54 protein-coding genes, 1 pseudogene and 1 riboswitch (2 of these 56 cut by a window edge) are annotated in these 57671 nt (G+C 70.3%); of the genes and pseudogenes, 20 read left to right on the top strand and 35 right to left on the bottom strand.

The genetic code is table 11. The features are described from left to right. The 4 genes from YWY_RS0102960 to hrcA all read right to left on the bottom strand — a co-directional run. Window positions 1-62 carry the 5' portion of a histidine triad nucleotide-binding protein gene (locus tag YWY_RS0102960; RefSeq protein WP_028846395.1) on the bottom strand. Its footprint begins 298 nt before the window's first position, so 62 of the gene's 360 nt are visible here — the first part of the coding sequence; it begins with the start codon at window positions 60-62; its stop codon lies beyond the left edge, outside the window. 386 nt (window positions 63-448) lie between these two features. Continuing rightward, window positions 449-1201 carry a 16S rRNA (uracil(1498)-N(3))-methyltransferase gene (locus tag YWY_RS0102955; RefSeq protein ID WP_038044345.1) on the bottom strand — a complete coding sequence of 251 codons (753 nt, stop codon included), beginning with the start codon at window positions 1199-1201 and terminating at the stop codon, window positions 449-451. A 14-nt stretch (window positions 1202-1215) separates the two neighbouring features. Then, window positions 1216-2373, bottom strand: a complete 1158-nt coding sequence (gene dnaJ / locus YWY_RS0102950; RefSeq protein WP_028846393.1) for a molecular chaperone DnaJ — start codon at window positions 2371-2373, stop codon at window positions 1216-1218. A 56-nt stretch (window positions 2374-2429) separates the two neighbouring features. Continuing rightward, window positions 2430-3455, bottom strand: a complete 1026-nt coding sequence (hrcA, locus tag YWY_RS0102945; RefSeq protein WP_028846392.1) for a heat-inducible transcriptional repressor HrcA — start codon at window positions 3453-3455, stop codon at window positions 2430-2432. 151 nt (window positions 3456-3606) lie between these two features. Between hrcA and YWY_RS0102940 the strand changes: the two genes are divergently transcribed. Further along, the gene (locus YWY_RS0102940; protein ID WP_211227465.1) at window positions 3607-4347 is read left to right on the top strand and encodes an ABC transporter permease; all 741 of its coding nucleotides are present in this window, start codon (window positions 3607-3609) and stop codon (window positions 4345-4347) included. A 55-nt stretch (window positions 4348-4402) separates the two neighbouring features. Further along, window positions 4403-5182: a permease-like cell division protein FtsX gene (locus YWY_RS0102935; protein WP_156899083.1), complete on the top strand. Its 780-nt coding sequence runs from the start codon at window positions 4403-4405 to the stop codon at window positions 5180-5182. A gap of 6 nt (window positions 5183-5188) precedes the next feature. Here the strand turns inward: YWY_RS0102935 and hemW are convergent, their stop codons facing one another. After that, the gene (gene hemW, locus YWY_RS0102930; protein ID WP_028846389.1) at window positions 5189-6412 is read right to left on the bottom strand and encodes a radical SAM family heme chaperone HemW; all 1224 of its coding nucleotides are present in this window, start codon (window positions 6410-6412) and stop codon (window positions 5189-5191) included. Between the two features lie 143 nt (window positions 6413-6555). Between hemW and YWY_RS24990 the strand changes: the two genes are divergently transcribed. From YWY_RS24990 to YWY_RS0102885, 10 genes are all read left to right on the top strand, one after another. After that, on the top strand, window positions 6556-6642 hold the full coding sequence (locus YWY_RS24990) for a putative leader peptide (RefSeq protein WP_353744556.1): 87 nt from the start codon (window positions 6556-6558) through the stop codon (window positions 6640-6642). A 65-nt stretch (window positions 6643-6707) separates the two neighbouring features. Further along, window positions 6708-8390, top strand: coding sequence for a nitrite/sulfite reductase (locus YWY_RS0102925; RefSeq protein ID WP_028846388.1), 1683 nt, complete (start codon window positions 6708-6710; stop codon window positions 8388-8390). Next, the gene (locus tag YWY_RS0102920; RefSeq protein ID WP_028846387.1) at window positions 8387-8566 is read left to right on the top strand and encodes a hypothetical protein; all 180 of its coding nucleotides are present in this window, start codon (window positions 8387-8389) and stop codon (window positions 8564-8566) included. The genes YWY_RS0102925 and YWY_RS0102920 overlap by 4 nt, the downstream gene beginning before the upstream one ends. Beyond that, window positions 8563-9261, top strand: a complete 699-nt coding sequence (locus YWY_RS0102915; protein WP_028846386.1) for a phosphoadenylyl-sulfate reductase — start codon at window positions 8563-8565, stop codon at window positions 9259-9261. The genes YWY_RS0102920 and YWY_RS0102915 overlap by 4 nt, the downstream gene beginning before the upstream one ends. Window positions 9262-9269: 8 nt before the next feature. Beyond that, window positions 9270-10214, top strand: a complete 945-nt coding sequence (gene cysD / locus YWY_RS0102910) for a sulfate adenylyltransferase subunit CysD (protein WP_051309592.1) — start codon at window positions 9270-9272, stop codon at window positions 10212-10214. A 2-nt stretch (window positions 10215-10216) separates the two neighbouring features. Next, window positions 10217-11497, top strand: a complete 1281-nt coding sequence (locus tag YWY_RS0102905; RefSeq protein WP_028846384.1) for a sulfate adenylyltransferase subunit 1 — start codon at window positions 10217-10219, stop codon at window positions 11495-11497. Continuing rightward, window positions 11494-12228: a sirohydrochlorin chelatase gene (locus YWY_RS0102900; RefSeq protein WP_028846383.1), complete on the top strand. Its 735-nt coding sequence runs from the start codon at window positions 11494-11496 to the stop codon at window positions 12226-12228. Before YWY_RS0102905 ends, YWY_RS0102900 begins: the two co-directional genes overlap by 4 nt. A 131-nt stretch (window positions 12229-12359) precedes the next feature. Further along, on the top strand, window positions 12360-13169 hold the full coding sequence (locus YWY_RS24270) for a hypothetical protein (RefSeq protein WP_051309590.1): 810 nt from the start codon (window positions 12360-12362) through the stop codon (window positions 13167-13169). A 10-nt stretch (window positions 13170-13179) separates the two neighbouring features. Then, window positions 13180-15159 carry an acyltransferase family protein gene (locus YWY_RS19990; protein ID WP_051309588.1) on the top strand — a complete coding sequence of 660 codons (1980 nt, stop codon included), beginning with the start codon at window positions 13180-13182 and terminating at the stop codon, window positions 15157-15159. A 24-nt stretch (window positions 15160-15183) separates the two neighbouring features. Then, window positions 15184-15972, top strand: a complete 789-nt coding sequence (locus YWY_RS0102885; protein ID WP_028846382.1) for an enoyl-CoA hydratase-related protein — start codon at window positions 15184-15186, stop codon at window positions 15970-15972. Between the two features lie 44 nt (window positions 15973-16016). Here the strand turns inward: YWY_RS0102885 and YWY_RS0102880 are convergent, their stop codons facing one another. The 3 genes from YWY_RS0102880 to YWY_RS19985 are packed head-to-tail and all read right to left on the bottom strand — an operon-like array spanning window position 16017 to window position 17042. After that, window positions 16017-16376, bottom strand: coding sequence for a barstar family protein (locus YWY_RS0102880; RefSeq protein ID WP_028846381.1), 360 nt, complete (start codon window positions 16374-16376; stop codon window positions 16017-16019). A 28-nt stretch (window positions 16377-16404) separates the two neighbouring features. Then, window positions 16405-16830 carry a guanyl-specific ribonuclease gene (locus YWY_RS0102875; protein ID WP_028846380.1) on the bottom strand — a complete coding sequence of 142 codons (426 nt, stop codon included), beginning with the start codon at window positions 16828-16830 and terminating at the stop codon, window positions 16405-16407. 11 nt (window positions 16831-16841) lie between these two features. Next, entirely contained in the window at window positions 16842-17042 is a 201-nt protein-coding gene (locus YWY_RS19985) for a hypothetical protein (protein WP_038044343.1), read from the bottom strand. A gap of 49 nt (window positions 17043-17091) precedes the next feature. On the opposite strand from YWY_RS19985, the gene YWY_RS0102865 reads away from it, so the two are divergent. After that, entirely contained in the window at window positions 17092-18057 is a 966-nt protein-coding gene (locus YWY_RS0102865) for a zinc-binding dehydrogenase (RefSeq protein ID WP_028846379.1), read from the top strand. 541 nt (window positions 18058-18598) lie between these two features. Beyond that, the gene (locus YWY_RS0102860) at window positions 18599-19576 is read left to right on the top strand and encodes an alpha/beta fold hydrolase (RefSeq protein ID WP_028846378.1); all 978 of its coding nucleotides are present in this window, start codon (window positions 18599-18601) and stop codon (window positions 19574-19576) included. A gap of 336 nt (window positions 19577-19912) precedes the next feature. Here the strand turns inward: YWY_RS0102860 and YWY_RS0102855 are convergent, their stop codons facing one another. Both YWY_RS0102855 and lepA read right to left on the bottom strand, forming a co-directional pair. Further along, window positions 19913-20485, bottom strand: coding sequence for a DoxX family protein (locus YWY_RS0102855; protein ID WP_028846377.1), 573 nt, complete (start codon window positions 20483-20485; stop codon window positions 19913-19915). A gap of 676 nt (window positions 20486-21161) precedes the next feature. Then, the gene (gene lepA, locus YWY_RS0102850; protein ID WP_028846376.1) at window positions 21162-22997 is read right to left on the bottom strand and encodes a translation elongation factor 4; all 1836 of its coding nucleotides are present in this window, start codon (window positions 22995-22997) and stop codon (window positions 21162-21164) included. Window positions 22998-23167: 170 nt separating this feature from the next. On the opposite strand from lepA, the gene YWY_RS19980 reads away from it, so the two are divergent. After that, window positions 23168-23767, top strand: a complete 600-nt coding sequence (locus YWY_RS19980; protein ID WP_038044342.1) for a class I SAM-dependent methyltransferase — start codon at window positions 23168-23170, stop codon at window positions 23765-23767. Between the two features lie 619 nt (window positions 23768-24386). Here YWY_RS19980 and YWY_RS0102840 read toward each other — a convergent pair. Continuing rightward, on the bottom strand, window positions 24387-24761 hold the full coding sequence (locus tag YWY_RS0102840; protein ID WP_028846375.1) for a VOC family protein: 375 nt from the start codon (window positions 24759-24761) through the stop codon (window positions 24387-24389). 166 nt (window positions 24762-24927) lie between these two features. On the opposite strand from YWY_RS0102840, the gene rpsT reads away from it, so the two are divergent. Beyond that, window positions 24928-25188 carry a 30S ribosomal protein S20 gene (gene rpsT / locus YWY_RS0102835; protein ID WP_028846374.1) on the top strand — a complete coding sequence of 87 codons (261 nt, stop codon included), beginning with the start codon at window positions 24928-24930 and terminating at the stop codon, window positions 25186-25188. Window positions 25189-25787: 599 nt separating this feature from the next. On the opposite strand, the gene holA is transcribed toward rpsT, so the two are convergent. Next, entirely contained in the window at window positions 25788-26768 is a 981-nt protein-coding gene (holA, locus tag YWY_RS0102830) for a DNA polymerase III subunit delta (protein WP_028846373.1), read from the bottom strand. Window positions 26769-27638: 870 nt separating this feature from the next. Further along, a riboswitch (SAM riboswitch) is annotated at window positions 27639-27770 on the top strand. Between the two features lie 13 nt (window positions 27771-27783). On the opposite strand from holA, the gene thrC reads away from it, so the two are divergent. Beyond that, the gene (gene thrC / locus YWY_RS0102825; protein WP_028846372.1) at window positions 27784-29058 is read left to right on the top strand and encodes a threonine synthase; all 1275 of its coding nucleotides are present in this window, start codon (window positions 27784-27786) and stop codon (window positions 29056-29058) included. Window positions 29059-29593: 535 nt separating this feature from the next. Here thrC and YWY_RS19975 read toward each other — a convergent pair. From YWY_RS19975 to YWY_RS0102765, 12 genes are all read right to left on the bottom strand, one after another. Beyond that, entirely contained in the window at window positions 29594-32416 is a 2823-nt protein-coding gene (locus tag YWY_RS19975) for a ComEC/Rec2 family competence protein (protein WP_084608862.1), read from the bottom strand. Beyond that, the gene (locus YWY_RS24520) at window positions 32416-32988 is read right to left on the bottom strand and encodes a helix-hairpin-helix domain-containing protein (protein ID WP_245566532.1); all 573 of its coding nucleotides are present in this window, start codon (window positions 32986-32988) and stop codon (window positions 32416-32418) included. The genes YWY_RS19975 and YWY_RS24520 overlap by 1 nt, the downstream gene beginning before the upstream one ends. A 1001-nt stretch (window positions 32989-33989) precedes the next feature. Next, complete coding sequence (locus YWY_RS0102810; RefSeq protein WP_028846370.1) at window positions 33990-34850, bottom strand: DegV family protein; 861 nt, start codon at window positions 34848-34850, stop codon at window positions 33990-33992. 14 nt (window positions 34851-34864) lie between these two features. Continuing rightward, the gene (gene octT / locus YWY_RS0102805; RefSeq protein WP_028846369.1) at window positions 34865-35629 is read right to left on the bottom strand and encodes a diglucosylglycerate octanoyltransferase; all 765 of its coding nucleotides are present in this window, start codon (window positions 35627-35629) and stop codon (window positions 34865-34867) included. Next, the gene (locus YWY_RS0102800; RefSeq protein WP_028846368.1) at window positions 35626-36246 is read right to left on the bottom strand and encodes a histidine phosphatase family protein; all 621 of its coding nucleotides are present in this window, start codon (window positions 36244-36246) and stop codon (window positions 35626-35628) included. Before YWY_RS0102800 ends, octT begins: the two co-directional genes overlap by 4 nt. After that, on the bottom strand, window positions 36243-36626 hold the full coding sequence (gene rsfS, locus YWY_RS0102795) for a ribosome silencing factor (RefSeq protein ID WP_028846367.1): 384 nt from the start codon (window positions 36624-36626) through the stop codon (window positions 36243-36245). Before rsfS ends, YWY_RS0102800 begins: the two co-directional genes overlap by 4 nt. A 69-nt stretch (window positions 36627-36695) precedes the next feature. Then, window positions 36696-37295 (bottom strand): nicotinate-nucleotide adenylyltransferase, encoded by a 600-nt coding sequence (nadD, locus tag YWY_RS0102790; protein ID WP_084608860.1) that lies wholly within the window; start codon window positions 37293-37295, stop codon window positions 36696-36698. Window positions 37296-37404: 109 nt separating this feature from the next. After that, window positions 37405-38493 carry a glutamate 5-kinase gene (gene proB, locus YWY_RS0102785; RefSeq protein ID WP_038044341.1) on the bottom strand — a complete coding sequence of 363 codons (1089 nt, stop codon included), beginning with the start codon at window positions 38491-38493 and terminating at the stop codon, window positions 37405-37407. A 23-nt stretch (window positions 38494-38516) separates the two neighbouring features. Next, window positions 38517-40022 carry a GTPase ObgE gene (gene obgE / locus YWY_RS0102780; protein WP_051309583.1) on the bottom strand — a complete coding sequence of 502 codons (1506 nt, stop codon included), beginning with the start codon at window positions 40020-40022 and terminating at the stop codon, window positions 38517-38519. A 90-nt stretch (window positions 40023-40112) separates the two neighbouring features. Next, complete coding sequence (gene rpmA / locus YWY_RS0102775; protein WP_028846363.1) at window positions 40113-40370, bottom strand: 50S ribosomal protein L27; 258 nt, start codon at window positions 40368-40370, stop codon at window positions 40113-40115. Between the two features lie 14 nt (window positions 40371-40384). After that, window positions 40385-40699, bottom strand: a complete 315-nt coding sequence (gene rplU, locus YWY_RS0102770; RefSeq protein WP_028846362.1) for a 50S ribosomal protein L21 — start codon at window positions 40697-40699, stop codon at window positions 40385-40387. Between the two features lie 139 nt (window positions 40700-40838). Beyond that, window positions 40839-44183: a translation initiation factor IF-2 N-terminal domain-containing protein gene (locus YWY_RS0102765; protein ID WP_028846361.1), complete on the bottom strand. Its 3345-nt coding sequence runs from the start codon at window positions 44181-44183 to the stop codon at window positions 40839-40841. A 446-nt stretch (window positions 44184-44629) separates the two neighbouring features. Between YWY_RS0102765 and YWY_RS19970 the strand changes: the two genes are divergently transcribed. Continuing rightward, window positions 44630-46273: a S8 family peptidase gene (locus YWY_RS19970; protein WP_245566531.1), complete on the top strand. Its 1644-nt coding sequence runs from the start codon at window positions 44630-44632 to the stop codon at window positions 46271-46273. 83 nt (window positions 46274-46356) lie between these two features. On the opposite strand, the pseudogene YWY_RS23550 reads toward YWY_RS19970, so the two are convergent. The 3 genes and pseudogenes from YWY_RS23550 to YWY_RS23545 form a co-directional block, all read right to left on the bottom strand. Then, window positions 46357-46536 (bottom strand): annotated as a pseudogene (locus YWY_RS23550) (ABC transporter ATP-binding protein); the annotation flags it as partial. A 79-nt stretch (window positions 46537-46615) separates the two neighbouring features. Next, window positions 46616-46834 (bottom strand): DUF397 domain-containing protein, encoded by a 219-nt coding sequence (locus tag YWY_RS0102750; RefSeq protein WP_028846360.1) that lies wholly within the window; start codon window positions 46832-46834, stop codon window positions 46616-46618. After that, window positions 46831-47667, bottom strand: a complete 837-nt coding sequence (locus tag YWY_RS23545; RefSeq protein WP_038044340.1) for a helix-turn-helix domain-containing protein — start codon at window positions 47665-47667, stop codon at window positions 46831-46833. The genes YWY_RS0102750 and YWY_RS23545 overlap by 4 nt, the downstream gene beginning before the upstream one ends. A gap of 220 nt (window positions 47668-47887) precedes the next feature. On the opposite strand from YWY_RS23545, the gene YWY_RS24265 reads away from it, so the two are divergent. Then, window positions 47888-48166, top strand: a complete 279-nt coding sequence (locus YWY_RS24265; RefSeq protein ID WP_028846359.1) for a hypothetical protein — start codon at window positions 47888-47890, stop codon at window positions 48164-48166. A gap of 535 nt (window positions 48167-48701) precedes the next feature. On the opposite strand, the gene ndk is transcribed toward YWY_RS24265, so the two are convergent. The 3 genes from ndk to folC all read right to left on the bottom strand — a co-directional run bounded on the left by ndk (window position 48702) and on the right by folC (window position 51100). After that, window positions 48702-49112, bottom strand: a complete 411-nt coding sequence (gene ndk, locus YWY_RS0102735) for a nucleoside-diphosphate kinase (RefSeq protein ID WP_028846358.1) — start codon at window positions 49110-49112, stop codon at window positions 48702-48704. A 90-nt stretch (window positions 49113-49202) separates the two neighbouring features. Further along, on the bottom strand, window positions 49203-49607 hold the full coding sequence (locus YWY_RS0102730; protein WP_028846357.1) for a DUF4233 domain-containing protein: 405 nt from the start codon (window positions 49605-49607) through the stop codon (window positions 49203-49205). Continuing rightward, window positions 49604-51100 (bottom strand): bifunctional tetrahydrofolate synthase/dihydrofolate synthase, encoded by a 1497-nt coding sequence (gene folC, locus YWY_RS0102725; protein WP_028846356.1) that lies wholly within the window; start codon window positions 51098-51100, stop codon window positions 49604-49606. Before folC ends, YWY_RS0102730 begins: the two co-directional genes overlap by 4 nt. Window positions 51101-51296: 196 nt before the next feature. Between folC and YWY_RS0102720 the strand changes: the two genes are divergently transcribed. Then, window positions 51297-52352 carry a class I SAM-dependent methyltransferase gene (locus YWY_RS0102720; protein WP_028846355.1) on the top strand — a complete coding sequence of 352 codons (1056 nt, stop codon included), beginning with the start codon at window positions 51297-51299 and terminating at the stop codon, window positions 52350-52352. A gap of 14 nt (window positions 52353-52366) precedes the next feature. On the opposite strand, the gene YWY_RS19960 is transcribed toward YWY_RS0102720, so the two are convergent. The 5 genes from YWY_RS19960 to YWY_RS0102695 form a co-directional block, all read right to left on the bottom strand. Further along, window positions 52367-53425 carry a TIGR03842 family LLM class F420-dependent oxidoreductase gene (locus YWY_RS19960; protein ID WP_084608855.1) on the bottom strand — a complete coding sequence of 353 codons (1059 nt, stop codon included), beginning with the start codon at window positions 53423-53425 and terminating at the stop codon, window positions 52367-52369. A 9-nt stretch (window positions 53426-53434) separates the two neighbouring features. Next, window positions 53435-54820, bottom strand: a complete 1386-nt coding sequence (gene hydA / locus YWY_RS0102710) for a dihydropyrimidinase (RefSeq protein WP_028846354.1) — start codon at window positions 54818-54820, stop codon at window positions 53435-53437. A 13-nt stretch (window positions 54821-54833) separates the two neighbouring features. Further along, complete coding sequence (locus YWY_RS0102705) at window positions 54834-55676, bottom strand: nitrilase-related carbon-nitrogen hydrolase (RefSeq protein WP_028846353.1); 843 nt, start codon at window positions 55674-55676, stop codon at window positions 54834-54836. Beyond that, window positions 55669-57273, bottom strand: coding sequence for an NCS1 family nucleobase:cation symporter-1 (locus YWY_RS19955; RefSeq protein WP_051309581.1), 1605 nt, complete (start codon window positions 57271-57273; stop codon window positions 55669-55671). Before YWY_RS19955 ends, YWY_RS0102705 begins: the two co-directional genes overlap by 8 nt. Before the next feature lie 110 nt (window positions 57274-57383). Beyond that, window positions 57384-57671, bottom strand: partial view of a lytic polysaccharide monooxygenase auxiliary activity family 9 protein gene (locus YWY_RS0102695; RefSeq protein ID WP_028846352.1) — the 3' portion only. It continues 225 nt past the right edge of the window; 288 of the gene's 513 nt are visible here — the last part of the coding sequence; the start codon falls outside the window, past its right edge — the gene reads right to left on this strand; it ends in the stop codon at window positions 57384-57386.

Below are 57671 nucleotides of genomic sequence, written 5' to 3'. Positions count from 1 at the left end.
ACGATGTCGGCCGGGATCTCCCTGGCGATGATGCGCTCGAAAAGCGTCTCGCTGTCGCTCATGCCGATCAGACTACGAGCCACCCGCCGCATGCCGACGACCGGTCAGCTGTCTCCCGCGACCGCGCACAGCGCGACCCGCGCAAGGGCGAGGACACGATGCGCGCGACGATCGCCGGCATGCTGCGCCGCCCTGGTGGAACGGCCAGCTGAGAGGGAGAACGACAACGCTGGGAAGAGGCCGCGGGGCGGTGGAACCTGGGGGTCGCTCCACCGCCTCCCGCGGCGCCGCCGGACCGAGGGGGGAGGTGTCCGGCGGAGTCTTCTGTTCGCGGGGTCAGCGACCGGTGACTCCCGCAACCTCAATTTTAAGCACCGTTAGCCTGCGGTCGCCATAGCTGAAGGGCAATTCGTCACCGAAGGCCCGTTCTGGGCGGTTCCGGCGCCGGTCACCTCCAGCGCTTGGTCAGCGTCGCCGCCGCGCTCACCGCGACCGCCCCCGCGGTCGACGTGCGCAGCACATACGGCCCGAGGCGGGCTTCCACGGCCCCCGCGGACGCCAGTGCGGCGCGCTCCTCGGGCGTGATGCCCCCTTCCGGACCGACGACCAGCAGGACCTCGCCCCGCTCCGGCCAGGGCAGGTCGGCGAAGGCCCGCTCGGCATCGCCCTCCAACACCACGGTCAGCGCGGCCGAGGACGCCAGGCCGAGCAGTTCGCGCGTGGTGACCGGTTCGGCCACGTGCAGCAGCCGCGGCCGCCTGGCCTGCTTGGTGGCCGCCCGCGCCACGGATCGCCACTTGGCCAGCGCCTTGGCACCGCGCGGCCCCTCGTCCCACCGCGCCACGCAGCGGGCCGCGCGCCACGGAATCACCGCGTCCGCACCGACCTGGGCGGCCTGCTCGACCGCGAGCTCCCCGCGGTCCCCTTTCGCCAGGGCCTGCACCACCGTGAAACGCAGCGCGGGTTCCGGCTCCACCCATCGCCGGCGCACGATCACCGTCACGACGGCGTCGCGGCCGGGGCGAACGGCCGCGACCGTGCCCTCCGCCACGGCGCCCGCGCCGTCACCGACCAGAACGGCCTCGCCCGGCTTGAGCCGCAGCACCGAAGCACCGTGATGGGCCTCGTCGCCGGTCAGCGTCAGCTCCGCGCCGTCCGCGGGCTCGCCAAGCTCCTCGACGAGGAACAGCGGTGGGGTCATGGGACACGGCGCCTTCAGCGCTTGGCACGCAGGCGGGAGAACAGGCCGCCCGACTTGGCGCCGTTGGAGGTCAGCGACGGCGCCTCCTCGCCGCGCAGCTGAGCCAGCTGCTGCAGCAGCCTGCGCTGCTGCTCGTCCAGTTTCGTCGGCACCTCGACGTCGATGTGCACGTGCAGGTCGCCACGCCCGTCGGACTGCCCGGAGGAACGCAGCTTCGGCATGCCGAGACCGGGAACGACCACCTCGGTGTCCGGCTGCGTGCCCGGGTCCAGGCGCAGCTCGTGCACCCCGTCGACCAGCGTCTCCATCGGCACCGTGGCGCCCAGCGCCGCCGTGGTCATCGGAATGCGCACGTGGCAGTGCAGGTCGTGGCCCTGCCGGACGAACACGTCGTGCGGCGCTTCGTCCACCTCCACGTACAGATCGCCCGCCGGGCCGCCGCCCGGACCGACCTCACCCTGCCCCGCCAGGCGGATGCGCATGCCGTCGCCGACCCCGGCGGGAATCTTCGCGGTGACCGTCCGGCGAGCGCGCACCCGCCCGTCGCCGCCGCACTTGCCGCACGGGTCGGCGATGATCTCGCCGTAGCCCTGGCAGACCGGACACGTCCTGGTGGTCATCACCTGGCCGAGGAACGACCGCTGCACCGTCTGGATCTCACCGCGGCCGTCGCAGGTGTCGCAGGTCACGGTCTGCGAGCCGGACCGGCTGCCCGAGCCCTTGCACTCGTCGCACAGCACCGCGGTGTCCACCGCGATCTCCTTGGTGACACCGGTGGCGCACTCCTCCAGCGTCAAGGTGATCCGGATGAGGGCATCGGAGCCCGGCTGCACCCGGCTGCGCGGGCCGCGACCGGTCGCCGCCCCACCGGTGCCGAAGAAGGCGTCCATGATGTCGCTCAGGCCGCCGAACCCGGCGAACGGGTCGCGCATGCCCGCGCGGGCGCTCGCGCCGTTGTCCAGCGGGTCACCACCGAGGTCGACGATCTTGCGCTTCTGCGGGTCGGACAGGACCTCGTAAGCCTGGGTGACCTCGGCGAAGCGGTGCTGGGCGTCCTCCGACGGGTTGACGTCCGGATGCAGCTCGCGGGCCAGCTTGCGGTAGGCCCGCTTGATCTCCTGCTCCGTAGCGTTCTTGGACACCCCGAGGATGCCGTAGTAGTCCTTCGCCACCGTGCTCCCTAACGCCTCTGCTCAGCGCCGCTACCCAGCTTCGCGCATCCCGCTGCTCACCGGCCGGAGAGGATCTGGCCGACGTAGTTGGCCACGGCACGCACCGCGGCGATGGTGTTCGGGTAGTCCATCCGCGTCGGGCCGACCACCCCCATGCCGCCGAACAACGTGTCCCCGGTGCCGTACCCGATCGACACCACGGACGTGGTGCGCATCTGCTCGTCTTCATTTTCCTCGCCGATACGCACGTTCAGCACACCGGGTCCGCGCACCGCGGCCAGCAGCTTGAGGACCACCACCTGCTCCTCCAGCGCCTCCAGCACCTGGCGCAACGAGCCGGGGAAGTCCGAGACGTTCCTGGTCAGGTTGGCCGTGCCGCCCAGCACCAGCCGCTCCTCCGGGTGCTCGACCAGCGACTCGATCAGCACCGTGGCGATCCGGGTCATGTGCTCGCGGATCTCCGGGCGCACCCGGTCCGGCAGGCCGGAGACCGTGGACGCGGCGTCCGCCAGCTTCTGCCCCACCAGCGACTCGTTCAGCTCGTTGCGCATCGCGGCGATGTCGTCGTCGCTGATCACGTCGCCCAGCTCGACCGTGCGCTGGTCCACGCGGCCGACGCTGGTGATCAGCACCAGCATGAGCCGGGCGGGGGTGAGCGGGACGACCTCGACGTGCCGGACGGTGGAGTTGGTCAGCATCGGGTACTGGATCACCGCGACCTGCCGGGTCAGCTGGGCCAGCAACCGCACGGAGCGGCGCAGCACGTCCTCGAGGTCGACGGCGCCGTCCAGGAACTGTTTGATGGCGCGGCGCTCGGCCGCGCTGAGCGGCTTGACCTCCGACAGCCGGTCGACGAAGACCCGGTAGCCCTTGTCGGTGGGGATGCGCCCGGCGCTGGTGTGTGGCTGGGTGATGTAGCCCTCCTCTTCCAGGACGGCCATGTCGTTGCGCACCGTCGCGCTCGACACGCCGAGATTGTGCCTGTCCACCAGGGCCTTCGACCCCACCGGCTCCTGAGTGGCCACATAGTCGGCGATGATTGCCCGCAACACCGCGAACCGACGATCCTCGGCGTGGCCCACGGACACCTCCTCCGGCTCGGAACCACCCAGCGACCAGACACCTTCAGTTTACGGCCAATTCGACGCGGTACTGTTGCTTGTGCTAACGACCGGCAGGCACACCGTACCCGCAAACGGGTGATGCTCGCCCCGGCCGGGCACACTCAGCGCCGTGTCGTCCGCCGTGGTTCCCCTCAACATAACGCTCGTTGTCGTCCTGGTGATCCTGGCCACCGTCGCGGCGGTGGTCACCGCGGCAGGCGGGCTCGGGCCCGCCAGGGCCCCGCTGCTGGCAGGCGTGCGCGCGGCCGGGCAGCTGGCCGCCGTCTCCGGGGTCATCACGTTCCTGCTCACCACCGGCTGGTGGGCGGTGTTCGTGGTGATCATGCTCGTGGCCGCCACGGTGACCGCTTCCCGCCGCATCACCAGGACCTTCACCGCGTTCTGGCTGGCCGTGCCCATCGTGTGCGGGGTCGCCCCGGTGCTCACGCTGACACTGGCCACCCGCCTGGTCCCGCTGTCCGGCATCGCGGTCATCCCCATCGCAGGCATCCTCATCGGCAACGCGATGACCGCGACGACGCTGGCCGGGCGGCGGGCACTGGACGAGCTCGAGGCCCGGCGCGGGGAGTACGAAGCAGCGCTGGCGCTCGGCTTCATGCCCCGGGGCGCCGCACTGGAAGTGGCCAGGCAGCCTGCCGCGGAAGCGCTGATCCCGTCGCTGGACCAGACGCGCACCGTCGGCCTGGTCACGTTGCCCGGCGCCTACGTCGGCGTCCTGCTCGGCGGCGCGAGCCCGGCGGACGCCGGCGCCGCGCAGCTGCTCGTGCTGATCGGCGTCCTGGCGGTCCAGGCCATCGCGGTGCTGATCACCGTCGAGCTGATCGCCCGCGGCATGGTCAGCCGATCATGACCCGGACACGACGTCGCGGTCCGCAGGGTGCCACGCCGTGCCAGACTCGGTGCGCGTGAGCATCAAGGGCCTGCTGTGCACCGCAGCGGTGCTGGTGGCTGCGTCCGTCACGCTGACCGGGTGCGCCCTCTTCTCGTCCGAACCGGTCTCGGCGACATGCGCCAACGGCGTGTCGCTGTACTTCGCCGACGACAAGTCCATGCGGACGGCCGCGCAGCGGCTCCGCGAGGACGATCGGGTCGGCGACGTGCGCACCGAGACGCAGGAACAGATGCTCCGCCGGCTGGTGCGTTCCTTCCCCGAGCTGGCCGACGGCATGCGGGACCAGACCAGCAGCGAAGCACCGGCGGTGGCAGCCGTCCACGTCGCTGCGGTCGATGCGCCCAAGGGCGAGCTGGCGAGCGTGCTCGGCGACGAGTTCGCCGACGCGCTGGCCGTCGAGCCGGTGACGTGCGTCAAGGGAGACGAGCGCACAGCAGCGATTCTCTCCCTGTCGCAGTCGGTGAACTGCCGGAATTCCGTGCTGGTGCACTTCGGTACCGATGCGGCCATGACCGCCGCCGCCAGCGCGTTGCGCAACGACCACCGGGTAACTTCGGTGGTGGAGACGACCCGCGAGGAGGCATTTCGGCGCGCCAAGGAGCAGTTCGCCGACCAGCCCGAGCTCGTCGCGTCGCTCCAGCCAGACGACATGTCCCCCTTCGTCGAGGTCACCGCGGCAAACTCGGTCGACGCCCGGCAGCTGGCCGCCGAACTGCAGGCGAAGCTGCCCGACGTGGAGGATGCCCGGGTCGGCATGTGCATCGCGCTGCCGCATCCGGTGGCCGGGCCGTGATCCGGGTCAGCCGGCCAGCCTGCGGACCACGCCGTCGGCCAGCAACCGCCCGCGCCGGGTCAGCACCGCCTTTCCGGCAGCCCACTCCCCCGGTTCGAGCAGGCCGTCCCGGACCGCGTCTTCGGCGGCGCGGCGGCCGGCGTCGTCGAGTGCGTCTCGCGGCAACCCGCGGGCCAGCCGCAGTTCGAGCATGACCCGCTCGAGGTAGCGGTCCTCATCGGTCAGCAGCTCGCGGCCGGCAGCGGGTGAATCACCCGCACGCAACCGCTCCGCGTAACGGGCGGGGTGCTTGACGTTCCACCAGCGGACCCCGCCGACGTGGCTGTGCGCCCCGGGCCCGGCGCCCCACCAGTCGCCGCCCAGCCAGTAGCCCAGGTTGTGGCGGCACTCCGCATCGGCGGATCGCGCCCAGTTCGACACCTCGTACCAGGAGAACCCGCATCCGGTGAGGTAGTCGTCGACCATCTCGTAGTAGCCGGCCAGCACGTCGTCGTCCGGCGCGGGGATCACGCCCGAGCGGACCTTGCGCGCCATCGCCGTGCCGTCCTCGACGATCAGCGCGTACGCCGACACGTGGTCCACACCGTCGGCGATGACTTCGCCGACGGCCTCCAGCGACGCGCGCAGGTCTTCCGGCCGCTCCCCCGGCGTCCCGTAGATGAGGTCCACGTTGACGTGCTCGAATCCGGCGTCGAGCGCCTCGCGAGCGGCGGCGAGCGGCCGCCCAGGGGTGTGCACTCGGTCGAGCACCCGCAACACGTGCGGCACAGCGGACTGCATGCCCAGCGAGACCCGGGTGTAGCCGGCCTCGAGGAGCCCGGCGAAGAACTCCGGCGACGTCGATTCGGGATTCGCCTCGGTCGTGACTTCCGCACCACGGGCAAGACCGAACGCGTCCCGCACGGCCGCCAGCACATCGGCCAGGCCCTGGGCTCCCAACAGCGACGGAGTACCGCCGCCGACGAACACCGTTTCCGCACGCGGAACGCTGCCCAGCACTGTCGCCGCGAGATCCAGCTCTCGCCGCAACCCCTCCAACCACGACTGCGGCGACGCCGACGTGCCCAGCTCACCGGGTGTGTAGGTGTTGAAGTCGCAGTAGCCGCACCGGGTGGCGCAGAACGGCACGTGCACGTAGACGCCGAACGGCCGCTCGCCCAACGACCGCAGCGCTGCGGCGGGTAGCGATCCGTCGCGGGGAGCGGGTTCACCGTCGGGCAATGCAGGCACCCATCCAGTGTCTCCCCACCACGTCGCCGCCGCCCACGGCGGGGCGGGAGGCGGCCGACGACGACCGCACGATTTGGCCGAAAGTTCATCTCACGATCTGAACGACATAGATCAGCAGGTGGACGGCTGGCACTCTGACCCGCATGACGTCAGCCACCGTTCTCCTCGTCAGCCGGCTGCACGTCGACCTTCTCCGGGTGGCCAGCGCACTGTGCCGTCCGGGCTGCTGACTCATCCGCGATCCGTTCCCGACCGCACGCTGCGCACTGGCGCGCCGCCATGTCCACCCGGAGGAATGACGTTGACCACACCTGCCAGAACACGCCCGCGCAAAGGGCGTGGCGAAGGTCAATGGGCCCTCGGCTACCGCGAGCCGCTGAACAAGAACGAACAGACCAAGAAGGACGACAACCCGCTCAACGTGCGCGCCCGCATCGAGAACATCTACGCGCACGTCGGGTTCGACGGCATCGACCCCAGCGACCTGCGCGGGCGTTTCCGCTGGTACGGCCTCTACACCCAGCGCAAGCCCGGCATCGACGGCGGCCGCACGGCCACGCTCGAGCCGGAGGAGCTGGACGACAAGTACTTCATGATGCGCGTGCGCATCGACGGCGGCGCGCTCACCACCGAGCAGTTGCGGGTCATCGGCGAGGTGTCCCAGGCCTACGCCCGCGACACCGCCGACATCACCGACCGGCAGAACGTCCAGTACCACTGGGTCCGCATCGAGGACGTGCCTGCCATCTGGCAGCGGCTGGAGTCGGTCGGGCTGATCACCACGGAAGCCTGCGGCGACTGCCCGCGGGTGATCCTCGGCTCGCCGGTGGCCGGCATCGCCGCGGACGAGGTGATCGACCCGACCCCGGCCATCGCCGAGATCCGGCGCCGCTACGTCGGCGACCCCGAGCTGGCCAACCTGCCGCGCAAGTTCAAGACGGCCATCTCCGGCCTGCAAGACGTGGCGCACGAGATCCACGACGTCGCGTTCGTGGGGGTGGAGCATCCCCAGCACGGGCCGGGCTTCGACGTCTGGGTCGGCGGCGGTCTGTCCACCAACCCGATGCTGGCCACCCGGCTGGGCGCCTGGGTTCCGCCGGCGGAGGTCGGGGAGGTCTGGGCGGGTGTCACCAGCATCTTCCGCGACTACGGCTACCGCAGGCTGCGGCACCGCGCCCGGCTGAAGTTCCTGGTCAAGGACTGGGGGCCGGAGCGGTTCCGCGAGGTACTGGAGAACGAGTACCTCGGCCGCAAGCTCGTCGACGGGCCCGCGCCGCCGGTGCCCGAGACCCAGGTCGACCACGTCGGGGTGCACGCCCAGAAGGACGGCAAGTTCTACGTGGGTGCCTCGCCGATCGCCGGCCGGGTGTCCGGCAGCACGCTGATCGCCGTCGCCAAGGCCGCCGAGCGGGCAGGCTCCCGCCGGGTGCGGCTGACGCCGCTGCAGAAGCTGCTGGTGCTCGACGTGGCCGAGTCCGAGGTGGCGGCGCTGCAGCGGGATCTGGCCGACGTGGGCCTGGAGACCGAGCCGAGCCCGTGGCGGCGCGGCGTGATGGCCTGCACCGGGATCGAATACTGCAAGCTGGCCATCGTCGAGACCAAGGCCAGGGCCAGGGACCTGGTCGCCGACCTGGAGAAGCGCCTGGCGGACGTCACCGACGGGCTGACCGCGCCGCTGTCGATCCACCTCAACGGCTGTCCCAACTCGTGCGCCCGGATCCAGACCGCCGACATCGGGCTGAAGGGCCAGATCGTCACCGATGCCGACGGCAACCAGGTCGAGGGGTTCCAGGTGCACCTGGGCGGCGGGCTCGGCATGGACGCCGGGTTCGGCCGCAAGCTGCGCGCGCACAAGGTCACCAGCGCCGAGCTCGGTGACTACGTCGAGCGCGTGGTGCGCAAGTTCGTCGAACAACGCGAAGACGGCGAGCGGTTCGCCCAATGGGTGGCCCGCGCCGAGGAGGCCGACCTGCGATGAGCGAACGAGCGACTCCGTTCTACTGCCCGTACTGCGCGAACGAGGACCTGCGGCCGCACGTGGACGAGGCCACCGGGTCGCACGCCGCCTGGCTGTGCACCGGATGCCGCCGGGTCTTCCGGCTCAAGATGCTCGGGTTGAACTTCGCCGCCGCCTCCGAGGTGGTGCGGCGATGACCACCTCGACGAGGCAGCAGCACCGCGCGCTGGCCGAGCGCGCCGAGGCAGAGCTCGCCGACGCGACCGCGATCGAGGCGCTGACCTGGGCGGTCGAGCAGTTCGGCGACCGGCTGATCGTGGCGTCCAACATGCAGGACGCGGTGCTGATCGACCTGGCGACCAAGGTCAAGCCGGACATCGACGTGCTGTTCTTGGACACCGGCTACCACTTCGCCGAAACCCTCGGTGTGCGGGACGCGGTCGCCACCGTCTACCCGCAGGTGCGCATCGTCGACGCACAGGCCGAGCAGTCGGTGGCCGAGCAGGAAGCCGAGTTCGGCGAGCTGTACCGGACCGAACCCGACCGCTGCTGCCACCTGCGCAAGGTGGTGCCGCTGCGGCGCACGCTGGCCGGCTACGACGCCTGGGTGACCGGCGTCCGCCGGGTCGACGCGCCGACCAGGGCGAACACCCCGATCGTGCACTGGGACGAGCGGAACGGCCTGGTCAAGATCAACCCGATCGCGGCCTGGTCGGACGAGGAGTTCGACGACTACCTGCGCACCAACGGCATCCTGCAGAACCCCCTGGTGTCCGTGGGCTATCTGTCCATCGGCTGTGCCCCGTGCACGTCGAAGGTCGCCCCCGGCGCCGACCCGCGCAGCGGCCGCTGGGCGGGACACGCCAAGACCGAATGCGGCTTGCACGGATAGGGAGAACCATGACCGCAGTCGTATCCCGATCACGTCCCGCCGGCGACGTCGGCGTTCCGGCCGTCGGCGACCACCTGACGGCCCTGGAGTCCGAGGCCATCCACATCATCCGCGAGGTGGCCGGGGAGTTCGACCGCCCGGTGATCCTGTTCTCCGGCGGCAAGGACTCCACCCTGCTGCTGCACCTGGCCGTCAAGGCGTTCTGGCCCGCGCCGGTGCCGTTCCCGTTGCTGCACGTCGACACCGGGCACAACTTCCCCGAAGTGCTCCAGTTCCGGGACAAGATGGTCGCCAAGCACAACCTGCGGCTGATCGTGGCCGAGGTGCAGCGGTGGATCGACGAGGGCAAGGTGGCCGAACGGCCGGACGGCACCCGCAACCCGCTGCAGACCGTCCCGCTGCTCGACACCATCGCCGAGCACCGTTTCGACGCCGTCTTCGGCGGCGGCCGCCGGGACGAGGAGCGGGCCCGGGCCAAGGAGCGGATCTTCAGCCTGCGCAACGCGTTCGGGCAGTGGGAGCCGCGCAGGCAGCGGCCCGAGCTGTGGAACCTCTACAACGGCAGGCACCGGCCGGGCGAGCACGTGCGGGTGTTCCCACTGTCCAACTGGACCGAGCTCGACGTGTGGCACTACATCGCCAGGGAGAACATCGAGCTGCCGTCGATCTACTACGCCCACGAGCGCGAAGTCTTCCGACGTGACGGCATGTGGCTGACCGCCGGCCCGTGGGGCGGGCCGCGCGAGGGCGAACAGGTCGTCCGCAAGATGGTGCGCTACCGCACGGTCGGCGACGGCTCGTGCACCGGTGCCGTGGAATCGCACGCCACCACCGTCGAGGACGTCATCGCGGAAGTGACCGCCTCCCGGCTCACCGAGCGGGGCGCCACCAGGGCCGACGACCGGCTGTCCGAGGCCGCGATGGAGGACCGCAAACGCGAGGGGTATTTCTGATCGTGAGTTCGTTGTTACGGCTGGCGACCGCGGGATCGGTCGACGACGGCAAGTCCACCCTGGTCGGACGGCTGCTGTACGACACCAAGTCGGTTTTGGCGGACCAGCTGGACGCGGTCACCCGCGCCTCGGTCGATCGCGGGCTGTCCACCCCGGATCTGTCCCTGCTGGTCGACGGGCTGCGCAGTGAACGCGAGCAAGGCATCACCATCGACGTGGCGTACCGCTACTTCGCCACGCCGAAGCGGAAGTTCGTGCTCGCGGACACCCCGGGCCACGTGCAGTACACCAGGAACACGGTCACCGGCGCCTCGACCGCGCACCTGGCGGTGCTGCTGGTCGACGCGCGCAACGGCGTCATCGAGCAAACCCGCAGGCACGCTGCGGTGCTGGCGCTGCTCGGCGTGCGGCGGCTGGTGCTCGCGGTGAACAAGATCGACCTGGTCGGCTACGACGAGGCGAGGTTCACCGCCATCGCCGACGAGTTCACCGCGCACGCGGTCGCGCTCGGCTACTCGCCCGAGGAGGTGCAGGCCATCCCGGTGTCCGCACTGCACGGGGACAACGTGGTGCAGAAGTCGGGCCGCACCCCCTGGTACCGCGGCCCAGCGTTGCTGGAGCACCTGGAGACCGTGCCGGTGGCCGACAACCCGCACGACGAGCCGCTGCGCTTCCCGGTGCAGTACGTCATCCGCCCGCGAACGGCGGAGCATCCGGACTATCGCGGCTACGCGGGACAGATCGCGTCGGGCACCATCCGGCCGGGGGACGAGGTTCTGGTGCTGCCCAGTGGCCTGCGCTCCCGCGTGGAACGGATCGACACGGCCGACGGCCCGCTGGACGAGGCGAGCGCCGGGCGATCGGTGACCCTGGTGCTGGCCGACGACCTGGACGTCGCACGGGGCGATCTGATCGCGGCGGTCGACGCCCCTCCCCGGGTGACCGGCGAACTGTCCGCCGCGCTGTGCTGGCTGGCCGAGAAGCCGCTCACTCCGGGCGCTCGGGTGCTGGTGAAGCACGGCACCAAGACCGTGCAAGCGCTCGTGGAGCGGCTTGACGCCCGGTTCGACGAGCAGCGACTGGCGACGATCGAAGCGCCGGAGACGTTGCGGCTCAACGACATCGGCCAGGTGGCGGTCCGCACCGCGGAGCCGCTTCCGGTGGACGACTACACCACCGCGCACCGTAACGGCGCGTTCCTGGTGATCGATCCGCCGACGGGCGACACGCTCGCCGCCGGCCTGATCGGCGCGCCGCTGCCGTCGCTCGGGGTCGGCCGGTGACCGCACCACTGCTGCTCGTCGCGCACGGCAGCCGCGATCCCCGGTCGGCAGCCACCGTGCGGCGGCTCGCCGCGGTGGTCGGTGAGCGCGCGCCTGGTCTTGTCGTTCGCGTCGCGTTTCTCGACTTGAGCGAGCCGTCGGTCCCGGACGCCCTCGCCGAGCTGCACGGCCAGGGGCATCGGTCGGTGATCGTGGTGCCCCTGCTGCTCGGCTCGGCCTACCACGCGCGCGTCGACCTCCCCGCGCTGATCGCCGAAGCCCACGAACGCTGCCCGGGCCTGGCGGTCACGGTGTCGGATGTGCTGGGGCCCGATCCCGTGCTGCAGTCGCTCGCCGCGCTGCGCGCTGCCGAACAGCTCGACGCCGACGAGACGGCCGGGGTGGTGCTGACCGGTGTCGGCTCCAGCGACGCGAAGGCGAACGCCGCCGTGGCCGGGATCGCCGCGGCTTGGCGGGGCCAAGGCCGGTTCGCCCACGTCACGCACGCGTTCGCGACCTGCCGACCGTCGGTGGAGTCCGCCGTGGCCCGCCTGCGGACGGCGGGAGCGTCCCGGATCGTGCTGGCGCCGTGGTTCCTCGCCCCCGGGCTGCTGCTGGACCGGGCCGCCGGCGAAGCCAGGCGCGTGGCCGACGACGTGCGAGTCGCCGCCCCCCTCGGTGCGCACCCGAGCGTCGCCGAGGTCGTGCTCGCCCGCTACACCTCACCCGTTCCGGTGGCCGCTGCCGCGTGAATCGTTCCCCGGCCACGAGGTGGATTCTCCGCGGCCCGGCCGGCGAGCGCGCAGGTGCAGCATGCCTGGCGGAACGGTCCAGCTCAGCCCATACCGCCCAATCGGACGAAACGAGCTGCTACTTTCGTTGCGTGTTCTCCGAGGCCGTCGTTCAGCGTCAAGCCCGCGTGTACCAGGCGCTTCCCGAGTACCAGCGACGCTTGCGGCTGCTCGACCCCAAACCGTCGGACGCGGTGGCGGAGCTGGACCTGACCGGTTACGAGTACCAGGTCTGCTCCCAGAACGGGGAAGATGGGGTGCTGGTGGAAATTTTCCGCCGCATCGGTGTCGAGGACGGCTGGTTCGTGGAGTTCGGCGTGGAGACCGGCATGGAGGGTAACTGCGTGGCGCTCGCCGACATCGCGGGCTGGCGCGGTCTGTTCATGGAGGCGAACCCCGACACCTACCACCACCTGCACCACAAGTACCTGTGGTCGGACCGGGTCACCACGCTGCACGCCGCGGTGACCCCGGAGAACGTGCAGGAGCTGTTCGCACAAGCCGGGGTGCCCCGCCGCCCCGACGTGCTGTCGATCGACATCGACGGCAACGACTACTGGGTCTGGCGGGCGATCGACGCCTACACGCCCCGCGTGGTGGTGATCGAGTACAACTCCGGTCTCGACCCGGACCAACGCCTGGTGCAACCACCGGACACGCCCGGCTGGGACGGCACCGACTTCTTCGGTGCGTCGCTGGGGGCGCTGATCGACCTGGCCGCACGGAAGGGGTACCGACTGGTTCACTGTGAGCTGGCAGGGGTCAATGCGTTCTTCGTCCACACCGACGAGGCCGGCGCGTTCCTCGCGCCGGAGGACGTCCGGCGCCGCGGCCCGAACTACTTCCTCGGCGCGTTCGGTCACCCACCCGGTGACGCGAACCGCCGCTACCAGGCGGTCTAGGTCGACGACGGTGCGGATCTGGGACGCCCCCACCGAAGTGTTCGGCGTGGTGAAGGCCACGCCGGAGAAGTCCCGCATTGCCTTCATCGACATCGGCCGCACGGTGGCCGCCCTGGTGGTGTTCTACACCCACGTCGCCAACCAGTTCGTCGCCGCCCGGTACGGCGGCAGCGCGGTCACCGACGGCTTCACCGCGTTGTTCGAGACCCCGCTCAACCTCTCCTCGGAGGGCATCGGGCAGATATCGATCTACTTCTTCTTCCTGGTCAGCGGCTTCGTGGTGACGCCGATCGCGCTGCAGCTGGGCGCCCGCAGGTTCGGCGTCAACCGGTTCTTCCGCATCTACCCGATGAACGTGCTGGCCGTGCTGCTGGCGGCGGGCGGGATCGCGCTCGGCCTGTCGGTGCTCAGCGCAGGCCACAAGCAGGACATCACCCCGGGCACGCTGGTGGCCAACCTCACCCTGGCCAACTTCTCCCTCAAGCCGTTCTGGGCGATGGTCGGGGTGGCCTGGACGCTGGCCGTCGAGGTGTTGTTCTACCTGCTGCTCATCGCGATGCTGCCGCTGCTGCGCCGGTGGGTCTGGGCAGCGATCTTCGTCGAGCTGGACATCGTGTTGATCCTGGTGCTGCTGCGCACCCCGCTCGGCGAGGACTTCGGCGGGTTCGCCTCCCAGTCGGCGTACCTGCTGCTGCCGATCATGGGGCAGATCATCTGGGCGGGCTGGCACGGCAAGATCCACCCGTGGCTGGCAGGCGGGTACCTGCTGGCCGCGTGGGGCCTGTTCGTCATGGCCACCAACCTCCGGCTGGACACCGACTACCTGCTGCGCCCGGCCCCCATCGTGTTCGCGGTGCTGGTGTTCTTAGTCGGCCTGGGCGCCGAGCCGCGGTTGAAGCAGCGCGCGTTCTGGACCGCGATGTCCGAACGCAGCTACTCGCTGTACCTGATGCACGGCCTGATCGCGTTGCCGCTGATGCACGCGGTCAGCGACGCGCTGCCGGTCTGGCTCTGCGTCGTGCTCGGTGTCGCCGCCACGTTCGCCGTGACCGAGCTGGCCTACCGGTACGTCGAGCGGCCCAGCCACAACCTGGGCCGGCGGCTGTCCCGGCGGAACGAGGACTCCCCGGCCGCGCCCAGGCCGCGGCTCGGCGCGCTGCTGAAGCGCAAGCGCCGTTCCGCAGACGACTCCTCCGAAGCCGAGGAGGACGAGGAAGACGACGAGCAGGACGCCGACGGCGCCGAGGAAGAGGACGCGCCTTCCCCGGACGAGGAACTGACCCGCCCGAGCATGCCCGCGGCACCGAGACGTGCCGCTGCCGAGGCCCGGACGGTGCACCGCGGGCGCCCGGCACCGGAGGTACGGCAGCGGCGGCTCCCCGCCGAGGAACCGGAACGCGGCGACGATCACCGCGAAGTACCCGCTCGCAACGGTCGCCCGCCGCGGCCGGCCGGCGAGCGAAGCGAACGGCAGGCATCGAACGGACAGCCCAGGCGGCCGGCTGCGAACGGACGTCGCGCTGCGCATGGTCCTGGCGACCGGCCTCCCACCCGGCCCGCACCCGGCGGCCCGCGCGAACGGCCGGCACCGCGCTGGCCGGGTGAGACGCCGGAGCAGTCGCAGGCTTCCCGGCCGATCCGCCGAGAGCGCGGTGTCCTGCCCGAGCCACGGCGGCAGCCGCCCCCGCGTCCCCGGCACCGGCGCGAGGAGCCGCCGAACGGCCACCGGACGGCGAACGGCCGCGTCCACCACGACGAGCCCGTGTGGCCGGTCGCGGGCAACGAAGCCGCGCCCAGGCGGTCCGCAGGCAACGGCGACGCGCGCAGCCGCAGGAACGGACCCGCACCGAGCCCAGACACCCGCAATCGGCCCGTCGGCGAGTCCGCTGGATCGAACGGTCGGCGTGCGCCGCTGGGGTCACCCGACCGCCGGGGCGCCGGACCGCGGGGCGCCGGACCGCGGGGCGCGGACAGGCCGCACGCGCGCTGACGGGCATGTGCCAGAGTGAGCGGCATGGCTGACGAACTCGTGCATTACCGGGCCGACCACGGCGTCGCGACCATCACGCTGGACTCCCCGCACAACCGCAACGCACTGAGCGCCCAGCTGCGCCGGGAGCTCGCCCAGGCGCTGACCACCGCATTGCAGGACGACGCGGTCCGCGTCATCGTACTGGACCACACCGGGCCGGTGTTCTGTGCAGGAATGGACCTCAAGGAGGCGCGTGGCGCCGGGGCCTCCGAGCAGGGCGTCAACGAGTTCCCCCAGCTGCTCAGCCGGATCATGACCAGCCCGAAGCCGGTGGTGGCCAAGCTGGCCGGACCGGCGCGCGCGGGCGGAGTCGGCCTGGTGGCGGCCGCGGACATCGCGGTGGCCGTCGACGACGCCACGTTCGCGTTCAGCGAGGTGCGGATCGGCGTGGTCCCCGCGGTGATCTCGGTGCCGGTGCTGCCGCGCCTGCTGCCGCGCGCCGCCCACGAGCTCTTCCTCACCGGCGCGCCGTTCGACGCCGCCCGGGCGGCGGAGATCGGGCTGATCAACGCGGCCGTGCCCCGGGACCAGCTGGACGCCACGGTCGACGGCTACGTGACAGCGCTCGCCGCCGGTGGGCCGAACGCGCTGGCCGCCACCAAGGAGTTGCTGCGGCGCAGGACGGGCGCAGCCGACGAGGAGGCGCTGAAGGCGGCCTTCGACGAGATGCTGGCGCTGTCCGCGCGGTTCTTCGCCTCCGCGGAGGGACAGGAGGGCATCCGGGCGTTCGCCGAGAAGCGCAAGCCGAACTGGGTGCCGGACCAGTCCTGAACAGCCTGCCCGGGACGCCACCAGGCCTGGCAGGCCGCCCTGCCCTAGGAATCCACCAGCTCGACGGTGAGCTGCCTGCTGTCGGCGCGCTCACCCGCGGGCCCGAGCGCACGCTGCGCGTCCGACAGCACCGATCGGATCGCCAGGTAGGCCCTGGGGTCGTTGTCGCCGAGCGTCGACGAGTTCACCCAGATCAGCACGTGCTCACCGGCGGGCAACCAGGACAGGTCGGTCAGGTAGTCGTAGAGGGCGTCCAGGTTCCGGCCGAACGACTCCGGGAATTCCATCGCGTCGGCGATCGCGTCCAACACTGCGAGCTTGTCCCGCAGACCGGCGCCACTGACGGTGTGCACATACGCGCCGCGAGCGGCGGCTTCACTGGCCACCTCGGCGTGTGTGCGCACTGCGGGCTCCTCGACCACGCTCACTCCCCTATCGGTCCGGGTCGACGACAACGAATGATCGGTAGTGATCCGGTGTGTAGTACAGCTCATCGCCCTCTCCGGTGACCAGTCTCCGGGCCCCACGATCGGGCGAGTTCGGGGTGGGCACCGTGTATTCGCGGTAGTACCCGTGCTCGCGCGCGGGCAGCAACCCTTCCCGGTTGCCGAACACGGTGCCGTCCTGGCGTTCCGGGAACGGGCCGCCCCGCTGGATCAGCCGCCACGTCTGCCGTGCTTCGGCCGGCAGTTCCGACAACGGGGTGATCGGCAGCCCGGACTCCGCCCCGGGAAGCTGGTCGGTGGCGGACCCACCCCACTGGTTCTGCGCCACCCAGCCTGCGCCCACCAACAGCAGCAAGCCGACCAGGGCAGCGGTGATCCGGCGGCGGTTGCGCCGCGGTGGTGCTTCCCGCATAGGGCCCGATCCTAGGCACGCGGGACGTCACGACGCCGACGCACCCGCCGCAGCCGGGCGGAGAGGTGGTCCACGCCGCGGTCCACTCCCCAGGCCACGACCAGGCACACCGGCACGACCACGGCCATGACCACCAGGAACTGCAGCGGGAACCACAGCTCGACAACCCACAGTTCGACCGCGTCCCACCAGGCGCTGAGTTTGTCGAGCATGTGGCGAACCCTACTCCTGTACCGGCCGAACGGCCGATACGGTGTGGTCATGTTCGCCGTATACGCCACAGAACCGCATCCCGACGACCCGCTGGCCGGCCTGGCCGTCGGCGAACGACCCGAGCCCGAGGCCCCGGAGGGCTGGGTCACCGTCGACGTCAAGGCCGCGAGCCTGAACATGCACGACGTGTGGACCCTGCGCGGGGTCGGGATCGGCAAGGACCAGTTCCCGATGATCCTGGGCTGCGACGGCGCGGGCACCCTGCCGGACGGCACCGAGGTGGTGCTGCACTCGGTGATCGGCGACCCGGCGTGGCGCGGCGACGAGACGCTGGACCCCAAGCGCACCCTGCTGACCGAGAAGTACCAGGGCACGTTCGCCGAGCGGGTGGTCGTCCCGGCGGCCAACGTGCTGCCGAAACCGGCCGGGATGAGCTGGGCTGAGGCGGCCGTGATGGGCACCGCGTGGCTCACCGCGTACCGGATGCTGTTCGTCAAGTCCGGCCTGCGGCCCGGACAGTCGATGCTGGTGCAGGGAGCGTCCGGTGGGGTCGCCACCGCGCTGATCCAGCTGGGCCGCGCCGCGGGCATGCGGGTGTACGCCACCGGGCGGACGGAGGCCAAGCGGGCGCTGGCCAAGGAGCTGGGTGCGCACGAGGCGCTGGAGCCCGGCGCCCGGCTGCCCGAACGGGTCGACGCGGTGTTCGAGACCGTCGGCAAGGCGACCTGGTCGCACTCGCTGAAGTCGCTCAAGCCCGGCGGCGTGGTGGTCGTCTCGGGGTCGACGAGCGGGCCGGACGCCAATGCCGAGCTGAACCGGGTGTTCTTCCTGCAACTGCGGGTGATCGGATCGACCATGGGCACCCGCGACGAGCTCGCCTCGCTGCTGGAGTTCGTGCAGCTGGCCGGGATCCGGCCGGCGATCGGCGCGGAGCTGCCGATGACCGAGGCTCCGCAGGCGTTCCGGCAGATGCTGGCGGGCGAGACGGCAGGCAAGATCGTGCTGACCCGCTGATCCGGGCCCGTCGCCGCTGCTTGCCGGACGCGCTCGTCGTGAGCCGTGCAGCCTGCCGGACGGCGGGGCCTTCGGCCCGCTCCGCCGCCGTGGCAATGGTGCCTGCCTGCGTCGAGCGCGGCGAGCTGCGCCGAGCGGTCTCGGCCTGACCGGGTCGGCGCTTGCGGCCGGTCAGGCCGTTCGGGCTCGTTGACCGCGGACCCTGGCGAGCTGATGCCTGAAGCGCAGGCGTAACAAGCCTCGGGGCCGGACGCAAGGCACCCCCACCGCGAGCGGGCCGAGCAGCCGCGCACCTCCGCCAGCTGAGCACACGGGCCACGAACCAGACCAACCTGTAGTGCCTTTTGTGTGCCGTCCCCACGGCGAACCCGGCCTGGGTGAAGGCGGTGTAGGCCGCGGGCGCTACCAGCGGAAACGCCGTTCGGCCGGACCGAACCCGGACCACGGCGACCCGGCATGAGCTGCGGCGATCCGAACCGATGCCGGTTTGTGATCGTCTTGGTGGCGGTTCTTCCGGTGATTCGTTGTCTACCCTCCAGTCATGACGACCGCACCGGAGCGGGGCCGGCGATCGGTCCAGGGCGGATCACCGATCCGCACGACGTACCGCACGTACGCACGTGTGCGCACCCGGGTGTTGACGGTCGAGCGGCCGGGAGCCAGCCGCTCCGGTGTCCGGTACGTCATGTTCCACGGCTACTGCGACAGCGCAGACACGTGGCGGCGGCTGCTGGTGGAGTTCGCCAAGGCGGGCGAGCCGGCGCTCGCGGTCGACTTGCCCGGCTTCGGTGAGGCCGACCCGCTGCGGCCGGGACCGATCCTGCCGCAGCTGGACGCGTTCGTGCGGGCCGTCGTGCGCGCTCAGGCCCGCTTGGGCGACGTGGTGTTGATCGGCAACTCGCTGGGTGGCACGGTCAGCTTGCGCGCGGCACAGCGATCGGCGCCGCGGCTGGCCGGGGTGGTGTCCATCGCAGCGCCCGGGCTGTCCGACACCTGGCTGGTCAACACGGTCAAGCGGTATCCGCTGCCGCTGCGGCTGTACGGTTCGCTGCCGCTGCCGATTCCCGACCGGGTCGTCCGCCGTGTGGTCGACGCCGTCGTGCCCAGGTTGCTGTACGCCCAGCCGCGCGGCGCGGACGACGAGGATGCGCGCCGGTTCGTCCAGCTGTTCTCGTCCAATCGCTCGGTCCGCGAACGGCTCGCCCAGGCCAGGCAGCTGACCAGCGAGTTCGACGAGCGGCTGTACCAGCCGGAGCTCATCACCGCGCCGCTGCTGATCCTGGCCTGTGGACGGGACCGGCTGGTGCGCGCCGAGGGTGGCCGGAGGCTGCACAGCCTGGTGCCGCACAGCAAGCTGGTGGTGCACGACGACTGGGGCCACTGCCCGCAGCTGGACCACGCGCCGGAGATCCACCAGCTGGTGCGCTATTTCGTGCGCCGCAGCCGTCGTGTGGGAGTGCGGCCACCCCGTCCCCTCACCGAGCGGACCGCGGTCGATCGTCATGCGGCCGCTGGTTAGCGCGGCACGCCTGCGGTGGCTGACAGGCGGCCGTCAGCCGCTCAGCATGCGGGCCGGCCGCTGACCGTCGCGCTCGCCGAACCATCAGCTGACCGCCACGCCTCGCCGAACCGCCAGCCGACCGCCACGCCCCACCGAACCGCCAGCTGACCGCCACGCCCCACCGAACCGCCAGCTGACCGCCACGCCCCACCGAACCATCAGCTGACCGCCACGCCCCACCGAACCGCCAGCCGACCGCCACACTCCACCGAACGGGCACCACCCGGACCGCGGTGACGGCCGGACACGACGTGCCGGCCCCCGGTCGGAGGCCGGCAGGTCGGGCTGGCAGGTTCAGATGAGCCAGCGGTTCCTCTGCACGAACGGGATGCGCTCCCAGTAGCGGCCCAGCCCGAGGTACCGGCCCGAGAACGTCAGGGCGAGCACCACCAACATCAGCGCTTCGGTGACGTGCTCGTCCATGAACGGATTGTTCTCCAGCGGCAGTGAAGCCAGGTACATCAGGCCGAGCATCAGCACGCCGGCGACCGCGGCCACGCGCATTCCGATGCCGAGAATCAGCGCCAGCCCGACACCGAGCAGGCCGATCATGAACAGCCAGTCCACCCATGCCTTCCCGGCGAGGCTGGTGAAGAAGTCCTCGAACGGCCCTTCGACCCGTGACAGGTAACCGGTGGTCGGGCTGCCACCGTTGATCCAGGCGCCCTGGCCAGGAGTGGCATGACCGAGGCCGAACGTCTTGTCCAGGAACGCCCAGAGGAAGGTCCAGCCGAGCGCCAGCCGCAGCACGGCAAGCACGTACTGGAGAGCCACGGGACGAACATCTGTGTCGTGGGTGCCGGTCGCGGCCGATGTCGTGGCCTCGGTGTTCCGCGCCGGTGCGTCGTGACCGCTGGTCGTGGCCATCGCCCTGACCTCCTTCTGAACGTGTCCCCGGTGTCTCCGGTGGCAAGGTCGGTTTCAGTCCATCACCCGGACAGGGCTGCCGCTTCTGCTTAATGTCACCGGCTGGTGGGACCCTTGGACGTCCGTCCGGGTGATCGGCACACCGATGTCCCCGGAGATGCTCACGCCGCGGCACGGGCCGCCCACGACCGGGCGAGTGCGGGTCGTCACCGGTGGAGCGGATTCGACATCGCTCGCATCGCAGTGACCAGCGTGAGACGACCAGGACGCAATCGGCCCGTGGGCGGCGGGTAGCGCCTGCCGATGCCTCGAACGGGGAACCGATGCGATCCAACACCGCGTAGCGGTGACGTCGAGCGTCGACCGATGGATCACGCCCGCCACTGCTGTGACCGTGCTCCGCGCGGGAGGCCGAGCCGATGGGTATTGGCTTGCCCGCGGGCCGCTCCGGCTGGGCAGCTCCCACCAATGGCACGACGGCGCTCGCGCCGTGACCACGCCCAGGCACTGATGGATTGGCTTCCCCGCCAGCTGGGACGGCACCGGCTACGCCGTGCTGTCGGCCACCATCCGTAGGCGGTTGGACGTGCCGGCGCCATGCCGTGTGGGGGCTGCTTCCTGCCCTTGGGAGCCCGCCCGACGTGCCCTTGGGAGTCCGCCCGGCGCGCTGGCCCGGTTACTTCTTGCCCTTGGGTTCGTCGGTGGACAGCGCCGCGACGAAGGCCTCCTGCGGGACGTCGACCCGGCCGACGGTCTTCATCCGCTTCTTGCCTTCCTTCTGCTTCTCCAGCAGCTTCCGCTTCCGCGAGATGTCACCGCCGTAGCACTTGGCCAGCACGTCCTTGCGCATCGCGCGGATGGTTTCCCTGGCGATGATGCGGGACCCGATCGCGGCCTGGATGGGCACCTCGAACTGCTGCCGCGGGATGAGCTCGCGCAGCCTGCTGGTCATCTTCGTGCCGTAGGCGTAGGCGTGGTCCCGGTGCACGATCGCGCTGAATGCGTCCACCGCCTGGCCGTGCAGCAGGATGTCGACCTTGACCAGGTCGGCGACCTGCTCGCCGTCCTCTTCGTAGTCCAGCGAGGCGTACCCGCGGGTGCGGGACTTCAACGAGTCGAAGAAGTCGAAGATGATCTCCGCCAGCGGTAACCGGTAGCGCAGTTCCACCCGCTCCTCGGACAGGTAGTCCATGCCTGCCAGCTGCCCGCGCTTGCTCTGGCAGAGCTCCATGATCGCGCCGACGAACTCGCTCGGGGCGATCACCGTCACCCGGCACACCGGCTCGTGCACCTCGGCGATCTTCTTCTTGGTCGGCCAGTCGGACGGGTTGGTGACGACCTGCTCGGTGCCGTCCTCCAGCACGACCCGATACACCACGTTCGGCGCGGTGGAGATCAGCTCGAGGCCGAACTCGCGCTCCAGCCGGTCCCGGGTGATCTCCAGATGCAGCAGGCCGAGGAAGCCACAGCGGAAGCCGAACCCGAGCGCCACCGACGTCTCCGGCTCGAACGTCAACGCGGCGTCGTTGAGCTGCAGCTTCTCCAGCGCTTCCCGCAGCACCGGGTAGTCCGACCCGTCGATCGGGTACAGGCCGGAGTAGACCATCGGCTTCGGGTCGCGGTAGCCGGCCAGCGGCTCGGCGGCCGGTTTCCGGTCGGAGGTGACCGTGTCACCGACCTTGGACTGGCGGACGTCCTTGACGCCGGTGATCAGATAGCCGACCTCGCCGACCCCCAGCCCGTCGGCCGGCTTCGGCTCCGGCGAGATGATGCCGACCTCGAGCAGCTCGTGGGTGGCGCCGGTGGACATCATGCGGATCTTGTCCCGCGGGGTGATCTTGCCGTCCACCACCCGGATGTAGGTGACCACGCCGCGATAGGTGTCGTACACCGAGTCGAAGATCATCGCCCGGGGCGGCGCGTCCGGGTCGCCGGTCGGCGGCGGGACGACCTCGACCAGGTGGTCCAGCAGCTCGCGCACGCCTTCCCCGGTCTTGGCCGACACCCGGAGCACGTCCGACGGATCGACGCCCAGGATGTGCCCGAGTTCCGCGGCGTACCGGTCCGGGTCCGCGGCAGGCAGGTCGATCTTGTTCAGCACCGGGATGATTTCCAGATCCCGGTCCATGGCCAGATACAGGTTCGCCAGCGTCTGCGCCTCGATGCCCTGCGCGGCGTCCACGAGCAGGATGGCGCCCTCGCACGCCGCGAGCGCACGCGACACCTCGTAGGTGAAGTCGACGTGGCCGGGGGTGTCGATCAGGTGCAGCACGTAGTCCTGATCACCGACCCGCCACGGCAACCGGACGTTCTGCGCCTTGATGGTGATGCCGCGCTCGCGCTCGATGTCCATCCGGTCGAGGTACTGCGCCCGCATCAGGCGCTCCTCGATGACGCCGGTGAGCTGCAGCATCCGGTCGGCAAGCGTCGACTTGCCGTGGTCGATGTGCGCGATGATGCAGAAGTTCCGGATCCGCTCCGGTGGCGTGAAGGTCTTGTCGGCGAAGGTCACTCAGGTTCCTCGGTTCTGGGCGATCGCTTCTATGTTCCCATGCCGCTTCGTGCGCGTCTCCCCTGCCGCTGCTCGGCACGGGCTCGGCGGCCGCGCCGGTTCGCCACCCGGGGGAGAATTCCGGGTCATCCCCGATGCTGGGGCGGTCCGAAGCGTGCTGTTGTCGAATTATGAAAGACCTTCTGGACCGAGCCTTCGGGCATCCTCGCGGCCTGCTTGGCCGGATCGGTGGGGCGGTCATGGCGTACACGAACGCCGCCACCGAGAAGCACATCGTCGAAGTCGCCGACCTCGACGCCGGACACACGGTGCTGGTGCTGGGACCCGGGCCGGGCGTGGGGTTGCGGGCCGCCGCCGAACGAGCGGCCGTCGCGATCGGCGTCGACCCGTCGGAGGACATGCTCCGGCTCAGCGAGCAGCGGTGCGCCGATCTGGTGCGTTCCGGCTCGGTGCGCCTGCAGGCCGGGACCGCGGAACGGACCGGGCTCGACGACGATTCGGCCGACGTGGCCGTGACCGTGAACAACGTGCAGCTCTGGGCGGATCGGCGGGCGGGATTCGCCGAGATCGCGCGGGTGCTCCGGCCCGGCGGGCGGCTGGTGTTGTCGGTGCACGAAGCCCATCTGTCCGTGACGCGGCACCAGCTGGCCGCGGAAGCCGAGGCGGCGGGCTTCGTCGACGTGCAGTCGTGGACGTGGGATCCGCCCGGCATGTTCGCCGGCCGGGCCGTCCAGCTGCGCGGGGTGAACAAGAAGGACGGAGCGTCCTGACCGGGACGTGACTTTGCACCGGCCGAGCACCACGCGGCGGGAATGGGCTCCGGTCCCTTGCTCCGCGCCGAACGGCACGTAGCCCGGCGACGGATGACTGACGGGAGAAGCACCAACCGGTGCCGTATCACCCACACGTCCGCGCACCCCACCCGGCGAAGCCGACCACCAGGCGCGCTCCGCACGCCACCGGCCACGACCAACGACGGCGGCAGTCTCGTTCCCCGGCCGCCAGCACCGCCCGGCCAGACACCAGGCGCTCCCTCGCACCCACAGCCACGCCAACCCGCAAGCACACCGGCAGGAGTCGACCGGCCCGCCCACACACTCAACCACCAACCAAGCCGAGCCCACCAACCAACGCGCCACGCACACCACCGAGCAGGACCAACGGCGACGAACCAACCCGTTCCGCCGCCGCCAGCACCCGCCACACCAGGCGCTCCCTCGCCACCGAGCCGACACCGACCAACGAGGAACCACCGGAGGGAGCCCAGGCTCTCCCGGGCAGCCTCCCACCAGGCGAAATTCGATCACCGACGCGGGAAGCCTCCGCCCGGCCAGCGACACCGATCGGTCGCGTACTCCAACGCCGACCGGGGCGGCCGGGGCGCCTAAGCTACCGTGGATCGGAGCGCAGCGGGTGGCCCTCCGGGACCTCGACCAGCACGATCCGGACTCCGTCCGGGTCGGCGATCCACGCCTCGTGCAGGCCCCACGGCTCGCGTCGCGGCCCACGCACGATCGGCACCCCGGCCAATGCCAGCTCGGCCAGCGCGTCGGACAGGTCACGCACCTGCAGCCACAACGCCAGGCCCCGACGTTCCCCTTCCTCTCCCCGGCCGGACACCTCGAGCAGTCCGTTGCCGAGGAAGTACACCTTTCCTCCCGGGAACTGGCGGTAGACCGCCAGACCGAGGGTTTCGCCGTAGAACGCGTGCGTCCGTTCCGGGTCCGACGGGCGCAGCACGATCCGGCTGCTGAGAACCTCCATGCTCAGTGGATACCTGGTGAAAGGCCGCAGAGCGGGGATTGTTAGCCTGGTGTGTCGCTTCCGCGTGGCATTCCGCAGGGGAGGAAACCCGCGACGCTGCACCACGTCCGTCGCGGGGCCACAAAAACGCGCAGCGACATCCACCGACGATCAAGGAGCAGCTTCCGTGGCCAATATCAAGTCCCAGATCAAGCGCATCAAGACCAACGAGAAGCGCCGCCTGCGCAACCAGGCGGTGAAATCGTCGGTGAAGACCGCAATCCGCAAGTTCCGCGAGGCGGTTGAGGCTGGCGACAAGGAGAAGGCCGTCGAGCTGCAGCGCATCGCCGCTCGCAAGCTGGACAAGGCGGCCAGCAAGGGCGTGATCCACAAGAACCAGGCCGCCAACAAGAAGTCCGCGATGGCCAAGCGGGTCAACGCGCTGTAATTCCCTACGCGACTTCCTGGCCGGCAGCGTTCGCGCTGCCGGCCAGTTCGCGTCTACGGACCCCTTCGGGCGAGCGCCGCCCGGTTGGTTGCGTGTGCCGCCCGGATCGGGGCGTGTGCCGAGCGGTTTGTGCGTGCCGACCCGCTCGAAGCGCGCGCCAACCAGCTCGTGCGTACCAACCAGCTCGAACCGCGCACCAACCAGCCCGTACGTGCCGACCCGCTCCGGTGCGCCGACCAGCTCGTGCGCGCCGACCAACTCGAAGCACGTCGGCCAGTTCGCATCTGCAGGTCCGCAGCCAGCCAGCTCGCCGCCCGATCCCGGCCGGTGATGCTACGCATCGATCCAGGCCGGGACCTACGCATCCCCGGTCGCCGGTCTCCCCGAGCCATGCGGTTGCCCGTGGTCGCTGCCCGGCATGTCCGTCCTCGGCGGGTGGTTTTGCGTCACGCGACCGCGCCGCTGTCGGTACTCGGTCGGAAAGCGCGCGATCCACACCACGTTCCGGGCTCGACCACTGCGCCGGCAACGTCGTCCAGGCGCTGCCGTGGAGGACCGACGACGGCGCGCCACGGTCGGCCCAGTGGACCGATGGACTGTCAGCGGTTCGAACGCGCAGCAGCGATCTCCAATGCGGCGCGCTCAAGCGCATACTCGGGATCAGCGGCCGCGCCTTTCACGTCCGCGTTCAAGCGCGCGACGATCGCCATCGACTCGGCGAGTGCTTCCCGGCTCCAGCCGCGGGCCTGGCTCTGGGCGCGGCGAATCTTCCACGGCGGCATCCCCAGCTCGCCCGCCATGGAGTACGGATTGCCACGTCCGGCAGCCGAGACCCGGGCGATGGTGCGCACCGCATCGGCGATCGCGTCGGCGATGAGCACATGGGGGACGCCGATCTGCAGGGCCCACCGGAGGGATTCCAAGGCGGCTGCCCGGTCCCCCGACACGACCTTCTCCGCCACCGCGAACCCGTTGACCTCGGCCTTGCCCCGGTGGTAACGCCGCACCGCTTCCTCGGTCACGGTCCCGCCGGTGTCCGCGACCAGCTGGGAAGCGGCCATGGCGAGCTCACGCAGGTCGGAGCCGACCGCGTCGATCAACGCGGTGACGGCCGCCGCGTCGATCTTGCCTCCGGCACGGCGTATTTCGGCCTTGACGAACGCCTCCCGCTCGGCCGGCTTGGTGATCTTGGCGCACTCGGTGATCTGCGCGCCTGCCTTGCGCAACGCCGCAGGCAGCGCCTTGCCTGCCTTGGTGCCGCCGCTGTTGGAGTGCAGCACGACGAGGACGACGCCGTCGGACGGCGCTTTGGCGTAGTCGAGGATCGCCTTGCCGATCTCCTCGCTCACGCTCTGCGCCGCTTCCAGCACGACGACCCGCCCCTCACTGAACAGGGTGGAGCTGATCATCTCCAGCAGGTACGGCGCGGTCAGGTCCGCGGCCTTCAGCCGCGTGAGATCCACCGCGGGATCGACGCGCCGCGCGGCCGCCAGGGTGTCCCGCACCGCGCGCTCCACCAACAGTTCCTCGTCGCCGAGGACCACGTGCACGGCCGGAGGGTGGGAGGTGCCAGCACTCACGCGTGGAATCCTGCCACGCCGGGCCGACGTCGGCGGTCCGAGCCCGTCCGGGAGCTGACGGATAGCGGCACAGGGTCCTGTCGTCTCCGGGAACAACGGCACACCGCGGGGCAAGCCTGACTGCGCCACGGAAACGGCGACCATCAGCGGGAGCTGTTCGTGCGCCCCCCTGCTCACGAAACCGGTAGTTCCCGTGGCACGCGGCGACCGTGGAGCGGATTCCACGGCAGTCGGCGGACTTGCCGGGCGGCACCTCGCAGCAGCCGACGGCCGAGCGATCAGGCGTTTCGCGGCGGCCAGCGGCCGACACAAGCAGGTTTCCAACGGCGAGCGACGCACGAGGCGGACAGGATTCGGCAACAGCCAGGGAGCGAAGGGCAGCGATCCGCGACGGGCGCCAACGAGGCGGCCAGCGATCCGCAACAGGCGCCAGCAAGGCGGCCAGCGATCCACAACAGGCGCCGTCGCGGCCAGCGATCCGCAACAGCCAGTGGCCGGCACGACCAGGCCTTCGCGACCGGCGACGAGCGAGCCGGTCCCGTCACTGTCGACGCGCGAGGTCGACAACTCACCGTGTCAGCTGGACGCATGGAGGAACGAACTGCCGCAGCAATCTGCTGGCAAGCGGGTGCGGGTTTCGGCAGGCAGCCGAGCCGGTGAGTGTGGAGCGGATTCCTGCGGCAGCAGTAGCCGAGCGCGATGCGCCCCTCGCACGCAAGAGCCGGCAGGCACGTCCAGCCGGTCGCGTGATCTCGATCTCCGGATCTGAGACGAACTGGCGGCTCGTCCCGGCCGTGCCGTAGGGTGAGCCGAGGATGCCAGTCGGCTGTCCACCGAAGCTGCGGGGCGACCTGCAGGACAACTGAACAACGCTCATCAAGAGGGGCAGAGGGACCGGCCCTGTGAAGCCCCGGCAACCGGCGTCAGCCAGTCATCTCGGATCCGCGAGGTAGCTGACGAGCACGGTGCCAATTCCGGCCCATTCCGTGGGAAAGATGAGGAGAGGAACCTCGCGATGACTGCAACTTTTGGTGCCCCGTCCACCGTGCGCTCCGGCAAGTCCGTCGATCTCGGCCCGGCCGTCGAGCTGGTGTCCAAGGAAGAGGGGCACCGCCAGCCGCTGGCACCGGAGTTCGTCTCCAGTGAGGACTTCTCGCCGCTGGAGGTCGCCTACGACTTCGGCCGGATCACCCGCGAGCAGATCGAAGCGGGCCCGCGCAACATCTGGCGCTACAAGAACCTGCTGCCCGTGCCGAGCAACGTCGAGGAGTTCCCCAACACCGAGCCGGGCTGTACCAAGCTGATCCGCGCCGACCGGCTGGCCAAGGCGCTCGGGGTCCGGCGGCTGTGGATCAAGGACGACACCGGGAACCCCACGCACTCGTTCAAGGACCGCGTCGTGGCGGTCGCGCTCGCCGCGGCCCGCGAGTTCGGCTTCTCGGTGCTCGCGTGCCCGTCGACCGGCAACCTGGCGAACGCCGTCGCCGCTGCGGCCGCGCGGGCCGGGTGGGACTCCGTGGTGCTGATCCCCGCCTCGCTCGAGCGCGCCAAGATCCTCACCACCGCGGTGTACGACGGCTCGCTCATCGCGGTGGACGGCACGTACGACGACGTCAACCGACTGGCCACCGAGCTGGCCGCGGAGAACGAGTCGTGGGCCTTCGTCAACGTCAACGTGCGGCCGTACTACTCGGAGGGCTCGAAGACCCTCGCGTTCGAGGTCGCCGAGCAGCTCGGGTGGCGTATCCCGCCGCAAATCGTCGTGCCGGTCGCCTCCGGGTCGCAGCTGACCAAGGTGGACAAGGGCTTCCGGGAGCTGGGCGAGGTGGGTTTGGTCGAACCGACGCCGTACAAAGTGTTCGGGGCGCAAGCCAGCGGCTGCGCACCGGTGTCCAACGCCTTCAAGCAGGGCTATGACGTGGTGCAGCCGGTCAAACCGAACACCATTGCCCGTTCCCTGGCCATCGGGAACCCGGCCGACGGCCCGTACGTGCTCGACGTGGTGCGGCGGACCGGCGGCGCCGTCGAGGACGTCACCGACGAGGAAGTCGTCGAGGGCATTCGCCTGCTCGCACGCACTGAAGGGGTGTTCGCCGAGACCGCGGGCGGGGTCACCGTCGCGACCGCGAAGAAGCTCATCGACACGGGCAAGATCGACCCGGACGAGGAGATCGTCCTGCTGATCACCGGCGACGGCCTGAAGACGCTCGACGCCGTGCAGGATCACGTCGGCCCCAAGGCGACGGTCGAGCCCACGGTCGACGCCGTCCGCGCGGCCCTGGCCAAGTAGGCGAGCCGGCGAGAGTCACCGGCGGGGGGCTCAGCGGTCCGATCAGCTGCCGCGGCGCGGGCCGGCTTCGACGGCGGGGCTGACCTCAGCGGTGCACCTCTCCGAGCAGCGGGCTTGTCGCGCAGCGCGATTCGGCTCGGCCGTGCCCGCCCTTCCCAGCTGGAGGAGATCGCACCACCGGTGCTGGTCAGCCCAGCGGTACCAGTCGGCCCAGCGACAACGGCCGACGCTCCTGGTGCTGGTCGGTCCTAGCAGCGCACATCTCCTAGCGGCCGGGCTTCTGGCGCATCCCGCTTCGGCTCAGCAGCAGGCTTCCCTTCCCACCGCATCCCGGCCCGAACACACGCTGTACCGGCCGGGTGCGCGTGGGCCGTCGCCGCCAGGCGGAGCGAGCGGGAGATCGCTCCAGCGGTGCTGGCCGGCCTAGCCGTGCTGATTGGCGCCCTGGCGGTAAGCATCTCCTTGGGTGCCGGGCTTCTCACGCAGCGCGACTCAGCTCAAGCGTGCGCGCCTATCCCCGCTGGAGGAGATCGCTTCAGCGGTCCGGGCGGACCCAGTAGTCCCGGACAGCCCCAGCGGCTATGGCCAGCACGGTGCAGGGGCCCACGCTGCAGGGGCCACCTGATCCGTTTGGACCGTTTGCGCAGCAGGTCTCGGCCTGAGCCGTGTGCGGCCGTTCCAGCTCACCGCACTGCCTGCGGCAGCCGGATCGCTCGCGGCAGCCGGATCGCCTCGAACGTGGCCGGCCCACCGGTGCTGGCGGTCTCAGCGGTTGTGGCCGCGCTCGCGGACATGCGGCCGGCCTTTCCTGGCGACGCGGATCCTCGTCCCTCCGGCTTCGGCCGTGGCATACGGCGCACCTCGGCGCTCGCTGGTAACCGTGCCCAGCAGCCGTGTCGTGCACACCAATCGGCAGACCACGGCCCGGGGAAGGCTGTGCGCGTTCGCCGTGGACCGACAGGGCTCCGTTCGGTCCCGGTGCGACGGCGACGTCACCGCTGACGTCTGTCCGGGCAACGAGCACACCGGCCGACCGCAGCGCCTTGACCAGCATCGGACTCGGATGGCCGTACCGGTTGTCCGCGCCGACGCTGATGATCGCCACTCGCGGAGCCACCGCGGCCAGGAAGTCCGGCAACGTGTAGCGCGATCCGTGATGCGGAACCTTCAGCACGTCCGCCCGCAGGTCCACCCCTGCAGCAAGCAGGCCTGCCTGCGCAGCCTGCTCGATGTCTCCGGTGAGCAGCACACGGCCCACCGGTGTCGTGGCCCGCAGGACCACCGATGCGTTGTTGATCACCGTTCCTTCCTCTCCGCCTCTCCCGTCGTCCCCACCCTTCGGGAGGTGACGCGGGCCGAGGACGTCCACGGTCAGCTGCGGCCATCGCAGCTGCTCCCCTGCCCGCAGCCGCAGCAACGGCAGCCGTCGGCGGTCGGCGATCTGCTGCACCTCGCGCCACGCCCAGCCCGGAGATCGACCGTCACCGACGGCCACCCCACCGACCGAGCGTCCCTCCACCACTGCAGCCAGACCTCCGACATGGTCGGCATGCAGGTGGCTGAGCAGCACGACCGGTACCGTCGCGATCCCCAGCTGGTCGAGGCAGTCGTCGATGTGACCGAGCTCCGTGCCGGTGTCCACGACGACGGCCTCACCTGGGCGGCCGGTGGCCAGCACCAACCCGTCGCCCTGGCCGACGTCGCACGCGACCATCACCCACCCGGGCGGCGGCCAGCCAGGTCGCCACGCCTTGGCGGGCACGACCACGACGGCGACGACCAGCACAACCGTCGTCGCGACGAGCCGCCATCGCCGACTGTGCAGCAGGACAACCACAACCCCGCAGACAGTCATCGCCAGCAGACCGCCCCACCATCCGTCCGGCCACGAGACGACCGCCCCGGGAACGGCGGCCGCGTGGCGCGCGACGACGATCAGCCACGTCATCTCAGGGCCCGCCGCATACACGAAGATCTCCGCGAGCCAGGACAGCAGCGGCGCCGTCAGCACGGCCACGAAGCCCAGCACCGTTGCCAGCGGCACCACCGGAGCGGCGAGCACGTTGGCGGCGACGGTCATCAGGCCGACTTCGCCGGTCACGCCCGCCAGGATGGGCACAGTGGCGACGAACGCCACCAGTGGGACGACGAGCCCTTCTGCGACGACCCGAGGCACCCGTCGGCGACGCAGAGCCTCCACCCATCCGGGCGCGACCAGGACCAATGCCGCTGTTGCGACAACCGACAGTGCGAAGCCCACGTTGACGGCCATCGCAGGATCCAGCAGGACGAGGAGGACCACCGCGACGCAAAGCGCGGGCACGGCCGACCCCTCACGCCCCAGGCACAACGCCATTAGCCCGACAGCGGCCATGACCCCGGCGCGCAGCACGCTCGGCTCGTACCCGACCACGATCACGAATGCGGTCAGCACGGCACCAGCTGCGATTGCCGAAGTCCGCGGCCCGAGCCGTACCGCCCGCGTCACCGCAAGCGCTGCTCCGCACACAACGACGAGGTTCGACCCCGAGACCGCTACTAGGTGCGCCAGGCCCGCGTCACGGAACTCCTCCTGCAGTTGTGGCGTCATCCGCGCCGTGTCGCCGATGACCAACCCCGGCAGCAAACCTGCTTCCTCGGGCTCGAGCACCTGCGTGGCGTCACGCATGGCCGCGCGAAATCGCGCCGCAACCTCCTGCCACCACGGCGCCGGGGTGACGGCCAGCGGTGGGCTGCGTACGTGCAGCACGGCCACGGTCATGTCTCCACCTCGGGCTGCCGACAAGGAGCCCTCGGCAGTCACCATTTGACCAGGTAGCAGGCTCGCCCATCCGTCGGCTCGCGCCACGACGAGGACACGGCCGGATCTCTCCACGAGTCGCTTCCCCACCACGACCTGATCGGCCTCGGTGGCCACCATCACTACCGAGCCCGCACGGTCGTCGGCATACCCCGCGGCACGGATCGGTCTGGGGCGCTCGGCGACGGTCAGCCTCATCTCGGCCGTCCCGCCGCTCTCGGCGACGGACCGCAACGGATCAGTCTCTGCGCGGTGCAAGCTGATCCCGAGCACCCCCACCGCGAGCAACCCGCAGACCAGCAACGCCGCCGCAAGACCGACCGCCACCCGGATGCGGAGCAACATCAGCGCCGCAACCACTGCGAGCCCACCCAGGAGCGGGGCGCACCACCAGCCGACCAGTGCACCTGCAAGCCCTGAAACCCACACCAGCGCCGCTGCGGGAACCAGGCGGACATCGGGACCAGCCCGCACCGAGTCCGACCGAGCGCCGGCGGAAGCCGTGTCTCGGACATGAGCATCCGGGCAGCGGGCGTTGCGGCCACCCAGGCTCGACATCACACCGTGACCCGATCGCGCAGCTGCGACAGCCGCCGATCCCCGATGCCGTCGACCTCGAGCAGCTGCTCAACCGATGTGAACGGGCCGTGCTGTTCGCGCCACGCGATGATGTTGCCCGCCGTGACCTCGCCGATCCCCGGCAGAGTTTCCAGTTCCGCCGCCGTGGCCGTATTGATGTTCACCTTCACACCGTCGGCACCGTCGGTGCCGACGGTGCCGGCATCAGCTGTCGCACCGCCACCACCCTGCTCCGGCACGAACACTTGCTCGCCGTCGGCCACCTTGCGGGCGAGATTCACCGACCGGAGATCCGCCTTCGGCTTCGCGCCGCCTGCCGCCCGCAACGCGTCATCCACGCGCGCACCGGGCTGCAACCGAACCAGGCCTGGCTTGCGAACTGCACCGACGACGCTGACGACCAGGACGTCTGCATCCCCTCCCGCCGGCGGGCGCGGCTCGCTGCGCTGCGCCGCGGGCAACGGCGGAGCCTCAGCGGGTGCCGGGGCCGGACTGGCGAATGCGGTGACGACTGCCACCCCAACCACCGCCACGACGACGGCCGCCGCCACCAGCACGCGAAGCGGTACGGAAGCGGCGGATCGGACGACATCTCGGGCAGCGCCGAGGCGGTGTTTACCGCTGCCCGGCCTCCACCAGGTGATCCGTGATCCACGACCCGGCGGGGAATGCTCGTCCTCGGCTATCGGCTCGTCATACTCTGCCAGCTCCCCATCGTCGTACGACTTCTCTGTCGACGATCGAGACCCGCACCCGGCCAGTTCTTCTTGCGCCTCGGCAGGAATCCCCGTCCTTCTCACTCGCGCATCCGGCGATGGCTCGGCCGACGACACGCCTGTGCCGGAGCCACCGGCCTTCCGCGGCTCACTGCTGCGTCTGACCGACGACCGCGCAGACACTGCCGATGGCTCAGCCTCACATCGCCCTTGATCCCTCCGTGGGGTGGCACCGTCCGGGACGGCGACCGTGGCCAGCCGGTGCGCCGTCCGGCCTGCAGTTCCTCGTTCGAACATGTGGTCGACGGTATTGGTGTTGATCACTGCGGTGGAGGCCGTCGTGGGCAGGCTGTGGACAACTGGCAGTTGTGGACAACCGATCAAGCCGTGGCGAACGTCCCTGCGACGAGGCGGCGTCTGCCGAGGCCGGATCGCCCGGTGCCCGCCGGAACGGCCGGAGTCCTCGGCACCCGCCGACACAACCGGAATCCCCGGCACCCGCCGACACAACCGGAATCCTCGGCACCCACCGACACGACCAGAACCCCGGCACCCATCGCGGTAGATCCAGAATCCCCGGCATCCATCGCGGTAGATCGGGCCGACCGTGCCGATCCGTCCGATCTGTGTGGGTCGATGCGGTCGGACGTGGTTGTTTCGGCCGAGATCGGTGTGACCGTCAGTCGCGACGCCTCGCTCGGTCCGCGTGGGTCGCTGCTGGTCGGTTTCGGTCCTTTCGGCCGGGATCAGGGCGCGAGTCCGCGCGGTGCGACGATCACGACCTGCTCGGCAGGCAGAGTCCGCGAGCAGCGGCGCCGGGAGGCACCGCTGCCTCACTACCGAGGCGGCAGCTGCACGACGATGCCGAGCGCGCCTGGGCCGGTGTGCGCGCCGATGACCGCACCCAGTTCGGACACCACACACCCGCTTGCCTTCGGTATCGCCTCCGACAACCGATCGGCCAACAGCACGGCCCGGTCCGGCGACCCCAAGTGCTGCACGGCCAGTTCGACCGGCTCGTCACCGGCTTGCGCCGCCGCGAGTTCCACCAGGCGGCTCAGCGCCTTGCTCATGGTGCGGACCTTCTCCAGCGGCCGGATCCGCCCGTCTTCGATGTGCAGCAGCGGCTTCATGGCCAATGCGGTACCGAGCAAAGCGCTCGCCGAGGAGATCCGGCCGCCCCGGCGCAAATACTCCAGCGTCGACACCACGAACACGGTCCGGGAACGCGCCGCGGTGCTCACCGCTACGTCCTCGACTTCCGCGGCGGAGGCGCCCCGGGCGGCCGCCTCGGCCGCGTGCAGCGCCGCGAAGCCGAGTCCCATGACCGTGGTCCGCGAGTCGACCACCCGCACGCGGCCCGCCCCCCGCTCGGCGCACACCTCGTCCGCTGCCGTCACCGCGGCCGCCCAGGTCCCCGACAACTCCCGGGACAGGTGAATCGACACCACCGCATCGGCGCCGCCGTCCAACACCCGCCGGTAGGTGGCCGCAAGATCGGCCGGGCTGGGCATCGACGTCGTCACCTTGCGGTGCGCGGTCAGCGCGGCGATCAGCTCGGCAGCGCCGAAATCGACTCCGTCGCGCGCGCACTCGCCGTCCACCAGCACGTTGAGCGGCACGACGGTGATGTCGTGCCGCTTGGCGAAGCCCTCGGGCAGGTAGGCCGTGGAGTCGGTGACGACGGCGACGGGCACGGCGTCCAGCGTAGTCAGCCCGGCTCGCTCACATTGGGACGTTCAGCTGGGGATTCGTCACATCGCGAGATCAGCAACGGCGCCAGCGTGGCCGCCATCGCCTCGCCCACCAGACGGTGGCCTTCCCAGCCCCAGTGCATGCCGTCCGGGTTGCCGCGCCCGCTGAGCACGTGATCGCCCACGACAGCGGGCAGGTCCACCACCGGTACGTTCACCCTCGCCGCCCAACGAGCGATAGCCGCGGCAGCCGGGTCACGCACCGTGTGGACGTATCCGTAGGACTCGGCCCGGTGAATCGACGGAAGAATTCCGACTATCGGCATGTCGGGCCGCAAAATGCGCAGCGCCCCGACCGCAGTGTCGAGGTATCGCACGGTCAACCGGACGGGCAGGGCCGCAGGACGCCCGCGGAACAGCACGGACAGATGCGGTTGCGCCGCCAGATAAGCCTTACGGACCATCCGGCGCAGGCCGTCGGGACGCAGATAGCGCAGGCCGGTGCGCAGGTACGTCGGCAGCGGGGACGGAAGCGTGTCCATGCTGCCCACCGCCAGCACCACCGCGTCGACCCGGCGCAGATCGGCCCACACCCTCGGGTCCTCGATCATCGCCCACCAGGCGTCGCGGGCGGTCCAGCCCGCCCTGGCCACCAGCTCGGCCTCCCCACCCAGGCGCGCGGCCGCCACGTTCGGCCACAACCGCGGGTCGTCCGCCGCCAATGGCCCGTCGGGTCCGTGAAAACTCAGCGAATCGCCGAACACCAGCAGCCGTGGGCTCACCCCGTCATCCCCACGTTGTAGCCGTGCAGCCGCCATCGGCCGTCCAGCCGCCGCAGCTCCACCCAGTGACAGTTGCCGATGCCGCCCAGCAGGGTCCAGTGGCTCAACGGCAGCTCCAGCAGCGCGGCCGTCAACGCCACGATCAGGCCGCCGTGCGCGGCCAGCAACACCACCTCGTGCGGGCCGCGGTCGAGATCGGCCACCACCTGCATGGCCCGCTCAGCCACCTCCACCCGGCTTTCCCCGCCGGGCGGCGCCCAGGTGGCGTCCTTGCGCCACTTCTCCCGCTCGCCCGGCCACTCCGCATCCACCTCGGCGCCGGTGAGCCCTTGCCACTCCCCCAGATGCGTCTCACGCAGGCGCTTGTCGACCCGCAGTGGGACACCGATGCCTTCGGTCAGCACCATGGCCGTGTCGGTGGCCCGGCGCAAGTCGGACGCCACCACCAGGTCCGGTTGAAACCTGGCCAGCGCCGGGACGGCGAACCGCGCCTGATTCCACCCGACCGCGGTGAGCTCGGTGTCGATGTGGCCCTGCATCCGGCCGGACGCGTTGTACGTCGTCTCGCCGTGCCGCCACAGCACCAGCCGTCTGATGCGGCCCGGTGGCTGGGTCACGTCTGCGACCCGTCCGCTTCGTCCAGCCCGGGCACCTCCAGCTCCGGGCAGTCCTTCCACAGCCGGTCCAGGCCGTAGTACGAGCGTTCTTCGGTGTGCTGGACGTGCACCACCACGTCGACGTAGTCCAGCAGCACCCAGCGGCCCTCCCGCGCACCTTCGCGGCGGGCCGGCTTGTGCCCGATCGCCAGCAGCTTCTCCTCGATGTTGTCCACGATCGCGCCGACCTGACGCTCGTTGGGCGCCGAGGCGATCACGAACACGTCGGTGATCACCAGGCGCTCGGACACATCGAGCAGCACGATGTCGGACGCCTTCTTGTCCGCGGCCGCGTGCGCGGCGGCCTCCGCGATCGTGCGTGCTTCAGCCGTGGCTGCCACTTGCCGTTTCTCCCGTCCTCGCTGTCAGCTGCTTGAGCCTACCTGGTAGCTCCGACGCATTGTCGGTCGTCACTGCTCGTCACGCACGTAGAGCCGGTGCTTGTGGATGTAGCGGACGACGCCGTCCGGGGTCAGGTACCAGATCGGCTCCCCGGTACGAACCCGCTCCCGGCAGTTCGTCGACGAAATCGCCATCGCGGGCACGTCGACCAGTGACACCTTGCCTTCCGGCAGGTGATGGCCGTCCAACCGGTAACCCGGCCGTGTGACGCCGACGAAATGCGCCAGGTCGAACAGCTCGTCGGCGTTGCGCCAGGTGAGGATCTGCTCCAGGGCGTCGGCTCCGGTGATGAAGAACAGCTCGGTGTCCGGCATCTCCCGCCGCAGTTGTCGCAGCGTGTCGACCGTGTAGGTGCGGCCGGGACGGTCGATCTCGATCCGGCTGACCCGGAACACCGGATTGGACGCCGTCGCGATGACCGTCATCAGGTAGCGGTCCTCGGCCGGACTGACGTCGCGGCCGGCCTTCTGCCAGGGCTGCCCGGTGGGCACGAACAGGACTTCGTCCAGGCCGAACCGCCACTGGACCTCGCTGGCGGACACCAGGTGACCGTTGTGGATCGGGTCGAACGTGCCCCCCATCACCCCGACCCGTCGAGGCTTTGCCATGACCGAAAAGCTTACGGCAGTGCCGCGATTGCCCCTTTGGCGACGTTCTTCGCGGAATAACCTGCGTCACGGCGAACGAGCGGGACGCCCTGCGGACTCCAGCGCGCACCTAGTGCGCAAGCGGCACCAAGTCGTCGGCGTGCACCACTTCGCGACGCTGCTCTTCCGGGAGCTCGTGCGTCGACCGGCCGATCATGCGTGGCAACTCGCTGGCGTCGTACGCCACGACACCCCGGGCGATCACCCGTTGCCGTGGATCGACGAGATCCACCACGTCTCCTGCGACGAAGCCGCCGTCGACACCGGTGATCCCGGCCGCCAGCAGCGAGCGACGGCGCTCGACTACCGCGGTGACGGCGCCGTCGTCGAGATGCAGCCGCCCCGCGGAGTCCGCCGCATAGCCGAGCCAGAACCGGCGAGCGGGCAAGCGCGACTTCCGGGCGGCGAACGCGGTACCCACGTCCGCCGAGGTCAGCGCCCGCTCGGCCGAAACAGCCGCCGCCAGCAGTACCGGGATGCCACCGGCAGCCGCGGTCAGTGCGGCAGCCACCTTGGACTTCATCCCTCCGGTCCCCAGCCCGGAGCTGGACATGCCGACGTGCAAGCCTTCCAGATCCTTCGCGGAGCGCACCTCCGAGATCGCCCGGGTCGCCCCCTTGCGCGGGTCGCCGTCGTACAGCGCGTCCACGTCCGACAACAGAACCAGCGCGTCCGCGCGCACCAGGTGCGCAACGAGGGCGGCGAGCCGGTCGTTGTCGCCGAAGCGGATTTCCTCGGTCGCCACGGTGTCGTTCTCGTTGACCACCGGGACCGCCCCCAACGCCAGCAGCCGGGAGAACGTCCGCTGCGCGTTGCGGTAATGGGCGCGCCGGACCACGTCGTCGGCGGTGAGCAGGACCTGCCCGACCGTCAGCCCGTAGCGGCCGAACGACTCGACATACGCGTGCGCCAGCGCGAGCTGCCCGACACTCGCCGCGGCCTGCTGGGTGGCCAGGTCACGCGGCCGGGACGGCAACGACAGCGGGGATATCCCGGCACCGATGGCCCCGGACGACACCAGGACCACCTTCGTGCCCGCCTTGATCCGGCCGGCCACCGCATCGACCAGGGCGTCCAGCCTGGAGCGGTCCAAGCCGTCCTCGGCCGTGGTGAGCGCCGAGGAACCAACCTTCACGACCAACGTCTGCGCCGAAACCACTGCGGCACGAGGAGATGTCGACGTCACGTCCTCGCTCCACCGTCGGAAACGGAGTCATCGTCGTCCGCGTCGCCGGCGGCAGCACCGGCGGAAGCTTCGTCGTCGCCGGTGCCCTGGCGGCGCAGCCGGCGAGCCTCCTTGCGTTCGGCGGCACTGACCCGGGTGGAACGGTCCAGCCTCGGGTCGGTGCCGCGGCCGGCGAGGTGGGTGACGGCACCGGCGGGAGTGGACGGTTCCCAGTCGAATGTCATCGAGCCGATGGTCACCGTGCTACCGGGGACGGCACCCGCCTTGGCCAGCTCCTCCTCCACCCCGAGCCGGGCAAGCCGGTCGGCCAGGTACCCGATCGCCTCGTCGTTGGTGAAGTCGGTCTGCCGCACCCAGCGCTCGGGCTTCTCGCCGCGCACGACGAAAGCGTCCGGGTTCTCCGGGTCCCGGCTGACCGTGAAGCCGCTGTCGTCCACCGGCTTGGGTCGCAGCACGATGCGCTTCGGCTGCGGCGCAGGCGCCTTGGCGCGGTGTTCCTCGACCACCCTGGCGAGCGCGAAACTCAGCTCGCGCAGGCCCTTGCGGCTCGCCGCGGACACCTCGAACACCGGCCAGCCCCGCGCCTCGATGTCCGGCCGAACCAGCTCGGCCAGCTCCGCGGCGTCCGGCACGTCGATCTTGTTCAGCGCCACCACCCGCGGCCGCTCGGCCAGATCACCGCCCAGCCGGGGGGTGTACCGGGCCAGTTCCTCCTCCAGCGCGTCGATGTCGGACAGCGGATCCCGGCCGGGCTCCAGCGTGGCGCAGTCCACCACGTGCACCAGCACCGCGCACCGCTCGATGTGCCGCAGGAAGTCCAGGCCCAGTCCCTTGCCCTGGCTCGCGCCGGGAATCAGCCCCGGCACGTCGGCCATGGTGAAATCGGTGTCGCCTGCGGTGACCACGCCGAGGTTCGGCGTCAGCGTGGTGAACGGGTAGTCGGCGATCTTCGGCCGGGCCGCGGACATGGCCGCGATCAGCGAGGACTTGCCCGCCGACGGGAAACCCACCAGCCCGACGTCGGCCACCGAGCGCAGCTCCAACACCAGCGTGCGCGCTTCGCCCGGCTCACCGAGCAACGCGAACCCGGGGGCCTTGCGGGCCCGGGAGGCCAGCGCGGCGTTGCCCAGGCCGCCTCGGCCGCCGCGCGCCGCCACGAACCTGGTGCCCGCTCCGACCAGGTCCGCCAACACCTCACCGTCCTCGGTCAGCACGACCGTGCCGTCCGGGACCTTCAGCTCGAGGGTCTCCCCGGCCGCCCCGGCCTTGTGGGAACCCTGCCCCGGCTTGCCGTTTCCCGCCTTGGCGTGCGGCCGGAAGTGGAAATCCAGCAGCGTGTGCACGCCGGGATCGACCACCAGCACCACGTCACCGCCGTGGCCGCCGTTGCCGCCGTCCGGGCCGCCCAGCGGCTTGAACTTCTCCCGATGGATCGACGCGCAGCCGTTCCCGCCGTTGCCAGCGGCGACGTGAATCACCGCGCGGTCGACGAATCGGGACATCGCACACTCCAGTTGTCGAACGTCGAAAGGGGGCGGGCTCCGGAAGCTGATCCGGTTCCCGCCCCCTTGTCGGTGGCTTGCGGTGAGCGGTCAGCTCTCCGCCGGGATGACACTGACCGTCTTGCGGCCGCGCTTCTCGCCGAACTGCACGGACCCGGCGACCAGCGCGAACAGCGTGTCGTCGCCGCCACGGCCCACATTGAGGCCGGGGTGGAACTTGGTCCCGCGCTGCCGGACAAGGATCTCGCCGGCGTTGACGAACTGGCCACCGAAACGCTTGACCCCAAGGCGCTTGGCGATGGAGTCACGACCGTTGCGGGAGCTGGATGCGCCCTTCTTGTGTGCCATGCCTGGTGAACTCCTTACGCCTTGATGCCGGTGACCTGCACCCGGGTCAGCCGCTGGCGGTGACCCTGCCGCTTGTGGTACCGGGTCTTGTTCTTGAACTTGTGGATGCGGATCTTGGGGCCCTTGATCTGCTCGATCACCTTGCCGGTGACGGCGATCTTGGCGAGCTTGTCGGCATCCGTGGTGACCTTGTCTCCGTCGACGTAGAGCACCGCGGGAAAGCTCAACTCGTCGCCCGGCTCGCCCTCGAGCTTCTCAACCTCGACCACGTCACCCACGGCGACCTTGTACTGCTTGCCGCCGGTCTTGACGATCGCGTACGCCGACACGGATGCTCCTGCTGCTCGATGGTGACTGGGACTTGCATGCTCAACCGCGCCGGGCGCGGCCGTCATCGCAGGCAACCCGCACTACCTGCGGGCCGCTGTATAGCGTACGTGGTCCTGCTCGACGGCCGCGCACCGGGGGTCAGGTGGTGGTCGCCGGAGGTGGTCCTGCCGGCCGGGAAGCCGCGCCCTTCGCCCGCCGCGGGGCCTGCCTGGCCACCGGCGTGAGCACCTCGGAGGCGCTCGGTGACCCCGCAGGCGCGGTCTGCACCGTCTCGACCGGGTCCGGCCGGGACTCCGGAGGCCCGGCAGGCCGCGAGACGCGCACCGGCCTGCTCGCCTGCCGGACCGCAGGCGTCTGCAGCGCCGTCACCGGCTTGGCGTTCTGCTCGGGCGCGGGCTCCGGCTCACGGCGTTCGACAGCCGCGTTGCTCGAGGCGGCTTCCGTCTGCCCGGCGATGGGCTGCGCCGGCTGCTCGGCAGCCTTCGGCGCGGGCTTCTCGTCTGCAGGCTGCTGCGGAGCCGACGCGTCCTCGCGCGACCGCGCACCGGACGGAACCGCCGCGACGTCGCTTTCGGCCTTCCCGACGTCGTCCGTGGCCGCACCCTTGCCGCCGTCGCGCTCCGGCCCGACCTTGTCCCTGGCCGGGGAACCGGACACACCCTCGCCGGCCTTCGCCGAGCGATCCTCGCCGCGCTCGAGCGGGTCGGACTTGCCTTTGCCGCGCTCCGCCGCGCCCGCACTGGGCCCCGCCTTGGCACGCGCGGGCTTCGCGTCCTTCTCCTGGCGTGAGCCCGCCGCCTCGGACTTGCCGGAGCCGGACGCCTCGACGGAACCGGACTGCTTCGGCTTGGCGGTGGCCGACGCGATCGCGGCCACGGCGCTGACCACGCTCTCCCGCTGCTGCGGGGTGGGCTCGGGCACGACCGCGTTGTCCTGCTTGCCGCGCTTGCGGCCCTTGCCGTTGCCGTCCGAGCCGGACTGCGGAAGGCGTGGCTCGGTGCCCACGATGACACCGCGGCCCTTGCAGTGCTCGCACGGCGTGGAGTACGCCTCGAGCAGGCCGGTGCCGATCTTCTTCCTGGTCATCTGCACCAGGCCGAGCGACGTCACCTCGGCGACCTGGTGGCGGGTGCGGTCGCGGGCCAGGCACTCGGTCAGCCTGCGCAGCACCAGCTCCCGGTTCGACTCCAGCACCATGTCGATGAAGTCGATGACGATGATGCCGCCGATGTCCCGCAACCGCAGCTGCCGCACGATCTCCTCGGCGGACTCCAGGTTGTTGCGGGTGACCGTCTCCTCCAGGTTGCCGCCGGAGCCGGTGAACTTGCCGGTGTTGACGTCGATGACGGTCATCGCCTCGGTGCGGTCGATGACCAGGTACCCGCCGGACGGCAGCCACACCTTGCGATCCAGCGCCTTGGCGATCTGCTCGTCGATCCGGTAGTCGTGGAAGACGTCGCCGTTGCCCGTGTAGCGCTCCAGCCGGTCGGCCAGGTCCGGGGCCACGTTCTGCACGTAGGAGTTGATGGTCTCCCAGGCCACCGAGCCCTGGATGATCATCTTGCTGAAGTCCTCGGTGAACAGGTCACGCACGACCTTCACCAGCAGATCCGGCTCCTCGTACAGCAGCGCCGGGGCGTTCTTCTTGGCCTTCTTGCCGCCGCTGGGCGTCCGGCCCGCCTTCTCGCAGATGGTCTCCCACTGCGCCCGCAACCGGTTGATGTCGCGGGCCAGCTCCTCCTCGCTGATGCCTTCCGACGCGGTGCGGATGATCACCCCGGCGTCGTCCGGGACGATGCGCTTGAGGATCTCCTTGAGCCTGCGGCGCTCGTTCTCCGGCAGCTTGCGGCTGATGCCCGTGGTGCCGCCACCCGGCACGTACACCAGGTACCGCCCGGGCAGCGAGATCTGCGTGGTCAGCCGCGCGCCCTTGTGCCCGACCGGGTCCTTGGTGACCTGGACCAGCACCTGGTCGCCGGGTGAGAGCGCCTGCTCGATCTTGCGCGACTTGCCCTCCAGGCCGGCCGCGTCCCAGTCGACCTCGCCCGCGTACAGCACCGCGTTGCGGCCCCGGCCGATGTCGACGAACGCCGCCTCCATCGACGGCAGCACGTTCTGCACCCGGCCCAGGTACACGTTGCCGACGATGGAACCCTGACCGGAGGAGGTGACGAAGTGCTCGACGAGCACGCCGTCCTCCAGCACGCCGATCTGCGTGGTGCGCTCGCCGTTGCCGACCCGCTCGCGCACCACCATGGTGCGCTCGACCGATTCGCGCCGGGCCAGGAACTCGGCCTCGGACAGGATCGGTGCTCGGCGGCGGCCCGCTTCCCGGCCGTCCCGCCTGCGTTGCCGCTTGGCCTCCAGCCGGGTCGACCCGCGCACGCTGCGCACCTGGTCGTCGTCCGAGCGGGTCGCCTGCTCGTCGGCGGTGGAGTCGGCGCTTCCGGCGGCTTCCCCGTTGTCCGCGCTGCGCCGGCGGCGCCGCCTGCGCCGACGGCGCGTGCTGCCTTCGACCTCGGTGCCGTTGGCCTCGGCAGCTTCCCCCTTGTCCGCTGCCGTGGTCTCGTCGGCACGCTCGGCTTCGGCGTCGTCACCACCGTTCGACGCCGCACCGCCATCGGCCGCCTTGTCACCTGCCTTGTCCTTGCCGCCGTCCTCGGGCGCGGGCTCCGCGCCGGCCTCGCCCTGCCCGTCCGGCTCCGGCTTGCCATCCGGCACGCCGGCTTCGGCAGCCGCCTGCTCCTGCTCGGACGACTCGGCGCTCGACTCGCCACCTTTGCCGCGGCCGCGGCCACGCCGTCCGCGCCGGCGCCTGCGCCGCGTGCCTTGCTCCTCGTCGCCGCGGCCCTCGTCCTCCCGGGGCGGCTCCCCGGCGGGCTCGGCGTCCTCCTCGACGGTCTTGCTCACCGGGATCGGCTCGGCCTCGTCCGGCTGCACGAACACCGGCGCCGGAGGCGCGAACAACGGCTGCGGCGACGCCGCCGGCGGCGGGGCGCTGAACGCGGGCTGGGGCGCCGGCTCCGGCTGCGCCACCTGCGGGGCAGAGAACAACTGCCCCGACGCTCCCGGTACCGCTGGCGGCACCGTCGGCTCCTGCCCGGCCGCCGCTACGGCCGGCGCCTGTGCACCGGCACGGCCCGGCTCCTCCGCCTTCGGTGCCGGTGCGCCGGACTCACTCCGTTGCTTGCTTGCTTCTTCGCCATTACCGCCTACCCGCTCACCGGCGTCGTCCGTGCCGCTGTCGGCGACCCCGTAGCTTTCCGCCAACCGCAGCGCGACACCGCGCGACACGGTCGACTGCGGACTACGGGCGTCGAACCCCTCCGCGGAGAGCTTGTCCAGCAACTCCCTGCTGGTCGTGCCCAGCAGCTTGGCAAGCGCATGCACTCTGATCCGCGGCGGGATCGACGACAACGGAGCTCGAGCGGGTGTGGCGGTATTCCCGCCGGTCTGCTCGGCGGGTGTTTCCGCATTCGACATAAATCTCCTCCGCCCCCGGGCGCGTCACGACATGTGCTCGATGTCCCGACGCGGCCGCGCAGGGGCCCCTTCTGTTGTCAGCCGCCAAAGCTCGCGCCCTGGCGGGAATCCTGTGTCACACCATCAACGACGTCGACATGCCCCGGCGCGCTGTCGATGGCGGGTGTCCTTACCCGGCGGCCTGCCCGAGCGCCCTCGCCCGATCTGTAAGACAGCACACCTGGACCTTCGCGGGCCGCTGGCCGCGGCGCGAGCCGGCCTGGGCAGCGGGGCTCGTCCGACTGACCGCCTGACCTCGGCGTCGACACCCGAAACGGGTGGCGCCCGACACCAGGGTCACGGCCAGTATCCCACACCACGGCCCAGAAGGCCCGCAAGGGCGAAGTTGCCGCCGGCGCGCCGTGGCCTCTTGTCGTGACGGCACACACTGGCTACCGTGCGCAGCTATGCCCCTGTTGCGGCCCCGTCTGCCCGCGTGGCGTTGGTTCGCGGCCGGAGCGGCAGCGCTGCTGCTGACGTTGGCCACGACGGAGCCGGTGGCGACGGCAAGCGCGGACCCGGACGGCACCCACGGCCAGCGATGCTCCCGTACCGGCACTTCGTTGCGGTACCTCGTGCTGTTCGACGAAGGCACCGGCCGTGGCCAAGCAGGCAGGGAGATCAAACGGGCTTGCGGCAAGCTGGTCGTGTACTACGACGCGATCGCGGTGGGCATCGCCACCTCCGAGCATCCGCTCTTCGCCGAAGCGATGGGGCCGGCCCGGGTCTACAGCGCGCAGGCGCGTCGCGCGGAAACGGCCGCTGACAGCGCACCGAAGCCGAGCATCACCCCGCAGAGCAGGCACGACGCCTCCGACACCGCGGACAGGTCCGATGAGCAATGGGGCCTGGAGATGATCAACGCGCGGGCCGCACGCGAGGCCGCGGGCCCCGGCGCCGAGGTGATCGTCGGGGTGCTCGACTCCGGCGTCGACGACCGGCATCCCGAGCTCGCCCACGCCGTGGACACCGAGCGATCCGTGGGATGCCTCGGCGGCAAGCCCGATCGCTCGCGCGCGGCGTGGCGGCCGTCCACGTCGGTCCACGGCACGCACGTGGCGGGCACCATCGCCGCCGCCGACGACGGAGTCGGCGTGGTCGGCGTGGCGCCCCAGGTGCGGGTCGCGTCCATCAAAGTGATCGACGACGCGGGGCGGGTCGATCCGGAGGCCGCGGTGTGCGGCTTGATGTGGGCGAGCAAGAAGCGGATGCGAGTGACCAACTCCAGCTTCTTCGTCGACACCGGGCCGACGTCGTGCATGTCCGACGACGAGTTCGGTGTGGTGCGGGAGGCGATCACGCGCGCGGCCGACTACGCCACCGAGTCCGGCACGCTGAACATCGCGGCCGCCACCAACGAAGCCGTCAACCTCTCGCCCGCGGGCAGCACCGGCGACGAGTGTGTGGCATTGCCCGCGAGCATCCCGTCGGTGCTGACCGTGTCGGCGGTCGACCGGTCGGGCCTCAAGTCGGGGTACAGCTCCTACGGGCTCGGGGTGATCTCGTTGACCGCCCCCGGCGGTGACGACGGCGAGTGCGTGCTCTCCACGATTCCCGGCGGCTACGCCGACACCTGCGGGACGTCCATGGCCGCGCCGCACGTGGCGGGTGTCGCCGCCCTTCTGGCCGCCCAGGACCCGGATGCCGGCCCGGCGGAGATCCGGCAGGCCCTGCAGTCGACCGCGCGGCAGACGGCGTGCCCGGCCGATTACGACCGCACCGGTGACGGCCATCAGGACGCCTTCTGCACCGGTTACCGGGGCTACAACAGCTTCTACGGCCACGGCCTGGTGGACGCGCTGGCCGCGGTGCAAGCCTTCAGCAGGGAATCCGACGACGACACCGCCGCGGACACGCGCGACGGCACCGCGACCATCGCCACCAGCTCGACCGAATCAGCGCAGCAGCATCGAACCGATACGCCGCACGGTGCCGGCCACGCCGACGACGGCCAGGACGATCAGGACCGCGCAATTGCCGAGCATGCCGACGTCGAAAACACCGTGCGCACACTGACGAAGCAGCTCGACTCCGTGGTACAGGGGCGATAGCTGGACCACCCACTGCAGCTGCTCCGGGTACACCGACAACGGGTAGAACGTCGTCGAGAACAGAAACAGCGGGATGACGATCAGATGCGGTCGGCCAGCCCCTCGACTTGCTGCTCCTGGCCGGCCTGCTCACCAGGGGCGAAGCGCAGCTCGAGCACCTCCCGGCTGGAGCACCTGGCGATGAGCGCCGACGACGAGCCCTCGGCGACGATGCGGCCGCCGTCCATGACCACCAGCCGGTCGCACAGCTGCTCAGCCTCGTCCGTTCAGTAGAAATAGTTGGGTCCTGAATACGAAGTAGCCCCTCCCGTTGGCTCGGGAGGGGCCCTGGTCAGCGCGGGTTTAGAGCACGTTGTCGAACTCGCCGGCCTTGACGCCGCGAATGAAGGCCGTCCACTCGTCGCGGGTGAAGACGAGAGTCCCACCGTCCCGGTCCTTCGTGTCGCGCACGCCGACGATACCCGGCCCGTAGCCGACCTCGACGCAGTTGTCCGAGTGAGCGCTGTAGGAGCTCTTGTGCCAACCGCTCAGCTCCTCCATGCGCCGCTGGAAGTCCTTCATGTCCGCTCACCTTCCTGTGCCTCGATCACCCGCACGGACTCTGCTTCGCTGAGAGAAGTCGCGTCAAGTTCCGTGATGATCTTCTCATACACCCGGGTGTCGTCCTCATCGTCGAGGAAGACTCCCGAACTGATCAACTCGACGTGAACCACGTCTGACGTACTCCGGAGAAAGATGAACGGCGTCAACAGTGCCCGGTGCGGAGTAGCGTCCCAGGGGACCACGCGAACGGACACGTTGGGCCGCCGCTGCATCTCCAGAAGGTGGGCGAGCTGGCGCCGCATCACCGGTCGCTCGATGCCGGGAGTCCGCAGCGAGAGTTCGGCGATGAAGCCGACGAACCGGACGTCCTTCCGATTGAGCACCTGTTGCCTACGGAGCCGGCCGGCCACTCGCTCCTGGCGTTGCTCGAACGTCAGGCCGCCATGCGCTCGCAAGAGCTCGCCCGTGTAGTCGGGCGTCTGCAGGAGGCCGGGGATCAGAAACGGCGACCAGCTGATGATCTCGTCCGCCGACGACTCGTAGGCCACAAGCGTCCGTGAGTCCTCCGACAACCCTTGCAGGTCGAACTCCCACCAGCCGGGTTCGTTCATGCTGCGGGCGGCCGCCACTAGGCGGGCGTACTGGTCACCCTTGACCTTGTAGTAGCCGAGAAGCTGGACGACCTCCTCGAGAGTGAAGTTGCGCAGCCCGTTCTCGGTACGCGACAGCTTGCTCTTGTCCCAGCCGATGTCCTCGGCCACGTCGGACAGCCGAAGGCCCCGCGATTCACGCAGCTTTCGGAGCTCTGCTGCCAGGTTGCGAGCCTTCGTGCCGGGTCCTTTCCGGGGCATTCCTACTCCGATCGGGTGCTCCCTTGAGGTTGCGTTGCTGCAACAAATTGTTGTTGCAACGCTTGCACTGCAAGTAGCAATGGTTGCACGGAGGGGCGCGGGAGGCAACGCATGGGAACGAGGGCGATCACCTTCTCGGTCACCTTCACGTGCATGGGGCACAGGCCCCCGCTCGACCACGACCAGCCGGACTGTCCGGTGTGCGGCCCGAGGGGAACCGATGGACATCAATCGAACGCTGCTGGCCGAAGTGGCGCAGACGAATGTAGACCTGGCGCGCGGGGTGCTGATGATCACTCGCGCCCTGCGCGAAGGCGACCTGCCCGATTCGCCGATCCTGCGTAGGTACGGCGAGCACCTGGCCGAAATCGGAGACTTCATTGCGCGGGTCAATTGGGAGCGCGTGAGCACCATCGACTCAAGCGTGTCCGACGAGGTGATCGGCCCCAAGATGGAACTCGAGCGCGCCGGGGCCACGGTGCTTGACTTCCCCTTGTGACTTCCCAGCCGGTGCACGGTCTCCCACGTGTATCGGCTGGGATTCCAACTACCCCTGAGGTGCAGAACGGCCCCCTCCCCGAGGCCCGTAAGACCCGAGGAGGGGGCGTGTGTTCAGAAGCCAAGCAGCGTGTCCCTTGCGTGATCCGGATCGTCCTGATCCCGACTGGAGTCCCGGTGGAGCGGGCGGTCCAGCTCCAGGCAGACCCAACCGGTGGCCTCCCGGTGAACCGCACGACGGGTACGGATCCCGTCGCTGCACGGCTCCCCGGACGAAGACGCGCAGGCCAGGCCAGGCCCCACGAGCACTACCCGGCGGGAGCGGGCACGGCCACGATCACTCCGTCCAACCCGGCCCCCACGAGAACTTCCCGGCGCGTCGCGACACCACGACGTGCGGCGAGCACGGCAAGGCCCGGCGACGTCATGCCGCAGCCACACCGGGCGCACGACGCCACCGGGCCAGCCGGATGCCCTGATCGTGCCGGAGGGACCGGCCCGGGCCGACGACCTCGGGCCGATCGCACCCCGGCCGTTCAGGCCAGGTTCGGGAACCAGAGCTTGATCTCGCGCTCGGCCGACTCCGGAGAGTCCGACCCGTGCACGATGTTGTTCTGCACCTGCAGGCCGAAGTCGCCCCGGATGCTGCCGGTGTTCGCCCTGACCGGGTCGGTGGCGCCGGCCAGCTGCCGGAACGCCTCGACCGCGCGCTCGCCTTCCACCACCGCGGCCACCACCGGGCCGGAGGTGATGAACTCCAGCAGCTCGCCGAAGAACGGCTTGTCCTTGTGCTCGGCGTAGTGCTCCTCGGCCAGCTCGGTCGGCACCGTGCGCAGCTCGAGCGCGGCCAGCTTCAGCCCCTTGCGCTCGATCCGGCTGATCACCTCGCCCACCAGGCCACGGCTCACACCGTCCGGCTTGACCAGCACCAGCGTCCGCTCAGTCACGTGAGAAGTCCCTTTCCTGCCAGCCGTTGTGTCGAGCGCAGCTTACGAGCAGGCGGCAGGCAGGCCGGGACCAGGGTGCGGCACCGGGTGTCACTCCCCCTGCCGGGTGCTGGGCAGCGTGCCGCCGGCGATCTGCTCGGCCACCTTGGCCCGCAACCGGAACAAGATCAGCCACGCCACCAGGAAGACGATCCCGATGATGCCGACCGGGGGCTCGACCACCACGAACACGACCAGCACCAGCTGCAGCGCGACGATGGTTTCGGTGATGCGCGGGGACCGCACGAACGCGCAGAGCACGAGCAGCACCACCGCCAGCCCGCCCACCAGCCAGCCGGTGACGCTGGTCAGCCCGTCGCCCAGCCGGTCGATGACCGGCAGGGCAAGGCCGAGGGTGATGGCCTCCATCACCAGCGTTCCGGACATCACCCCGCGGAAGCCCTTCATTGGGTCCTTCGGGGCCTGTTCCCGCTCCGGGACGGCGTCCTCGCTCATGCCGGCTCCAGTCCGAGCAGGGTGCGGGCGTCGCCCGCGGTGACGACCGAGCCGGTGATCAGCACCCCGCCGCCGGACAGCTCCTGCTCGACGGTCGCGCCTTCCTCCACCAGGCTCACCGCGGTCTCGAACGCCGTCGGGAAGTCGGGCTCGGCCACGACGCGATCCTCGCCGAAGATCTCCCTGGCCAGTTTGCCGAGCTGCCCGACGGGCATGGCCCGCGGGGACGAGTTGCGGGTCACCACCACGTCGTGCACCACCGGCTCGAGCGCATCGAGGATGCCGCGTGCGTCCTTGTCCCGCATGATCGACACCACCAGCGCCAGCCTCCGGAACGCGAACTCGCCGTCCAGCGCCTCGGCCACAGCGGCCGCACCGGCGGGATTGTGCGCCGCGTCCAGCAGCACGGTGGGTGCCGACCGCGCGCGCTCCAGGCGCGCCGGGAGCTGCACCGCCGCGAACGCTTCCCGCACGGTGTCCACCTCGAGCGAGCGGTCCTTGCCCGCTCCCAGGAACGCCTCGACCGTGGCCAGCGCCAGCGCGGCGTTCTTCGCCTGGTGCTCGCCGTGCAGCGGCAGCATGATCTCGTCGTACACGCCGCCGAGCCCCTGCAGCGTCAGCATCTGGCCGCCGACGGCGATCTCGCGCTTGAGCACCCCGAACTCCTGGCCGCTGCGCGCCACCGTGGCGTCGACCTCCACGGCGCGCTCCAGCAGCACCCGCATGGCCTCCGGGTGCTGTTCGCCGATCACCGCGATCGAACCCGGTTTGATGATCCCCGCCTTCTCCGCGGCGATGGACCGCAGGTCCTCACCCAGGTAGTCGGTGTGGTCCAGGCTGATCGGCGCGATGGCGGCGATCTGCGCATCGGCCACCGACGTGGCGTCCCAGCTGCCGCCCATGCCGGCCTCGACCACGGCCACGTCGACCGGCGCGTCGGCGAAGGCGGCGTAGGCCATGCCGGTGAGCACCTCGAACTTCGTCATCCGCTGGCCGCTCTCCCCGGCCGCGCGGTCCACCATCGCCACGAACGGCGCGAGGTCCTGGTACACGTCGACGTAGCGCCCCGGCCGGATCGGCTCGCCGTCCAGCGCGATCCGTTCGGTGACGATCTGCAGGTGCGGGCTGGTGTACCGGCCCACCCGCAGGCCCATGGCGCTGAGCAGGGTGTCGATCATCCGCACCGTGGAACCCTTGCCGTTGGTGCCCGCCACCTGCACCACCGGATACGACTTGTGCGGCTCCCCCAGCAGGTTCAGCAGTGTGGCGATGCGGTCCAGCGACGGCGCGATCCTGGTCTCCGGCCAGCGCTGGTCGAGTTCGGCCTCCACGGCCAGCAGCCGCTGCCGGTCCCGCTCCAGCTCGGCAGGGTCCTCGACTACCGGCTCGTCGGGGGCGTGGTCCCGGTCGTCGTCGTCCGGCAACGGCCCCGCCACGGGCACGTCGTCGCCCGCGAGCTCGTCATCGGGATAGGTCTCGTCCTCGGCCACCAGCCGAGTCTACGAGCCGCACGGTGACGATCGGACGACGGGAACGGCACCCCCGAACGCGCGACCTCACGTCGGCTGCCCGGAGCATGCCGCGACGGCCTGCGGACCAACCGGCCAGCAGCGGGTTCGAGCACCGTAACCGGCCCTTGTCCGCGCCCGACGTCCGGGCAGGGGCCCGAACCACGGCGAGGAGGCCGACATGGCCGTCGACGAGAGCAAACTGAAGGAGCTGCTGGGCAGCTTCGTCACCGATCTCGGCGGAAGCTTCCAAGCGGTCAACGCGGTGATCGGCGACCGGCTGGGGCTCTACCGGGCGCTGCTGGCCGTCATGCCTGCGACACCGGCCGAGGTCGCCGAGCATGCCGGGATCAGCGAGCGGTACACGGCGGAATGGCTGAAGTCGCAGGCAGCCGGCGGCTACGTCAGCTACGACCCGGCGACCGAGCACTTCTCGCTGACCGAGGAGCAGGCGTTCGCCCTGGCCGCACCGGACGGCATGCAGATCGCGGCCGCGTTCCACATTCCGGTCGCGGTCACCAAGAACGTCGAGCCGATCACCGAGGCCATCCGGTCCGATTCCGGATTCGGCTGGCACGAGCAGGACACCGAACTGTTCGAGGGCACCGAGCGCTTCTTCCGACCGGGCTACGCCGCGAACCTGATCCCGGAGTGGATTCCCGCATTGGACGGGGTCGAGGACAAGCTGCGCGCCGGAGCGCGCGCGGCCGACGTGGGCTGCGGACACGGCTCGTCGACGCTGTTGCTCGCAGCGTCGTACCCGAACTCGCACGTCACCGGGTTCGACTACCACGCGGCCTCGATCGATCAGGCACGCAAGCGGGCCGAGGAGGCCGGGCTGGGCTCCGCCGCGACGTTCGAGGTGTCCGCCGCGGCCGACTTCCCCGGGACCGACTACGACCTGGTCACCGTCTTCGACGCGCTGCACGACATGCCCGATCCGCTCGGCGCCGCCCGGCACATCCGGGAATCACTTCGCCCGGACGGCACGTTCATGCTGGTCGAGCCGTATGCCAACGACAAGGTCGAGGACAACTTCACCCCGGTCGGACGGCTCTACTACGGGGCATCGACGGTCATCTGCGTCGCACACTCGATGACCGAACACCCTCGTACCGCCCTCGGCGCCCAGGCAGGCCTCAGCAGGCTCACCGCGCTGCTGACCGACGCCGGCTTCACGCAGGTGCGCAAAGCGGCGGAGACGCCGTTCAATCTGGTCGTCGAGGCCAGGCCGTAGCACCCGGCACCTGGTCACCGCACGCGGCGAACGGCCCAGCCCGCGACAGGTCCGCACCGACACCCGCGAACCTGGTCACCGCACGCGGGGATGATCTCCTCGCCGTAGGACGCCAAGGTCTTGTCCTTGTCGTCGTGCATCAGGTACAGCGCGAACTGGCCGACACCCAGCTCGCGCAGTTCGGCGAGCCGTTCGACGTGTGCCGAGGCCGGCCCGACCAGACAGAACCGGTCGACGATGTCGTCCGGCACGAAGTCCGCCGACGGGTTGCCCGCCCGGCCGTGGTGGCTGTAGTCGTAGCCTTGCCTGCCCTTGATGTAGTCGGTCAGCTCGCGCGGCACCGGGCCCGATTCGCCGTAGCGGGCGACCAGGTCGGCGACGTGGTTGCCGACCATCCCGCCGAACCAACGCAGCTGGTCGCGCTGGTGTTCGACGTCGTCGCCGACGTAGGCGGGTGCAGCCACGCACATGGTGATGCTGTCCGGGTCGCGGCCGGCCTGCTCGGCGGCCTGGCGCACCGCGGTGATGGTCCACCGGGCGATCGCCGGGTCGGCGGTCTGCAGGATGAACCCGTCGGCTTCCTCACCGCACAGTTTGAGCGCCTTCGGGCCGTACCCGGCCATCCAGACCTCCAGCTTGCCGTCCCGCACCCACGGGATGCGCACCCGCGTGTCGTCGTGCAGGACGGCTTCCCGGCCGCAAGCCAGGTCCCGGATCGCCCGCATCGCCTCCCGCAGCCGCGCCAGCGTCGCCGGCTTCATGCCGACGACCCGGTGCGCCGAGTCGCCCCGGCCGATCCCGCAGACCGTGCGGTTGCCGTACATGTCGTTGAGCGTGGCGAACACCGAAGCGGTCACCGACCAGTCCCTGGTGCCCGGGTTGGTCACCATCGGACCGACGACCATGCGCTCGGTCGCCGCCAGCACCTGCGAGAGGATCACGTACGGCTCCTGCCACAGCACCGTGGAGTCGAACACCCAGCCGTAGCCGAAGCCGCGCTGCTCGGCCTCGGTCATCAGCCGCACCACCTCGCGCGCGGGCGGGTCGCACTGCAGCACCACTCCGAAGTCCATCGCGGCCCCCTACAGCAGGTACTGCGACAGCTCGCGGCTGAGGAACCTGCCGTGCCCTTCCTTGCCGTGGAAGGCACCGTCGGCGATCACCTTGGTGCCGCGCGAGAACACCACGTCGACCTTGCCGGTGATCTCCATGCCCTCGTAGGCCGAGTAGTCGACGTTCATGTGGTGGGTGGCGGCCGAGATCGTCTGCTTGGCGTTCGGGTCGTAGACGACCACGTCCGCATCCGCCCCGGGCGCGATGACCCCCTTGCGCGGGTAGAGACCGAACATCCTGGCCGGCGTGGTGGAGGCGATCTCCACCCAGCGCGCCGGCGAGATCTCCCCGGCCACCACGCCCTGGTGCAGCAGGTCCATCCGGTGCTCCACCCCCGGCATGCCGTTGGGGATCTTGGAGAAGTCGCTCCTGCCCAGCTCCTTCTGATCCTTGAAACAGAACGGGCAGTGGTCGGTGGACACGACCGACAGGTCGTTGGTGCGCAGCCCGCGCCACAGGTCCTGCTGGTGGTCCTTGGTCCGCAGCGGCGGGGACGCCACGTACTTGGCGCCCTCGAAGTCCGGCTTGGCCAGGTCGTCCAACGACAGGTAGAGGTACTGCGGGCAGGTTTCGGCGAACACGTTCTGCCCGGTGTCCCGGGCTTCGGCCACCGCCTCCAGCGCATGCCGGGCCGACAGGTGCACGATGTACAGCGGTGCACCGGTGACCCGCGCCAGCTGGATCGCCCGCGACGTCGCCTCTCCCTCCAGCTCCGGCGGCCGGGTGAGCCCGTGCTGGACCGGGTCGATGTGGCCGGCGGCCAGCGCCTCGGCCACCAGCTCGTCGATCGCGATGCCGTTCTCCGCGTGCATCATGATCAGCGCGCCGGTCTCGGTGGCCCGCTGCATCGCCCGCAGGATCTCGCCGTCGGTGGCGTAGAACACCCCCGGGTAGGCCATGAACATCTTGAAGCTGTTCACGCCCTGGTCGATGCACGACTGCATCTCTTTCAACGACTGGTCGTCGACGTCGGCGACGATCATGTGGAAGCCGTAGTCGACGGCACAGTGGCCGTCGGCCTTCTCGTGCCAGGCGTCCAGCGTCGCCAGCAGCGACGTGCCCTTCTTCTGCACCGCGAAGTCGATGATGGTGGTGGTGCCACCCCACGCGGCCGCGGTCGTCCCGGTGGCGAACGTGTCCGACGAGTAGGTCCCGCCGAACGGCATCTCCATGTGCGTGTGCGCGTCGATGCCACCCGGGATCACGTACTTGCCGGTGGCGTCGACTTCCTCGTCGGCCACCGTGATCAGGCCCGGCTCGGTGACCGCGCCGATGGTCTCCCCCGTGATCAGCACGTCGGCGACGACCGGGCCGGTGGCGTTGACCACGGTCCCGCCGCGGATCAGCGTGCGCATGGCTCTCCCCCCTTCACGCCTCGGTCAACGGGCCGTAGGTGTCCGGCCTGCGGTCGCGGTAGAACTGCCACAGGTTCCGCACCTCGGCCAGCAGACCCATGTCCAGGTCGCGCACGACCACCTCGTCCTCCGAGTCCGAGGCCGCGTCGCCTACCAGCTCCCCCCGCGGGTCGACGAAGTAGGACTGGCCGTAGAAGTCGTTGTCGCCGAGCGGCTCGACCCCGACCCGGTTGATGGTGCCGACGAAGTACTCGTTGGCCACCGCGGCCGCGGGCTGTTCGAGCCGCCACAGGTACTCCGACAGGCCACGGCTGGTCGCCGACGGGTTGAACACGATCCGCGCGCCACCGAGCCCGAGCGCCCGCCACCCCTCCGGGAAGTGCCGCTCGTAGCAGATGTAGACGCCGATCTTGCCGACCGCGGTGTCGAACACCGGGTAGCCGAGGTTGCCCGGCCGGAAGTAGAACTTCTCCCAGAACCCTTTCACCTGCGGGATGTGGTTCTTGCGGTGCTTGCCCAGGTACGTGCCGTCGGCGTCGATCACCGCCGCGGTGTTGTAGTAGATCCCGGGCTGCTCCTCCTCGTACATCGGGACGACGAGCACTACCCCATGGCGCTCGGCGACCTCCTGCATGAGCTTGGTGGTCGGCCCGTCCGGGATCTGCTCGGTGTAGGAGTAGAACTCGGCGTCCTGCACCTGGCAGAAGTAGGGGCCGTAGAACAGTTCCTGCAGACACACCACCTGAGCACCCTGCGATGCCGCCTGCGCGATGTAGTCGACCGCGTTCGCGATCATCGATTCCTTGTCGCCGGTCCAGCGCTGTTGCACCAGAGCGGCCCGCACCACGTCAGGCACGCGCTTCTCCTTCCGCCGGGGCGGCGCCGGCCACCCGCATCGAGCCCGTGCCCGCGGTCAGCAGGACGTAGACGATCGATGCGGCGACCAGGCCGACCACCCACGAGTAGTCGTAGAACCCTTTCAGGAACGGGATCAGCCCGTCCGCCGGGAACGGACCTTCCTTGCCGGGGGCGGTGTAGGCACCACCGACCGCCAGCACGCCGCCGACGACCGTGGCGACGACGGCCTGCCAGTTCCACCCGCCTGTGAACCAGTACCTGCCCTTCTCCCGGTACAGCTCGGCCAGCTGCAGCTCGGTGCGGGCGCGCAGCCAGTAGCCGCTGATCAGCACGCCGGCGACGGCACCGAGCACCCCGCCGTAGAACACCAGCCAGCCGTTGATGTAGACGTCGGCGTTGGCCAGCAGCCGCCACGGCTGCACCACGATGCCCAGCACACCGGTGATCAGCCCGCCGACGGCGAAGCTGATCCGGCGCGGGAACGCGTTCGAGAAGTCGTACGACGGGCTGACCACGTTGGCCGCGATGTTCGCCGAGATGGTGGCCAGCACCAGCGCCACCAGTGACACGATCACCACGACCGGGCTGTCGAACCGGGAGGCGAGCAGGGCGGGATCCCAGATCTCCTCGCCGTACAGCACCGCGCCGCCGGAGGTGGTCAGCACCGCCACGACGGCGATGAACGTCATGGTGGTGGGCAGGCCGAGGATCTGCCCACGCATCTGCTTGCCCTGGCTGCCGCCGAAGCGGGTGAAGTCCGGCATGTTCAGCGACAGCGTCGCCCAGAAGGCGATCATCGCCATCAGCGACGGGGCGAACACCGTCCAGAACTCCACGCCCCAGCCCAGCTGCGACGGGCGCTCGAGGATCGGCCCGAATCCGCCCGCCTTGACCAGGACGTAGCTCATCATGATCAGGAAGGCGACGCTGACCAGCGGCGCCGTCCAGTTCTCGAACCGACGCACGGCGTCCATGCCCCGCCAGATGATCAGCAGCTGCAGCAGCCAGAACACCCCGAACGAGATCCACAGCGTGACGGGGTGGCCGGCCATCACCGGCGCGTTGAGCCATCCGTCGCCGGCCAGCGTGCCCACGACGACGTACATCGCGTGGCCGCCGACCCAGGTCTGGATGCCGAACCAACCGCAGGCGATGAAGGCGCGCAGCAGGGCCGCGAGGTTGGCGCCCCGCACGCCGTAGAACGCCCGCGCGAACACCGGGAACGGGATGCCGTACTTGGTGCCCGCGTGGCTGTTCAGCAGCATCGGGACGAGCACGACGAGGTTGCCGAGGGTGATCGTCATCAGGGCCTGGATCCAGTCCATGCCCAGCACGATCAGCCCGGAGGCGAGCAGATAGCTGGGGATGTTGTGGGCCATCCCCATCCACAACGCGAAGTAGTTGTACGTCGTCCAGGACCGCTTGGCGACCGGAACCGGTTCCAGGTCGTCGTTGCTGAAACGGCTGGCGCGGACGTCGGCGACCGCGACGTCGGCCAAGTCGACCCTGCCGTCGGGGTGGGTGATCTGTCGTGCCGAGCCGGCTACGCCTTCGGTAGAGTCGGCATTCCTTCCCCCAGTGGACGTCAACGCCATTGGGGCATAGTGCTGCCGGTCACACTGGACAGGCAGTGGCAGACTGTTCACAGCTGGTCAGCAGCGCGAACAGTCTGCCCGTTGACTGCCCCGGTGATCTGGGTCACGTATCACCTGATGTCCAGGTCGATGCACGCGTAGAACGCGTTCGCCGTGTCGTAGATGTTCCACACGGCCAGCAGTTTCTGTTTGCCGCTGTACTCGCTCAGGTCGATGGTGTGGGTCAGCCCGTTGGGCGGCTGCTGTCCCCCGCCGTCGAAATCGGCCACCTTCCGGTCACCGATGTAGTACTCGAAGTTGGACGTCCGGTGCGGCGCGGTGAACGTCCACGTGAACGACACCGAACGCGACACCGGCGTCGCCACCCACCCCTTGTTGTCGTCGTCCAGCTCCGCGAA

The organism is Thermocrispum agreste DSM 44070 (assembly GCF_000427905.1).
Taxonomy (GTDB): domain Bacteria; phylum Actinomycetota; class Actinomycetes; order Mycobacteriales; family Pseudonocardiaceae; genus Thermocrispum; species Thermocrispum agreste.
The sequence above is the reverse complement of the archived record's forward strand: the minus strand, read 5'-3'. Positions and strand labels throughout refer to the sequence as shown.

Excerpts from the sequence above, each read along its gene's own strand:
- YWY_RS0102955 (WP_038044345.1), bottom strand. The coding sequence starts at position 1,201 with ATGACCCCACCGCTGTTCCTCGTCGAGGAGCTTGGCGAGCCCGCGGAC.
- YWY_RS24990 (WP_353744556.1), top strand. The coding sequence starts at position 6,556 with ATGACGTCAGCCACCGTTCTCCTCGTCAGCCGGCTGCACGTCGACCTT.
- YWY_RS0102925 (WP_028846388.1), top strand. The coding sequence starts at position 6,708 with ATGACGTTGACCACACCTGCCAGAACACGCCCGCGCAAAGGGCGTGGC.
- YWY_RS0102920 (WP_028846387.1), top strand. The coding sequence starts at position 8,387 with ATGAGCGAACGAGCGACTCCGTTCTACTGCCCGTACTGCGCGAACGAG.
- YWY_RS0102915 (WP_028846386.1), top strand. The coding sequence starts at position 8,563 with ATGACCACCTCGACGAGGCAGCAGCACCGCGCGCTGGCCGAGCGCGCC.
- cysD (WP_051309592.1), top strand. The coding sequence starts at position 9,270 with ATGACCGCAGTCGTATCCCGATCACGTCCCGCCGGCGACGTCGGCGTT.
- YWY_RS0102885 (WP_028846382.1), top strand. The coding sequence starts at position 15,184 with ATGGCTGACGAACTCGTGCATTACCGGGCCGACCACGGCGTCGCGACC.
- YWY_RS0102875 (WP_028846380.1), bottom strand. The coding sequence starts at position 16,830 with ATGCGGGAAGCACCACCGCGGCGCAACCGCCGCCGGATCACCGCTGCC.
- YWY_RS19985 (WP_038044343.1), bottom strand. The coding sequence starts at position 17,042 with ATGCTCGACAAACTCAGCGCCTGGTGGGACGCGGTCGAACTGTGGGTT.
- YWY_RS0102865 (WP_028846379.1), top strand. The coding sequence starts at position 17,092 with ATGTTCGCCGTATACGCCACAGAACCGCATCCCGACGACCCGCTGGCC.
- YWY_RS0102860 (WP_028846378.1), top strand. The coding sequence starts at position 18,599 with ATGACGACCGCACCGGAGCGGGGCCGGCGATCGGTCCAGGGCGGATCA.
- YWY_RS0102855 (WP_028846377.1), bottom strand. The coding sequence starts at position 20,485 with ATGGCCACGACCAGCGGTCACGACGCACCGGCGCGGAACACCGAGGCC.
- YWY_RS19980 (WP_038044342.1), top strand. The coding sequence starts at position 23,168 with ATGAAAGACCTTCTGGACCGAGCCTTCGGGCATCCTCGCGGCCTGCTT.
- YWY_RS0102840 (WP_028846375.1), bottom strand. The coding sequence starts at position 24,761 with ATGGAGGTTCTCAGCAGCCGGATCGTGCTGCGCCCGTCGGACCCGGAA.
- thrC (WP_028846372.1), top strand. The coding sequence starts at position 27,784 with ATGACTGCAACTTTTGGTGCCCCGTCCACCGTGCGCTCCGGCAAGTCC.
- YWY_RS19975 (WP_084608862.1), bottom strand. The coding sequence starts at position 32,416 with ATGTCGAGCCTGGGTGGCCGCAACGCCCGCTGCCCGGATGCTCATGTC.
- nadD (WP_084608860.1), bottom strand. The coding sequence starts at position 37,295 with ATGGCAAAGCCTCGACGGGTCGGGGTGATGGGGGGCACGTTCGACCCG.
- obgE (WP_051309583.1), bottom strand. The coding sequence starts at position 40,022 with ATGTCCCGATTCGTCGACCGCGCGGTGATTCACGTCGCCGCTGGCAAC.
- rpmA (WP_028846363.1), bottom strand. The coding sequence starts at position 40,370 with ATGGCACACAAGAAGGGCGCATCCAGCTCCCGCAACGGTCGTGACTCC.
- YWY_RS0102765 (WP_028846361.1), bottom strand. The coding sequence starts at position 44,183 with ATGTCGAATGCGGAAACACCCGCCGAGCAGACCGGCGGGAATACCGCC.
- YWY_RS19970 (WP_245566531.1), top strand. The coding sequence starts at position 44,630 with ATGCCCCTGTTGCGGCCCCGTCTGCCCGCGTGGCGTTGGTTCGCGGCC.
- YWY_RS0102750 (WP_028846360.1), bottom strand. The coding sequence starts at position 46,834 with ATGAAGGACTTCCAGCGGCGCATGGAGGAGCTGAGCGGTTGGCACAAG.
- YWY_RS23545 (WP_038044340.1), bottom strand. The coding sequence starts at position 47,667 with ATGCCCCGGAAAGGACCCGGCACGAAGGCTCGCAACCTGGCAGCAGAG.
- YWY_RS24265 (WP_028846359.1), top strand. The coding sequence starts at position 47,888 with ATGGACATCAATCGAACGCTGCTGGCCGAAGTGGCGCAGACGAATGTA.
- YWY_RS0102730 (WP_028846357.1), bottom strand. The coding sequence starts at position 49,607 with ATGAGCGAGGACGCCGTCCCGGAGCGGGAACAGGCCCCGAAGGACCCA.
- YWY_RS0102720 (WP_028846355.1), top strand. The coding sequence starts at position 51,297 with ATGGCCGTCGACGAGAGCAAACTGAAGGAGCTGCTGGGCAGCTTCGTC.
- YWY_RS19960 (WP_084608855.1), bottom strand. The coding sequence starts at position 53,425 with ATGGACTTCGGAGTGGTGCTGCAGTGCGACCCGCCCGCGCGCGAGGTG.
- hydA (WP_028846354.1), bottom strand. The coding sequence starts at position 54,820 with ATGCGCACGCTGATCCGCGGCGGGACCGTGGTCAACGCCACCGGCCCG.
- YWY_RS19955 (WP_051309581.1), bottom strand. The coding sequence starts at position 57,273 with ATGGCGTTGACGTCCACTGGGGGAAGGAATGCCGACTCTACCGAAGGC.